Origin of the sequence: Pseudomonas sp. RA_15y_Pfl2_54 (assembly GCF_963971015.1) — a bacterium.
Classification (GTDB): domain Bacteria; phylum Pseudomonadota; class Gammaproteobacteria; order Pseudomonadales; family Pseudomonadaceae; genus Aquipseudomonas; species Aquipseudomonas baetica_A.
On record NZ_CAXAPN010000044.1, the window covers coordinates 1 to 40,418 of the forward strand.

The 40,418-nt window shown below is 52.7% G+C and carries 28 protein-coding genes and 4 pseudogenes; 18 read left to right on the forward strand and 14 right to left on the reverse strand.

All coding sequences use genetic code 11. The features are described 5' to 3' along the window. Nucleotides 1-180, forward strand: a 180-nt coding sequence (locus AACY50_RS25840; RefSeq protein ID WP_339539461.1) for a hypothetical protein, incomplete at its 5' end; no start/stop codon positions are given. A gap of 425 nt (nucleotides 181-605) precedes the next feature. Further along, nucleotides 606-797, forward strand: a pseudogene (locus AACY50_RS25845) (transposase domain-containing protein); the annotation flags it as partial. Nucleotides 798-994: 197 nt separating this feature from the next. Here the strand turns inward: AACY50_RS25845 and AACY50_RS25850 are convergent. Beyond that, a complete protein-coding gene (locus AACY50_RS25850; RefSeq protein WP_339465001.1) occupies nucleotides 995-3,508 on the reverse strand; it encodes a CoA transferase in 2,514 nt (837 codons plus the stop codon). Nucleotides 3,509-3,982: 474 nt separating this feature from the next. On the opposite strand from AACY50_RS25850, the gene AACY50_RS25855 reads away from it, so the two are divergent. The 3 genes from AACY50_RS25855 to AACY50_RS25865 all read left to right on the forward strand — a co-directional run bounded on the left by AACY50_RS25855 (nucleotide 3,983) and on the right by AACY50_RS25865 (nucleotide 7,787). Beyond that, a complete protein-coding gene (locus tag AACY50_RS25855; protein WP_339420482.1) occupies nucleotides 3,983-5,140 on the forward strand; it encodes an iron-containing alcohol dehydrogenase in 1,158 nt (385 codons plus the stop codon). A gap of 58 nt (nucleotides 5,141-5,198) precedes the next feature. After that, nucleotides 5,199-6,695 (forward strand): CoA-acylating methylmalonate-semialdehyde dehydrogenase, encoded by a 1,497-nt coding sequence (locus AACY50_RS25860; protein ID WP_339420481.1) that lies wholly within the window; start codon nucleotides 5,199-5,201, stop codon nucleotides 6,693-6,695. A 165-nt stretch (nucleotides 6,696-6,860) separates the two neighbouring features. Beyond that, nucleotides 6,861-7,787, forward strand: coding sequence for a LysR substrate-binding domain-containing protein (locus AACY50_RS25865; RefSeq protein ID WP_339420480.1), 927 nt, complete (start codon nucleotides 6,861-6,863; stop codon nucleotides 7,785-7,787). On the opposite strand, the gene AACY50_RS25870 is transcribed toward AACY50_RS25865, so the two are convergent. Next, the gene (locus AACY50_RS25870) at nucleotides 7,784-8,737 is read right to left on the reverse strand and encodes a LysR substrate-binding domain-containing protein (RefSeq protein ID WP_339420479.1); all 954 of its coding nucleotides are present in this window, start codon (nucleotides 8,735-8,737) and stop codon (nucleotides 7,784-7,786) included. The two genes, AACY50_RS25865 and AACY50_RS25870, sit on opposite strands and share 4 nt — an antisense overlap. Nucleotides 8,738-8,905: 168 nt before the next feature. Between AACY50_RS25870 and AACY50_RS25875 the strand changes: the two genes are divergently transcribed. Next, the gene (locus tag AACY50_RS25875; protein WP_339420478.1) at nucleotides 8,906-10,540 is read left to right on the forward strand and encodes a BCCT family transporter; all 1,635 of its coding nucleotides are present in this window, start codon (nucleotides 8,906-8,908) and stop codon (nucleotides 10,538-10,540) included. Nucleotides 10,541-10,733: 193 nt separating this feature from the next. On the opposite strand, the gene AACY50_RS25880 is transcribed toward AACY50_RS25875, so the two are convergent. After that, nucleotides 10,734-11,942: an MFS transporter gene (locus AACY50_RS25880; RefSeq protein WP_339465004.1), complete on the reverse strand. Its 1,209-nt coding sequence runs from the start codon at nucleotides 11,940-11,942 to the stop codon at nucleotides 10,734-10,736. A 681-nt stretch (nucleotides 11,943-12,623) separates the two neighbouring features. Between AACY50_RS25880 and AACY50_RS25885 the strand changes: the two genes are divergently transcribed. Beyond that, nucleotides 12,624-13,742 carry a mandelate racemase/muconate lactonizing enzyme family protein gene (locus tag AACY50_RS25885; RefSeq protein ID WP_339420476.1) on the forward strand — a complete coding sequence of 373 codons (1,119 nt, stop codon included), beginning with the start codon at nucleotides 12,624-12,626 and terminating at the stop codon, nucleotides 13,740-13,742. Between the two features lie 75 nt (nucleotides 13,743-13,817). Here the strand turns inward: AACY50_RS25885 and AACY50_RS25890 are convergent, their stop codons facing one another. Further along, entirely contained in the window at nucleotides 13,818-14,732 is a 915-nt protein-coding gene (locus tag AACY50_RS25890) for a LysR family transcriptional regulator (RefSeq protein WP_339420475.1), read from the reverse strand. 429 nt (nucleotides 14,733-15,161) lie between these two features. Between AACY50_RS25890 and AACY50_RS25895 the strand changes: the two genes are divergently transcribed. Both AACY50_RS25895 and AACY50_RS25900 read left to right on the forward strand, forming a co-directional pair. Next, the gene (locus AACY50_RS25895) at nucleotides 15,162-16,805 is read left to right on the forward strand and encodes a BCCT family transporter (protein ID WP_339428417.1); all 1,644 of its coding nucleotides are present in this window, start codon (nucleotides 15,162-15,164) and stop codon (nucleotides 16,803-16,805) included. After that, nucleotides 16,802-17,923 carry a mandelate racemase/muconate lactonizing enzyme family protein gene (locus AACY50_RS25900; protein WP_339539466.1) on the forward strand — a complete coding sequence of 374 codons (1,122 nt, stop codon included), beginning with the start codon at nucleotides 16,802-16,804 and terminating at the stop codon, nucleotides 17,921-17,923. The genes AACY50_RS25895 and AACY50_RS25900 overlap by 4 nt, the downstream gene beginning before the upstream one ends. A 202-nt stretch (nucleotides 17,924-18,125) precedes the next feature. Here the strand turns inward: AACY50_RS25900 and AACY50_RS25905 are convergent. The 7 genes and pseudogenes from AACY50_RS25905 to AACY50_RS25935 all read right to left on the reverse strand — a co-directional run bounded on the left by AACY50_RS25905 (nucleotide 18,126) and on the right by AACY50_RS25935 (nucleotide 28,434). Further along, nucleotides 18,126-19,770, reverse strand: a pseudogene (locus tag AACY50_RS25905) (acetolactate synthase large subunit). 66 nt (nucleotides 19,771-19,836) lie between these two features. Beyond that, nucleotides 19,837-20,568 carry a transporter substrate-binding domain-containing protein gene (locus tag AACY50_RS25910; RefSeq protein ID WP_339420471.1) on the reverse strand — a complete coding sequence of 244 codons (732 nt, stop codon included), beginning with the start codon at nucleotides 20,566-20,568 and terminating at the stop codon, nucleotides 19,837-19,839. Between the two features lie 30 nt (nucleotides 20,569-20,598). Then, nucleotides 20,599-21,852, reverse strand: a complete 1,254-nt coding sequence (locus AACY50_RS25915) for an OprD family porin (protein WP_339420470.1) — start codon at nucleotides 21,850-21,852, stop codon at nucleotides 20,599-20,601. A 162-nt stretch (nucleotides 21,853-22,014) separates the two neighbouring features. Then, nucleotides 22,015-23,337 carry an MFS transporter gene (locus AACY50_RS25920; protein ID WP_339539468.1) on the reverse strand — a complete coding sequence of 441 codons (1,323 nt, stop codon included), beginning with the start codon at nucleotides 23,335-23,337 and terminating at the stop codon, nucleotides 22,015-22,017. 59 nt (nucleotides 23,338-23,396) lie between these two features. After that, nucleotides 23,397-24,449 (reverse strand): lactonase family protein, encoded by a 1,053-nt coding sequence (locus AACY50_RS25925; RefSeq protein ID WP_339420468.1) that lies wholly within the window; start codon nucleotides 24,447-24,449, stop codon nucleotides 23,397-23,399. A gap of 248 nt (nucleotides 24,450-24,697) precedes the next feature. Beyond that, nucleotides 24,698-27,376, reverse strand: coding sequence for an aconitate hydratase AcnA (gene acnA, locus AACY50_RS25930; RefSeq protein ID WP_339539470.1), 2,679 nt, complete (start codon nucleotides 27,374-27,376; stop codon nucleotides 24,698-24,700). A 146-nt stretch (nucleotides 27,377-27,522) separates the two neighbouring features. Beyond that, on the reverse strand, nucleotides 27,523-28,434 hold the full coding sequence (locus AACY50_RS25935; protein ID WP_339428419.1) for a LysR family transcriptional regulator: 912 nt from the start codon (nucleotides 28,432-28,434) through the stop codon (nucleotides 27,523-27,525). A gap of 631 nt (nucleotides 28,435-29,065) precedes the next feature. On the opposite strand from AACY50_RS25935, the gene AACY50_RS25940 reads away from it, so the two are divergent. The 6 genes from AACY50_RS25940 to AACY50_RS25970 all read left to right on the forward strand — a co-directional run bounded on the left by AACY50_RS25940 (nucleotide 29,066) and on the right by AACY50_RS25970 (nucleotide 36,436). Next, nucleotides 29,066-30,214, forward strand: coding sequence for an aromatic ring-hydroxylating oxygenase subunit alpha (locus AACY50_RS25940; RefSeq protein WP_339420466.1), 1,149 nt, complete (start codon nucleotides 29,066-29,068; stop codon nucleotides 30,212-30,214). A gap of 373 nt (nucleotides 30,215-30,587) precedes the next feature. Beyond that, on the forward strand, nucleotides 30,588-31,508 hold the full coding sequence (locus AACY50_RS25945; protein WP_339420465.1) for a DMT family transporter: 921 nt from the start codon (nucleotides 30,588-30,590) through the stop codon (nucleotides 31,506-31,508). Between the two features lie 1,036 nt (nucleotides 31,509-32,544). Next, nucleotides 32,545-33,456, forward strand: a complete 912-nt coding sequence (locus tag AACY50_RS25950) for a LysR substrate-binding domain-containing protein (protein ID WP_339465007.1) — start codon at nucleotides 32,545-32,547, stop codon at nucleotides 33,454-33,456. A gap of 532 nt (nucleotides 33,457-33,988) precedes the next feature. Next, nucleotides 33,989-34,738: an SDR family NAD(P)-dependent oxidoreductase gene (locus tag AACY50_RS25960; RefSeq protein WP_339420463.1), complete on the forward strand. Its 750-nt coding sequence runs from the start codon at nucleotides 33,989-33,991 to the stop codon at nucleotides 34,736-34,738. A gap of 4 nt (nucleotides 34,739-34,742) precedes the next feature. Then, complete coding sequence (locus tag AACY50_RS25965; RefSeq protein ID WP_339428422.1) at nucleotides 34,743-35,762, forward strand: AraC family transcriptional regulator; 1,020 nt, start codon at nucleotides 34,743-34,745, stop codon at nucleotides 35,760-35,762. Continuing rightward, nucleotides 35,759-36,436 (forward strand): NAD(P)H-binding protein, encoded by a 678-nt coding sequence (locus AACY50_RS25970; protein ID WP_339420461.1) that lies wholly within the window; start codon nucleotides 35,759-35,761, stop codon nucleotides 36,434-36,436. The genes AACY50_RS25965 and AACY50_RS25970 overlap by 4 nt, the downstream gene beginning before the upstream one ends. Before the next feature lie 517 nt (nucleotides 36,437-36,953). On the opposite strand, the gene AACY50_RS25975 is transcribed toward AACY50_RS25970, so the two are convergent. From AACY50_RS25975 to AACY50_RS25985, 3 genes are all read right to left on the reverse strand, one after another. Next, a complete protein-coding gene (locus AACY50_RS25975; RefSeq protein WP_339420460.1) occupies nucleotides 36,954-37,319 on the reverse strand; it encodes a histone-like nucleoid-structuring protein, MvaT/MvaU family in 366 nt (121 codons plus the stop codon). A 169-nt stretch (nucleotides 37,320-37,488) separates the two neighbouring features. Then, entirely contained in the window at nucleotides 37,489-37,788 is a 300-nt protein-coding gene (locus AACY50_RS25980; RefSeq protein WP_339420459.1) for a hypothetical protein, read from the reverse strand. Nucleotides 37,789-38,084: 296 nt separating this feature from the next. Beyond that, nucleotides 38,085-38,795 carry an SOS response-associated peptidase gene (locus AACY50_RS25985; protein WP_339420458.1) on the reverse strand — a complete coding sequence of 237 codons (711 nt, stop codon included), beginning with the start codon at nucleotides 38,793-38,795 and terminating at the stop codon, nucleotides 38,085-38,087. A gap of 97 nt (nucleotides 38,796-38,892) precedes the next feature. Between AACY50_RS25985 and AACY50_RS25990 the strand changes: the two genes are divergently transcribed. From AACY50_RS25990 to AACY50_RS26000, 3 genes and pseudogenes are all read left to right on the forward strand, one after another. Next, complete coding sequence (locus AACY50_RS25990) at nucleotides 38,893-39,324, forward strand: LexA family protein (RefSeq protein ID WP_339420457.1); 432 nt, start codon at nucleotides 38,893-38,895, stop codon at nucleotides 39,322-39,324. Further along, nucleotides 39,311-39,631: pseudogene (locus AACY50_RS25995) on the forward strand (Y-family DNA polymerase); the annotation flags it as partial. The gene AACY50_RS25990 and the pseudogene AACY50_RS25995, both read left to right, overlap by 14 nt. A 58-nt stretch (nucleotides 39,632-39,689) precedes the next feature. Beyond that, nucleotides 39,690-40,298, forward strand: a pseudogene (locus tag AACY50_RS26000) (site-specific integrase); the annotation flags it as partial. Between the last annotated feature and the right edge of the window lie 120 nt (nucleotides 40,299-40,418).

Consider the following 40,418-nt stretch of genomic DNA (forward strand, 5'->3'; position numbering starts at 1 on the left):
GTCTGGCCAGACAAGAAACTGGGAGCCGATGGGCACTGTGATGTTGAACCCGGATCGGCAGCAGCAGACCAAGAAAAGAGCGGCATAGTTAGACGGCGACGCGACAACAACCTTGAAAAACGCCGACGCTTACAATCATTCGATCCGCGTGCGTCCATTACTGGCCGCTCCCAAATATGACGTGATGCTTCGGCTACAAAATTCGTGAAACACAGGAGGAGGTTGTGTGGGCTGCTAGCAAGCCGAGAAGTCGTAGAGACCCTACTCGGTTAAATTCATCCAGCATGACGACGTGCACTGTTCGCCGCTGCACTTCGATACGAACACAAAGTTTAGAAGATCTCTTAGGCGCGAGACCCTTGGACGCTTTGGGATCAATGCCTTCAACCCCACCGAAAAACGAGCAGTCTTAGGCGCGAGCGTCGAGGCGCGTAATGCAACTGGTGTGATGCCGTTGTGGCAAGAGGTTGACGAGCGTAACGCTGGTATCAGAGACATTCGAAAGCTGAAGATCTCTTCGCGTTCACTTGTGAAATCATCGCCCCATATAAGCGTGCCAATCCTGTCGCCGGCACGCACTCTCTTCAGCAGGTATTCATGGCTCGCGCAAGAACTGGCTCTTCGCAAGATCACTGCGCAGCGGAAAACGGGCAGCGGCGGTCACGAGTTTGACCCCGTCGGAGCGACTCAGCGGGCATGATCCATATGCTTATTTGAAGGACGCCTTCACGCGCCTCCCGACGCAGCGGATAAGTGGGATTGCGGAGCTACTGCCCCATAGGTGGCGACTGGTTTAGTTGCGCAAGGCGGGGTGCCCGGACGCACACACTCGAAAGCTCTATGGTCATTTTTACCGCCTGTATTTTTGCAATTAGAGCATTTCCCGTGTTCCCCGATGCCGAGCTTGAACGCATACAACTTCACGCAAAAAAGGCCATGTGGGCGTGGACACATGGCCAAAAATTGATGCAGCTACGAGCGCGTGGATGATTGATTAGCTTGGCAGAAACTCCTCTGCCCATCCAAGGCTAGCAATACCCCGACGGACGAAATCATCGACTTCCGCCGGAGAGTATCCGATGCTGGCAAGCACGTCTTTGGTTGAATGCCCCCAGCGCTCAGGGAGAGATACCGCCGAGATTTTTGAATCCACTGGGCGGATTGCGTAGTGATCGATCTGTGTCAGGCAGTGGCCGCTTGGGTGGTTGCGGTGAATCGAGAATGCGAAGCTGCCGTTGTGGATACCAACGGTGTTGTCCCCTTCACGGGTGTATCGCTCACGGAGCTGCTCGATTGAATTCGGTACTGCGGCAGCGATATCCGCCTCGTGCAGGAGGTCAGCCCAGTATGCAGCTGGAGCAGTCAGGAATACCTCCTTCAAGAAGGCCGAGACATCTGAGGCTTTACCGATGCCTTCCAACCCTTCGATTTTTTCCAGCATCTCGATTTCTGCTGGCTTGCTGTCCAGATACAGCCACCCATCACTCGTCTGGTAGAAATGCGATAGAGCATTATAGCCCAGCACATTGCGACCCGAGGGCTCGTTGAAGGCGCCGCGCCCCGCATAGTCATAGGCAAACGAGATTTGCGCGAGGTTAGTAACAGCCGAGAGGGAGGTGCGCGAACGGGTGACTTTTCCGGTTTTGATCCGATGGTAGAGCTGGACAGCCATACCCAAGCCGGCAGCGAAACCACAGTTGACGTCCAGGGTGCCTAGGTGAGCGTGCTCTTCTGGCGTTTGTGGGCCACCGAAGCGACTCATGATTCCGCTGTGGGCCTGAATGATATCATCATAACCAATGAAGTTGGACTTCGGCCCTGGCAGCGGCCCACCTAAGCAATCGAGGCGACAGAACAGGACGTTGGGGTTGACGATACGCAGGCTCTCCTTATCCAGTCCCAGCTCTTTCAACTGACGCTCTGGAGCATTGATGACCACTATATCCACTGAGCTAACCAGGCGGTTGAAAGCGCCACGGCCTTCTGGACTGAGAATATCAACCAGAGCGCTTTGTTTGCCCATGCCTGTCTGGAAGGTAAACAGAGTGCCAATCAGTGGATCATAAAGAGGCTTAACCGGGTCGAGCTTGATGACTTCGGCACCGAAGCGCGCGAGAAACGCAGTTGAGTGCGGGCCAGCAATAACGTTGGTCAGGTCAAGGATCCGCAGCCCATCCAACCAGCCCTTTCCAACCTCGGACTTGGTTGCACTACCTATTGGGTAGGTAGCCGGATATTCAGCGGCAGCTTCTTTAAGCTCGACCACTGCCTGTTCGAAAGATATGTTCTTGCGAGGACGAGGCTTAACCATTTCGCCTGCGAACTCTTCAAGCCAAACGATCGGCCCAGGCTGTTTCATCAGGCCGTATTCAGGATCTTCAACCTCAACGATCAGACCAGCAGTATTGGTGTGCTCATGATTGACCCATTCTTGGGTGGTACGGTGAGGCGCACCTGGAATCTTGTTCTCACCGAAAATCTGACCCCACTCTTCCGAAGTTTTGGTGAGGAACGCTTTCTTCATCTTCGCCGAGATATGGTCTGCCCACTTCTTTGGCAGAGGGTATACGCCAATCGACGTCTCGCCATCCCACTCACTGATGGGTGAATGCAGATCGGATACTTCGGGTAGACCATCCGCCACGAGTTCATCGTAGATGCCGAGAACTTTCAACGCACGCTTGGCATGGTTACGGTGCGACGGGCATACGCAGTAAAACATCCGGTCGTCTGCACACAAATAGGTGCGGTAGAAAGGATCGAGATACTCCTGCAAATCCTCATAGCTGAGATTCATTGGAATGTTGTTGGCCTTGCGATGCTCAATTTCAAGCTCTCGCATCGTCTTATAGCGCTCAGGCAGACCGTCGATTACGTAGGAGTTATAGGACAGTCCTTCCATCAACGCGGCAACCACCGGCACCTCGATCTCATCACCATGGCCGGTACGTTCACGAGCTTGAAGAGCGAGTGCGACTGCGCTAGCAGCCAGAGTGGTAGCGTACGCAGAGCCCAGAGGCAGTGGTGAGAAGCTCGGGTTAAGACCCAGCAAAACACGGTTGAAGCCCATGTCAGTGAATGCGCCCGCAGTCGCGGCAACAACAGCCTCTGTAGCTTTCCATTCGCGACGCAGCGTGTCGTTGCTGGCAAAGCCTGGGATTGAGAGCGTGATCAGCTCCGGGCGGCTGGCGCGCAGCTCTTTAAAGTCGATGCCCAGATTTTTCATTACGTCCGGACGGAAGCTTTCCAGGACAATGTCAGCTTGAGCAATCAGATCATTCGCCTGCGCCAGACCGGCAGCGGTCTTGAGGTCAAGACGGATACAGCTTTTGTTGCGATTAAGCACAGCGTTCGCCGGGTTTTCCCACTGAGGGCCCTCAGGAGGGTCGATGTGCACCACTGTCGCACCAAGATCCGCCAAGATCATTGCAACGGCAGGGCCAGCGATCTGCTGACCGAAATCGACTACGCGAACGCCGGCAAGCGGCAATGGATTAGTCTGCTTCATTTCGTTTTATCCTTCTTAGAGGCAGTTTTAAAGTAGGTCTAATGACCTAGTTGTAGAGTCATGGCAGTGGACGAAAAGCAATATCAGTAACTATTGACACCTGATTTGACGACAAAAACTCTCGACAACTTTTTTTGGTATTCCCCCACCGTGTAATACCGATATTAGAAATCTCACAACAACCAATCCAGCAATATAAATTAGCCCTGAGGGTCAATTTTTATTATGGCTGCAGGCGATCTCTTGAAATAAACAACAGCAAACCTCTCGCAAGCCGCCCTCGACCCATAAAAAAAACAGGGAGTCAGGCTGACATTTTATTGCTTCACAAACTTATTCTCACACCCGAGAATCAATCACGACCCACCTGAGGTCGAAACAATTCATGCCGGCAGCCATGCCCAAATAATCTATGCGGCTATTGCGCAGAGACGGTGTCTTTTACTCCACCAGATAAATAAAACAGGAGCATTTATGGCTACCCCAGTAGTTCTGCCTCGCCTGATGTCCATCGGCGAAAATGCTTGTGAAGAAATTACGGCAGTTTTAGCAAGCCTAAATCTTCGCAAGCCCCTCGTAGTGACCGACAAGATGATGGTCAAGCTGGGCTATGCCGCCAGAATCGTAGAAGTGCTCTCCTCTACCGGCATCCATGCTGACGTATTCGATGACACCGTTCCCGAGCCCACTGTCGCATCGATCAGTGCAGGTGTGCGCTACGCCGGAGAAGGCGACTTTGACTGCATCATTGCGCTGGGTGGCGGCAGCCCTATCGACAGTGCGAAGGCTATCGGTGTGCTTGCCAAGCACGGCGGCCAAATGCGTGATTACAAGTTCCCACGAATCGTAAACGAAGCGGGACTGCCGCTGATTGCCGTCCCGACCACGGCGGGCACTGGCTCCGAGGTCACCCGATTCACAATCATCACTGATGAGTCGACTGACGAGAAAATGCTTTGTGTGGGATTGGCCTTTATGCCAGTTGCCGCCCTGATCGATTATACGCTGACGCTGAGCCTCCCAGGACGCATCACGGCTGACACAGGCATTGACGCCCTCACCCACGCCATGGAGGCATACGTCAGTAAAAAGGCAAACGCTTACAGCGACACTCAGGCTCTGGCTGCGATGCGATTAATCGGGCCCAATCTTCGAACCGTCTATCGCACCGGAGCCGATAAGAAGGCACGTGAAGCGATGATGCTCGGCTCAACGCTCGCGGGGATGGCCTTCTCCAACGCATCAGTAGCTTTAGTGCATGGCATGAGCCGCCCTATTGGCGCTTTTTTCCATGTTCCCCACGGATTGTCCAACGCGATGCTGCTGCCGGCCGTGACCGAATTTTCGATCCCTGCAGCACCTGAGCGCTATGCCGAATGTGCTCGCGCAATGGGCTTGGCCACCCTCCAGGACAGCGATGCCACGGCCAACGAAAAGCTGCTGCGCGAGCTCAAAGCAATCAATGAGGATTTGAACGTCCCCAGCCCGGCAGAGTTTGGAATTGATAAAGCGCAGTTCATGGACAAGATCGAAACCATGGCACAGCAGGCCTTGGCCTCTGGATCGCCGGGGAATAACCCTCGCGTCCCGACCACCGACCAAATGGCTGAGCTCTATCGCAAGCTTTGGTAGTTGAACGCCATACCGTTAAACGCTGTTATCCAACATTACAATAATCAGGAAACATGAAATGGAAACTGTAGGACACCTCATTAGTGGCGAGCGCCTGGACGCTGGACAGCGTTTTCAGGATGTATTCAACCCTGCGACTGGACAAGTTACCAAGCGCGTGGCGCTGGCCTCCAAGGTGACTGTTGAACAAGCCATCTCCGCAGCTCAGGCAGCCTTCCCTGCCTGGCGCAATACCCCTCCTATCAAGCGGGCTCGCGTCATGTTCCGCTTCAAGGAACTCCTGGAGCAGAATGCTGCGAAAATTTGCCAACTCATTGGCGAAGAGCACGGCAAGATTTCGCACGACGCCATGGGGGAATTGCAGCGCGGCATCGAAAACGTCGAGTACGCTTGCGGTGCTCCTGAGTTTTTGAAAGGAGAACACAGCAAAAACGTAGGCCCTGACATCGATTGCTGGAGCGAGTTCCAGCCGCTGGGTGTGGTGGCTGGCATCACCCCATTCAACTTCCCAGTGATGGTGCCGCTCTGGATGTTCCCGATGGCAATTGTCTGCGGGAATTGCTTTATCCTCAAACCATCCGAACGCGATCCAAGCTCGACCTTGTTCATCGCTCAGATGCTGCAGGAAGCAGGTCTTCCAAACGGTGTCATGAACGTAGTCAACGGGGATAAAGAAGCTGTTGACACTCTGTTAAACGACTCGCGGATTGAGGCAGTAAGTTTCGTAGGCTCAACGCCAATTGCCGAATACATCTACAAGCTCGCTACCGCGAATGGGAAACGTTGCCAAGCATTGGGCGGGGCGAAAAACCACGCAATCGTAATGCCGGATGCGGACATGGATAACGCGGTGAACCAGCTCTTAGGGGCAGCTTTCGGCTCATCCGGCGAACGCTGCATGGCACTGTCGGTTGCCGTTGCAGTAGGAGCAGGTACCGCACAAGCCCTTGTTGAAAAGATGCGCACCGCCATGGCTGCGCTTAAAGTCGGCGCCTATTCAGATGCCAGCAACGACTTTGGCCCCGTTATCACCCGTCAGCACAAGGATAAGGTTGTCGGGTACATCGACAGTGCGGAGGCCGACGGTGCCCGGATCATCGTAGATGGTCGAAATGCTGAAGTCGCGGGATACGAGAGCGGCTTCTTTGTGGGTGGCACCCTGATCGATGGCGTAAAACCGACGATGCAGAGCTACCAGGAGGAGATCTTCGGGCCGGTGCTTCAGGTGATTCAGGTCGACTCAATGCAGGAAGCGATGAATCTCATTGATAACCATGAATACGGCAATGGGACGTGTATTTTCACGCGCGACGGCGAGGCAGCGCGTTACTTCACCGACAACATCAAAGTGGGTATGGTGGGCGTAAACGTCCCATTGCCGGTACCAGTTGCGTATCACAGTTTCGGCGGTTGGAAGCGCTCTCTGTTCGGCGACCTCCATGCTTATGGCCCGGATGGCGTGCGGTTTTATACCCGTCGCAAAATGATCACCCAGCGCTGGCCATCGGCAGGTGTTCGTGAAGGAGCCTCATTCTCAATGCCTACATTGAAATAACGGCCCCGAATGGGCATGTAAACCCTCAAGTTTTCATGCCCCGAGGCGTTCACGCTATCGCCTCATATGATCATTTACATCTATAGACGCTACATACTATTATTGAGCGGGCGATGGCGATAACCATCACCCGCTCAACAATGCTATATGAAGAGCGATCTATAAGTGAATAAAAAACGCCTTCCTCCGCTGAATTGGCTGCGCTCGTTCGAGGCCTCTGCACGCCACTTAAATTTCACCTTAGCTGCCGAAGAACTAAACTTGACACAGGCTGCTATCAGCCAACAGATTAAAGGTTTGGAGTCACAACTTGGAATGACGCTTTTCAAGCGTCTAGCGCGCCGACTAGAATTGACCGAAGCGGGGCGCGCTTATATGCCTGCAGTTCATGAAGCTATCGAACGTCTTGCTGCTGCCACCGATGAAATTTTTGGCGAAGGACGTGCAAAGGTCATTACCACCAGGGTGAACCTTGTTTTCTTTACGACTTGGCTAGCTGCGAGACTAGAACGGTTTACCAGCGTTTATCCTTCAGTAAACCTGCATTTCAGCAGTAACATCTGGCTGGAGGAGCAGGATAAAGAAGTGGATATTGATATTCGATACGGCAAAGGAAATTGGCCGGGCTATAAGTCATACAGACTGACGTGGGATGAGCTTATTCCAGTATGCAGCCCCAAGCTAATAATTACCGATCCTAACTTAGACTTCAATATAGAGAAAATACTAGCAGAACATGGACTACTCCATGTCATCGGATATGAAGAAGGATGGGGTTATTGGCTAAAGCAAACAGGAATTTCCTGCGTTCCACCTTCGAAAGGGATGCAATTTGACACGCTTATAACAGCGTTGGAAATGGCTGTTCTCGGACACGGTTTTGCATTAGGACGAACATCACTTGTAGCTACGCTGCTGACTGAAGGCAAACTCGTCGCTCCGTTCACTCAACGTGTACCCACCTCCGAAGCGTTCTACGCTGTCCTTCCAGAACATCAATATGCCAGCCCTCAATCCCAAGCATTTATAGACTGGTTACTTAAGGAAGCCGGTCTTTCAAAAAAGGAATCCACCCAGTTATTAGATGGCTAAGTGGATTCCTCCCCAAGCCGGTCTTCTGCGCCTTCGGTGAGGCGGGCCTCCTCCTTTAACCAAGCGACAAATTGCTGGGCCACATCACTCAAACGATCGGATTTCCTCGTCAAAAGGTAGTAACCCATTGGGTGTCGCATCTTCATCTCAGGAAATGGAATGATTAAATCACCATTCTTTAGAGGTCTCTGGATAAGCTCCAAGCCACACAGAGCAACGCCCAAACCTTCAATCGCAAGCTCTGTCAGCACGTTGGAGTCACTGACTAGATGCCCCCCTTCAATTTTGATTGGGACGCCTGGGTAGGTTCGCCCCCAATTAATCCAATCGTCAACGCTACGATCATGAAGCAATGGATGGTGGATCAAGTTGAGCGGGTCGATTAAAGGATTTTCACATTCAAGCAAAGCAGGTGAACAAACAGGAACGTAATTCAAACCTAACAGATAATCCGCACGAAATCCCGACCAGTCAGCCTTGCCCCATTTTATTGCTAAATCGATGTCTCCCGAGAATTCAACGCGCTTCGATGTCAGCGTTTGCTGAATATCTAAGCCAGGGTAGTTATTTGTGAATTTGCGCAATCTCGGCGTCAGCCAGAATGCACTTAAAACAGGTTCCGCTTCTATATGCAAGGCCAACCGACCTTGCTTTCGCGCGCAGCGATCAAATGCTTTCACCAGCTCTTCAAAAGGGCCGCTTGTCTCATTTAGCAGATCTTTACCCGCAGCCGTAAGCGTCACTGAACGAGTGGTGCGAATTAGTAATTGAGCATTCAACGCCTCCTCCAGCTTTACTATTTTTTGACTGATCGCAGACTGAGAGAGGTGCAAAATTTTAGCGGCATGCGTGAAGCTGCCTTGCTCTGCGACCGTTTTGAATGCCAACAATAGAGTGAAATGCGGGAGTCGCGTTGAAACAGACTGTGAGACTGGGCCATTGATAAGCATTTCTTATAATCTCATTAACAAAACGCGATTCAGTGTTGACAACTAAACTGTTTATATTGCGCTTAGCCCTATGGCTAAGGTCTACCAATAATCATAATAGCAGGTCTTCAGAAATGAGAATTCTATCTCCCTCGCTTCGTGTCCGCCACACACTTTCAGGAGGTCGCCATGAAGCCTGAAATTATCGAAACATCCCGCCCTTCTATCGACTGGACACTCATCTTAACCTGTTTGGCCATTGTCTCCACAGCCGTTATTTTTCTAACAGCCTATCCAGATCAAGCCAAGGCCTCCGCAGATCAACTGTTTTCAGCGGCAACAATGACATTTGGATCCATCGTCCAAATTGTTGGCTTTGTTTGCGTCGTTCTTATTATTGGTCTGGCCATGACCAAGTACGGAAGCATCAAGCTTGGCGATGGACTTCCCGAGTACAAGAATGTGAGCTGGATATTCATGTTTATTTGTGCCGGGCTAGGCTCAGCCACCATGTATTGGGCATTCATGGAATGGTCTTACTATTATCTAACTCCGGGACTTGGGATTACCGGGTCGACTCAGCAAGCCCTAGAGTACAGCATCGCATATTCCTTTTTTCACTGGGGCGTTACGCCATGGTCGATCTACGGAATCGCCTCGCTGGCCATGGCCTATCACTTTCACGTACGACGCAACAAAGGCTTGAGCTTGGCAGCCGTTGTTGAGTCTATGACGGGGTTTAAGGCACGCGGGCCGGTGGGTCGTGTAATTGATTTGATATTCTTGTTCTCCACGTTTGGCGGGCTAGTCCTGACAACTACGCTTACCACATCTACTGTTGCGAAAGGGATCGCTGACCTCACCGGCATCACTGATGGTTTCGGGCTCAAAGCTTCGATTGTCATCATGGTCACGATGGTCTTTTCACTGAGCTCCTACATCGGCATCTCCTCTGGCATGCAGCATTTGGCGAAGGTCGCTTGCGGTATGACGCTGGGGTTTGGATTAATCGTCCTGTTTCTCGGCCCGACCGAATTCATCATCAACAACTTCACAAATGCGGCGGGCATTGCATTACAGAATTTCGTGCAAATGAGCTTGCATACCGACCCTGTAGGCGGGAGTGATTTTGCTCGTAGTTGGACGGCCTTCTATTGGCTTTACTGGATCACCTACACGCCTGGGATGGCAATCTTTGTCACTCGTATTTCACGTGGCAGAACCATACGGGAAGTGATCATGGCAATGGTCTTAGGTGGTTGCGGTGGATGCTGGTTCTTCTTCGGTAGCCTGCAGAGTTTCGCTATTCACCAGTTCATCACTGGCGTTGTTGACGCTCCCGCAATGCTCAGTGGTGCAGGCGGCGAAGCTGCGGTTTCGATGCTCCTACACTCCTTGCCAATGGGTAATGTGCTATCTGTCGTGTACCTCCTTCTGATGCTTATTTTCCTTGCATCGCACCTCGATGCAGTGGCGTATACAGTGGCTGCGACTAGCACCAAAAACCTGAAAGAAGGCGATGATCCAACACCTAACCTTCGCCTGTTCTGGTGTTTATTACTCGCTGCGCTGCCGCTTTCCATGCTCTATATCAACGCTCCGCTGAGCACCCTGAAAACAGCGGTCATTCTCACTGCCATTCCATTTATCGCAGTCCTGGCGGTGAAAATTTGGGGGCTGATGAGATGGTTGAAAGAAGACTATTCACATATGTCTGCTGAGGCCATCGTGGCACAAGGGCGTGCACTGACAAAAGCACACCCACAAACGCCAATTTTTCCTCGCTCGACACAACACGCTCCAGCAATGGAAACTTTGGTCTAGAATCTCCAAGACTTGAAAAGTTGGCTGCTTGGATCTCCGCGCAGCCAACGCGTCAACCTTGCTGACACATGTAAATTTTATCTAGCAAACAGCCCCCAACTGTAATCCAGCCAAGCCCATATGCAGGTATCCCTGCCAGCTGATGATAAGCATCACCGCAAGCAACACGATCGTTAGCCAAACCATTCGCACCTCAACATACCTCCCCCGCCCTAGGCCTTCGTTCGACCGGAGACTCAGTAATTGGCCAATGTAATACAGTTGCTATAACGCTCAACACGATCGAGATGTACCAGACGAGGTCGTAGCTGCCGGTGCGGTCATATACAAGCCCTCCGAGCCATCCACCGAAGAAAGCGCCAACCTGGTGGAAGAAATAGACGATGCCCCCGAGCATGGACAGATTTCTCACACCAAAAACTGAAGCGATGGTTCCATTGGTAAGAGGCACGGTAGAGAGCCACAAAAAGCCTATAGCAATTGAGAAACAATAAACTGAAAGCTTAGTCACTGGCACTGCAATAAAGCAGGCAATAACGATTGCCCTTAATGCATACAACATCGTTAGCAACCTCGGCTTCGAATATCGAGCGCCGAAAATCCCTGCGGTATAGGTTCCGAAGATATTGAATAAGCCGATAAGGGCCAAGGCCGCCGTGCCAGTTCCGACATCAAGGTGTTGATCAATGATATAGGAGGGCAAGTGTATTCCAATGAAAACCACCTGAAACCCGCATACGAAAAAGCCTGCTGACAGCAGGATGAACCCTCGATGGGCCACGCACTCTTGCAACGCTTGGCCGGCAGTTTGGGTATCTGCCGTCCTAACAAGCGGTCGGTCTTTAAGCATTCCTACCAGCGGCAGAATCAAAGCGACCAAGCCTGCCAGGATGATTAATGCAGACTGCCACCCAAATTGCTGGATTAACTCAAGAGTGCCGGGAAGCATGACAAATTGCCCAAGTGAGCCAGCGGCACTAGCTAACCCCATTCCCATGCTGCGACTCTGAATCGGCAATGCTCTTCCTATTACCCCTAGAATTACTGAGAAAGTAGTGCCTGACAGGCCAATACCCACCAGAACGCCAGCACTCATCAGCAGCATAGATGAACTGGTCGCGGTACTCATAAGAACTAGCCCACAGGCGTACAGAAACCCGCCACCAGCGATTACCTTGCCCGCTCCATATCGATCGGCCAACGCCCCACTGAAAGGCTGGGCGATACCCCAAATTAGGTTCTGAAACGCAATCGCGAATGCAAAAATCTCCCTTCCCCACCCAAACGATAGGGACATGGGGGCCAGGAATAATCCAAATCCGTGCCTGACCCCTAATGACAACGCGAGAATAAACGCACTACCTATCAACAACCACTTATAATGCGAGAAATTAAATACCATCACTCACTCCAGCTTTAGTTTTATAAAAACCAACACCCCGCCGCCTGCAACAATTTAATAACTAAATATTAAGCATTCGCGCCAAATACACATTTGGCCTGCAGTCATAATTTTTAATCCGTGCGCTTCAGCGACCTGAGGTGATAGTTCGACATGCTATCACTGGAAATAAACGCCCCACCTACAATAAAAGTATGGCCTCATGCACCGTTTTACTTATAGATACACCAAAGCAAAACTAAGCGCTCACTGCCAGCCAGTGCGGGCTGACACGGCTTAGTCTCGGATAAGCTACGAATGGTGCAGCGACTTGACCACTAATAAGCCACACTAATAAACGGATCACAAAATATTGATTCCACAACTTGGCTCAAATCATTAGATTCTTGAAAGCAACCCGCAACCAGCGTCACCCACATAATTAATACTAACTGGGGACTAAACTTGAACATTTTGAAGCTGCCAGCGACACACGCTTGCTCGAACAAAAGCTCGCAATCAATCGCAAGGATAACTTCTTTGAATTTTAGTTTAGCAACTAAAAAACTGACATCAAGAGCAAGACTAGATGTTCAGATATGTGCAGGGATGACGATTTTATCACGCTTGTACTTGGCTGCTTTTCAAAATGAATCCCCGAAAGCTCATTTTCATTTAACAAAGTTGCGTAAGGTATAAGGCATGAACCGTCTCACTGTTTCAAAAATTGAAGTTTATGTTTGTCGTCCTAACCAACCTGGTTCGACCTGGACACCAGAACAACCTGATCCATTCACGACACACACCTTCGTGCGCGTTCACACCACTGACGGCTTCGTGGGCTTCGCTGCAACCGATTCCTACACCACGCACTGCGTTGATACGGTCTTGCTTGAAACGCTCAAGGACATGATTCCCGAAGTGATTGGCAAATCAGCTCTGGATCGCGTGGCCCTATGGAGTCACCTAAAGCCAAAAGCTTATGCTCGATCCGCTCAGGCCCTGGCGCTGATCGATGTTGCTCTGTGGGACTTGGCAGCGAAAGCGGCGGAAAAGCCCCTCTATCAACTATTGGGGGCGTCACGGACTTCGATTCCAGCCTATGCCAGTACACCTGTTCTAGCATCGCCAGAGGCGTATGTCGACTATGTGAGCCAGTGGGTTGAACAGGGTTTCCAGGCGCTTAAATTCCATTGTTGGTGCCAGCCAGAGAAAGACCTGAAAATGATCAATCTTGTACACCGAGCTCACGGTGATAAAGGCTTGGCCTTGATGCTCGATGTTGAGCAACGCTACGACTTGGCTGGCGCCATGGATGTAGGTCAGGTATTAAGCGAGCTAAAGTATGAGTGGTTTGAGGCTCCATTGGATGATTACGACCTGAGTGGTTATAGGACACTTTCGAGAGACTTGGCTGTGCCTGTTTTGCCTGCGGGCAATGCTATCACTGACCCCTTCCTAGTTGAATTTGGTATGCGTGAAAATTGCTGGTCGCGCGTAAGGGTTGATGTCATGACTTGCGGAGGCATTACTCCCGCTCAAGCCATTATGCGCAAAGCCGCTGCGCGTGGAGTCCAGGTAGAGCTTCAGAGCTGGGGCCACTCACTGGCGCAAGCGGCAAACCTTCACTTGATGCTCAGCCAGCCAAACTGCAATTTTTTTGAGCAGGCATGTGAGTACGAGCTCTTTGAGTTTGCAACGCATAACCCAATCCGAGCCAATACATCAGGATTAGTTACTGCTCCCGATGGATACGGCCTCGGGCTCGAAATTGATTGGGAGGAAATCCGTGCCACTACGTACGCCATGTTCGTAGGCTGAGTACTCCGGCCAGTATGTAAAGCCCGCACGAACGGATCGCGGGCTTTCTCTCCCAGCTTTCCCTGCATGAATCGCTCAGATCGTATCTTCAGTGCCACCTCGGTATTTTTTGACCTCGGACTTCAGCCATTCGATGAACTGAATCGCCCTCGCGCTGGGTGGAGGTGTCGCGCGAGTGAGGATATAGTAGGCCATGTTGTGAGGCATGCTCATCTCAGGAAACGGTAACACCAGAACCCCCTCCTTCAACGGCTTCTCACACAGCTCCATCGCGCACAATGCCACTCCATGCCCTTCGATCGCCATGTGCATTAACACGTTGGCATCGTTGACCACATGCCCTTCGTTCGGATTTACGTCCTCAATATCAAAAACTTTGAGCCAGGTTGTCCAGTCGCCTCTGTCTCGATCATGGAGAAGCGGCAGTGAGTTCAACTGGCTCGGTGAGGTGAGTCTGTCTCGCCCTTCAATCAACGCAGGTGAACACATGGGAATGTAATTCAGCCCAAGCAGATATTCGGAGACGTAACCCGGACGCTTACCTGTTCCCCATTTGATAGCGAACTGGGTGTCGGGTGAAAATTCCAGATTCTGTGTTGTCAGCCTTTGCTGAAAATAAATGGCTCCAAAACATTCCGTAAAAGACTTAAGCCTGGGCGTTATCCAGATAGAACTCAACACAGGTTCACATTCGAAATGCAGCACTGGAATCTTGTTAGGCCTGGAGAATTTTTCGAAGGCCTGAATAAGGCTCGTCAAAGGCGAAGAAATTTCAATCAGTAACTGAGCCCCATCTTCTGTGAGTTCGGTACTTCGAGTTGAGCGAACGAAAAGAGGAACGCCAACAACCTCTTCCAGTTTCACAACTTGCTGACTCACCGCAGATTGCGTCAAGTGGAGTGTTTCAGCTGCGCGACTAAAGCTTCTTTGATCGGCAACTGTTTTAAAAGCTTGGAGCAAATTCAGGTGGGGCAATCGAGTCATAGTCATATTTTTATTCCTGCTTCAGTGCACATCGACGCTGTTCAAGGATTCGCACCTGCGTCACCAATGATGACATCCGCACGGCAGTTAGCATCCACAATAACTCCACTGCCCCTCGCCCGTCGCTCACGAGTTCTGCTCTGGCGGGCGTTTTTTTTGGGGGTGAACACCATCTCAGTGAGATGGCCTTGAGCGGTAAGATTATGAGATGAAGTTAATTGATTACAACCTGTAATTAAGCCATCACAAAATTTCGTTGTCCCGGTTAAAGGGCTGAGACGTACATTGCGACTACCTTGCTGAGGACGGGCTTAATGCCTCGTTTGAGTGCCGGCTAACAACATAATTACAAGAGTCAAAACATCATGCACACGCTACCCCCCGCTGTTTGTAACATGCACCCCGCGAGTACCCTTTTTTTGTCAGGAGGTCGCCATGCAGGTTAAAAGTCGCGTCCATCAGGACTCAGGATCTGAGGCCCCTACTCAGGACTTCATACTGATTCTGATCAGCATCGTCGTGATTGCCACCATTGCAACCGGTTTGATGATGTATCCGACTGAAGCCCAAGCGCTGGCAAGTCAGCTCTTCACCTCCGCAACGTCAACCTTTGGGGCAGTTGTACAGTTCACAGGATTCGCATGTGTTGTCCTGATCCTAGGACTGGCATTGAGCAAGTACGGAAATATCCGGCTAGGAGAAGGCAAACCGGAATACACCACCACCAGTTGGGTCTTCATGTTCATCTGTGCAGGACTAGGTTCTGCCACCATGTACTGGGCTTTCATGGAGTGGGCTTACTACTACCTTACTCCCGGTTTAGGCGTCGCTGCCGCGAGCAAAGAAGCGCTCGATCTAAGCATCGCTTACTCTTTCTTCCATTGGGGTGTCACACCTTGGTCGATCTATGGCATCGCTTCGCTAGCGATGGCTTATCATTTTCATGTACGCAAGAACAAAGGACTGAGCCTCGCCGGCATCCTTGAAGCCATAACCGGACTAAAGGCTCAAGGCCCAGTGGGACGGATGGTTGACCTACTGTTTCTGTTCGCGACTTTTGGTGGGCTGATTCTGACCACTACGTTGACCACCTCTACCGTCTCGAAAGGAATTTCTGAACTGGTTGGTATCAACGACGGGTTTGCGTTGAAGGCCAGCCTGGTTTTGTTGGTGACCGTAGTCTTCTCCATGAGCTCGTACATCGGCATCAGCTCAGGAATGCAGCGCTTGGCCAAGATGGCTTGCGGTATGACGCTCCTTTTCGGCCTGATAGTCCTGCTACTCGGCCCTACAACGTACACTCTCAACAACGCCGTCAACGCGATCGGTCTCGTCCTCCACGATTTCGTGCGCATGAGCTTGTATACCGAACCCAATGGCACCGGTGAATTTTCCCGTGGGTGGACAGTGTTCTATTGGCTTTACTGGATCACCTACACCCCAGGAGTTGCAATCTTCGTAACCCGAGTGTCCAAGGGACGCAAGATCAAGGAAGTCGTCGCTGCGATGATCCTCGGTGGCTGCGGTGGCTGCTGGATGTTTTTTGGTAGCCTGCAGAGTTTCGCGATTCACCAATTTGTATCTGGTCTGGTTGATGCTCCGGCCATGCTCGATGGCGTGGGCGGAGAAGCCGCTGTTTCTCTTCTGCTGGCGAGCTTGCCGTTTGGCAAAATACTTTCTGCCCTGTACTTCCTTCTGATGCTGATTTTCCTCGCCTCTCACCTCGATGCTGTGGCTTACACCGTCGCCGCGACCAGCACCCGAAATCTGCGAGAAGGTGACGATCCCTCTCCAAACCTGCGGATGTTTTGGTGCGTTCTGCTGGCCGCGTTGCCGATGGCGATGCTTTACATCAACGCATCGCTGAGCACACTCAAAACGGCAGTGATCCTAAGCGCCATCCCATTTGTAGGCATCTTAATGGTGAAGATTTGGGGACTGTTCAAGTGGTTGCGCGAGGACTACAGCGCGATGCCTGGGTACCAGATTGAGGAGCAGGCTCAGCGCTTGGCACTCGGATCGGAGGTGCCAGCATTTGCGGAAATCCCTAAGGTCAAGACAGTGGAAGTTCCAACATGAAAATCATTGAGATAGAGACGATTTGGCTGCGCGTACCGCCACTAAATGAACCTTGCGAATGGGGCGAGGATGCGTTGATCGTGCGCATTCATACCGACACCGGATTGGTGGGAGTCGGTGAGACCGATAGCTCCCCTTCCGTAGTAAAAGCATTGATCGAAATGCCCGCTTCTCACGAAACCTGTCAAGGGTTGCGCCAACTATTGATCGGCGAAAATCCGCTGGAGATTGACAGGCTCTGGAAGAAGATGGTGCGGGGTTCTGAATACGTAGGGCGACGCGGTGCAGCGATTCACGCGATCAGTGCTTTGGACATCGCGTTATGGGATATCGCTGGTCAGCATTACGGTGTCCCGGTGCACACTCTGCTAGGTGGAAAGCACCGTGACCGCATAGCTGCCTACGGCACCTTTATCCCCAAACCAGATGAGATCGCCAATCGCCACATAGTGCGAGAGCTAATGGCTCAGGGGCTAAAATGCATCAAGCTCGGAGGCGGAGGTTTTGGTGAAGATCTGAGCGCGGACAAAGCCTTGCTCAAGGTAATCCGGGAGGAGATTGGAGAGGATGTCAAACTGCAGATCGATCTAGTTGGACGCTGGAGAAATTATGCAAACGCATTGACGCAATGCGACGCCTTACGTGACTTTAATCTGAATTGGATCGAAGAGCCCCTGCCATCTGATGACTCTGAAGGTCTGCTGCGTCTTTCTCAACAATGCGGTATACGTGTCTCTGGCGGTGAGGGGCTAGCGACTCGTCATGAGTTCAAAGCATTTCTGGCCGAGACGCGCCCGGCGATCGTGCAGCCTGATATCACACGCTGCGGTGGCATCAGCGAGATGCGTCATATCGACGAGCTCGCACGCCAATACGGCGCACAATTGGTGCCTCATGGCTTCAGCACTGGCATTTTGTTGGCTGCCACGGTGCATTTCATGGCGGCCAGCGAAGCAGGTGAACTTATTGAGTATTCTCAGAGCGATAGCCCGCTATTCCGCGACTTAGTGAAGAATCTGATACCTCTGCAAAATGGTTATGTTCGCGTCCCGGATAAGCCTGGTTTAGGTGTGGAGCTGGATGAGGAAGTCATTGATCGATATCGCGTGAGGTTCTGAGTAGCAATGTGATGAACAGCACTACCGACGAGCCTTGACTGACCGAATATTGAATTTGCTTCGAGTACAAAAGGGCTCAAAGGCCCTGTTGTATTGAAAAGTCGACGATAAGTCGGCAGTGATCCATGCTGCCGACCCAAGCGAGGTATGACCTTACATGCCATCTATGTCTCTAGGCGGAATGCCGCCTGCTCGCAATGATTCAAATGGCTGCGCTCCGCTCACGCAGTTCTATGTTCAGGATGCGGTCGTTCTCGGAGTAGTCGACCGGGCAATCAATCACATGCACGCCCGGCGTCTTGATGCAGTGCTCCAGCAGCGGGAGCAGGCCTTCGGCACTTTCCACGCGATGGCCATTGGCACCGTAAGCTTCGGCGTATTTGACGAAGTCCGGATTGCCGTAATCCAGGCCGAAATCGGTGAAGCCCATATTCGCCTGCTTCCAACGAATCATGCCGTAGCCATCGTCACGCAGGATCACTACGGTGATATGCATACCCAGGCGTACTGCTGTCTCCAGTTCCTGGCTGTTCATCATGAAGCCGCCATCACCACACACCGAGATTACCGGGCGATCAGGGTGAACAAGGTGTGCTGCCATACCCGACGGTAAACCAGCCCCCATGGTCGCTAGCGCGTTGTCCAGGAGCACGGTGTTCGGCTTGTGCGCCTTGTAGTTGCGGGCGAACCAGATTTTGTAAATTCCGTTGTCCAGCGCAACGATGCCGTCGGACGGCAGTACACGGCGAACGTCAGCCACCAAGCGCTGCGGGTAGATCGGAAAACGGTTGTCATCGCCTCCCTCAGCGATCTGTTCTTCGTTAGCATCACGGATTTCCAGCAGCCGGCTGAAATCCCAATGCGCGGTGTCGCTCAGCGCCTCGCCGATTTGCCACACAGCATTGGCAATGTCACCGATCACTTCGATCTGGGGGAAGTACACCGCATCAACTTCCGCTGAACGGAAGTTGATATGAACAACCTCTGTACCGCCACGCACCATGAGGAACGGTGGCTTCTCGATCACGTCGTGGCCAATGTTGATGATCAAGTCAGCAGATTCAATCGAGCGATGCACGAAGTCACCGGACGACAGAGCGGCGTTACCCAGGAACCGCGGATGGCGCTCGTCGACCACACCTTTGCCCAACTGAGTCGTGACGAACGGAATGCCTGTCTTATCGATTAGCTGCTGCAGAACCTTGGCCGTCATCTTGCGGTTTGCTCCTGCACCGATCACCAAGATGGGCCTGCGGGCCTTCTGCAGTTTCTCGACGGCGGCCACGACTGACTTGTGCTCGGCAAGCGGACGGCGGTGCATGCTCGACGGGATCGGCGTGCTGTCGGTTTGCTCAGCGGCAATGTCTTCCGGCAGCTCAAGATGAACAGCACCAGGCTTTTCTTCTTCTGCAAGACGAAAGGCCTCACGCATGCGCGCCGGGATGTTGTCCGCCGATGCGAACTGATGAGTGTACTTGGTGATGGGGGGTCATCATGTCGCAGACATCAATGATCTGGAACCGTCCCTGCTTGGACTTTTTTATCGGTTTTTGGCCGGTGATCATGAGCATCGGCATACCGCCCAGATAGGCGTATGCGCCGGCGGTTACCAAGTTGGTCGCGCCGGGCCCTAGGGTGGACAGACTTACGCCGGTCTTGCCAGTCAGGCGGCCATAGGTCGCAGCCATGAAGCCAGCGGACTGCTCGTGGCGCGTCAGCACCAGCTTGATCTGTGACTTACGCATAGATTCGAGCAGATCGAGATTTTCCTCACCGGGAATGCCGAATACGTATTTCACGCCTTCGTTTTCCAGACATTGCACGACGACATCTGCGGCCTTGGCCATTTTTCTACCTCAGTTACGATTGAGCGCTATGCGCATTTACAATTCAAAATGGCTAGATAAAGCTGTTCACGCCAAAGGTGCGACCGTTACATCGGTTTGGCCGTTATCGTTTAAAACAGCGCGCACGAAACCTTCGGCCTTCTTACGTTCGACAAAAGCACTGACATAGGCCGCTCCCGCTTCACGAGCTCGCGGAACGGCCATTGCTTGTCGAATTGATGTAAACGCGCCATCAAGGACACGATAAGAAGAGTCATCGGCTGCGACTTTTTCCAGTGGCTGTCTCACGCCTGCTGCTGCATCCAGAGACTGCTCGATGTACAGATCCACGGCACCGGCGGATGTTGCCGCACGTTCAAGCTGCGCATGCTTCAGCGTGCGGGAAAGAAACAGGTCATAAGCAGCACCTTTGCCCACCGCGATTTTCAGTCCTGACTGATCAAGATCTTGGACATGCTGATAGGACGAATCAGCGGCTACCAAATAAGTACCTTCGATGATGACGTAAGGTTCGCTGAACGCGATCTGCTCTTCGCGCACCGGCTCGATGGCCAGAAACGCCACATTCCATACGCCCTCTTCAAGCGCCGCAAACACCTTGCCCGCGGCGTCAAAAGTGATCATTTCCAACCTGACGTTCAACTCCTTGGCTAGTGCTTTAGCCAAGGCCACCGATACTCCTTGAGGTGAGCCGTCCGTCCCTTGTTGGGCTAAGACAGGATTACCGAAATTTATCGCGGCACGCAGGACACCTTCCGGAGCCAGATCTTGAAGCACAGCATGGTCGAGAAAGGTCATTTATTGCTCCTAATTTGAGTTCAGTAGACCTCACCAAATTGGCAAGGTGTAGGAAACGATCAGTCGATTTTCATCAATATCGCGAGCAAAGCTAGAGCGATAACTGGCGTTACGCCATTTGAAGCCGACGTTCTTGAGAGCACCGGTCTGCACCACATAACCAATGTCGGTATTGCGCTCCCATTCGCGTCCTTCCGAGGCAGATGTCTTGGCGTCCGCATGGTCGCCGCTGACGTAACGCGTCATAAAAGTCAGACCCGGTAGCCCCATCGCCGCGAAGTCGAAGTCGTAACGCAGTTGCCAGGAACGCTCACCTGGCTCAGCGAAGTCATTAATCTGAATGTAGTTGGTCAGGTACACGTCGGTACCGTTGATGTACGGAATGGATGTAGAGCCGTTCATCTTCTGCAAGCCGATTCCCAGGGCGTGCCCTCCAAGGGAGTAAGTGAACATGCCGTTTAGAGCACCGCTATCAATCTTTCCACCACGAGCTGCACCAGCGTCATCACTGAGCATGTAGCGCAGGTCGCTCTTCAATTTGCCGGGGCCAATTGCAAGGTTGTTCACCAGCCCGAAAAAACTCTGGCGGTAGACATCTTGAAGTTCTGCGTGCTGATAACTGACAGCGAGGGATTTATTGATCTGATAATCAGCACCACCGATCCAGTATTCATCGCCTTCTGCCGTAGTGGTGAACCGTCGATTGCGATTGTTCAGCGTGATGTTTTGCGCATCGGTCGAGTCGCGGTCGGTCACCCGGTTGAACCGAACCCCGGTCAGGGTTAGCCCATCGAACTCCTTCATCGTAACCATGCCCCCTTGAAACGTCTGAGGCAAAATCCGACCAGTGTTGGCTTGTAGAGTCGCCAACTTGGGGATGAACGTACCGTACTTGAACTCGGTTTTGGAGATCTTGGCCTTGACGGTCATGCCGAGGCGGCTGAATTCGTCCGCGGCATGGCCATCATCATGCGTCGGGAGAAGACCAGAACCAGTTCGATCAGGGCTTGAGTCCAGTTTAAGACCGAGCATTCCCATCGCATCCAACCCGAACCCTACCCTGCCATGAGTGTAGCCAGACCGATAATCCAGGAGAAATCCTTGAGCCCATTCCTCGCGCTTGTTCTGGCCTGCGCCGTCTCGAAAATCACGATTGAAGTAGTAGTTCGTAGTTTGCAACGACGCCTTACTATCATCAAGGAAGCCTTCAGCATTAACCATGCCAACTGCGAACCAAGGTGAAACTGTGACCAGAGTACGAATTACGTTTTTATTTTTATTCATGTTGGCTCCAAATAAAGCGCAGCAGAGCCCATCTAGGGGCGATGGGCCCGAAGTTCAGAATTTATAAGTTCACAGGATGAGCAAATTTCTTAAATTGGCTGTAACGCCATTCACACGCGACGCGAAGCAGCACTTTTGAGGGTGCTGCTGCACATATGTAACTTAGTGAGCCTCGCGGGTCACGGGACTGCCGGTTGGCGTGTCGTCTTTATTATTAACGCGCATCAGGATGGTCATTAGAAAACCGACCACCAGTAGCCCGCTCAGGAACAACAGGCCGGTGGCTGCACTATGACTATTTCCTTTTACCATGCCGATCAACGAAGGCCCGGCAAAACCACCCAGGTTGCCAATGGAGTTGATCACCGCAATGGAAACTGCGGCGGTGGTACGGTCGAGGAAAAGTGTCGGCAATGCCCAGAACGGCGATTTGAAGCTGTAAAGGCCAGACAGCGCGACGCAGATCATTGCTATAGCGAGGAAAGGATTTTGCAGCACGCCAGCACCGATCATGCCTATGGCCGCGATAAGCAACGGGATGGCGGAGTGCAGCTTACGTTCGTTGCGCTTATCGGAGCTTCGCGACCATACGATCATTGCCACCGTCGCAACAATGTAAGGCAGCATAGCGATCAGCCCAATCTGCGTGTGGGTCAAAGACTCCGAGAAGCTCTTGATGATCTGTGGCATCCAGTAGCCAATGCCCAAGCTCCCGCATTGATACACGAAATATATGAAGCTCAGGTACAGCACCTTGGGGTGGGTCATCGTCTTCAACACACTCAGACGCTTGACGTTTCTGCGGCTTTGACGATCACGCTCAAGTTCTTCGAGCAACCAGGTTTTCTCTTCAGGTTTGAGCCATTTAGCCTGTTCAGGTTTGTCCGTGAGGAAAAAATAGCAGGCAACACCTAGGAAGACGGCAGGAATACCTTCGAGAAACAGCATCCAGCGCCAGCCGCTCCAGTTGAACCAACTGATGTTGTCCATGATCCAGGTGCTCATCGGAGCGCCTATTATGTAGCTCACCGGGATAGCCGCAGTGAACAGCGCAACCGTGGTAGCCAGCTCTTTGGAGCGGAACCAAAAGGTCAGATAGACAATGATGCCTGGAAAGAAACCTGCCTCAGCCACGCCAAGAAAGAAGCGAAGGATGTATATCTGATTGGCGGTTTGTGCAAAGGCAGTCAGTGCAGCAATGGCCCCCCAAGTGACAAGAATTCGGGCAATCCAGACCCGGGCGCCGAATTTGTTTAGCATCACATTGCTGGGAACTTCGAACAGGAAATAGCCAATAAAAAAAATACCGGAAATAAAGCCGAAGGCCTCACTAGAGAGCGCCAGTTCTTTATTCATTTGCAAGGCCGCATAGCCGATATTGGCGCGGTCTAGATAGGACACGATGTAGAGCAGGAAAACGAACGGGATGATGCGCAGCGTAACCTTACGTACGATGGCAGCTTCTTCAGGCTTGTTATTATTCATGGCGACCTCTTCGGAACAGGCCCAGGCCTGCTCCCTTCATTATTGTAAGGCTCGACCGGTCAGGCCGAGAAAATCATGCAGACTGGGCTACCGGTTGAAACTGTAAAGCCCGTCTTTCTCAACGCACCGGTCTTGGCGTCCGTTGCCATTGAAATAATGGTGTCGCTGTCTTCATTGAGCGCGAACAGGAAACGCTCATTGGGTGTAAGGGCGAAAAAGCGCGGCGTCTTGCCGTCAGTGGGCATGAACTCTATGGGGCTAAGCATTCCGCTGCCCTGATCGATGGCGAACACCGCCACGCTGTCGTAGCCCCGGTTCGAGGCATAGAGGAAGCGGCCGCTGCGATCGATCTCGATCTCAGATGCACGGCTATTGCCGGTGAAGGTCGCAGGTAAAGACGGCAGTATCTGAATGGGTGAGAGCGCGCCGCTCTGGCCATTGAACCGATACGCGGTCACGCTTGAGTCAAGCTCGTTGACCACATACGCGAATGAGGCTTTGGGATGAAATGCCAAGTGGCGAGGCCCAGAGCCTTCCCGGCTAGTAACGAACGGTTGATCTGCCGGATACAGTTTGCCGTTGTCGAATTTGAAACTGAACACTCGATCCAGTCCTTTGTCGGGCACCAGCACGAACTGGCCGGACGGATCGAACGGATTGAAGTGGGGCTTGGAGAAAGGTTGCTCAAGGCGGTGTGGGCCCAGCGGCCCTTGCAGTTTGAGCAACTGGTTGACGCTACCCAGCGATCCGTCTTCAGCGATATTCATCACCGCCAATGATCCACCGATGTGGTTGGAAACCACAAGGAACCGCTGCGTCGGATCGAGTGCCAAGTGAACCGGGTTCTTCCCTTCACAACTCTGACGGTTGATAAATGCGAGTTTTCCGGTGGCCTCGTCAACGCTGAAAGCACTGACTTCGGTCATATCTCCATGCACCGTGTACAACCGATCGCCTGCCTTGTTAAGAGCAAGGAATGAAGGGTTGATCAGATCCTTTACGACCTGCACGAGGGACAGCGTGCCCTCCTCCTGATCTACCTTGTAAACCGTGATCCCTTCACCGCGTGCATTACGCTCCCGTGTAGTGCGCGACCCGACATAGGCGTACATAGGGGTATTTCTCCGAGACTCAGTATTGTTATTCAGTAGGCTCGCGGCCTGCGCGAGACCAGCGGGCAACAGAGCGCCAAGAACCGAAATTCCGGCTACAGCGCCCATTTGTTTGAGTACAGTGCGGCGGGTTGCGCCTTTTGACACAGGCAAGCGGGAGCCTGCGTCTTGATCATCGCCGTGCATAGATGCGCCCTTTTTATTGTTAATCGCATTTTGCCCGGCCTCTGCGCGAGGCCGGAGTCGAATCAGTGCTGCGTTCGCGCCACCACTTTGCGAATGACGAACGGGAGAACACCGCCATGCATCAGGTAACGAATCTCTTGCAGCGAGTCCAAACGGACTCCAAGTTCGACCTGTTGCAGATCGCCGTTACCGCGATGGATAACCAGATCCACTAGGTTGTCACCAACAGCGAGGTCATCCAACCCAATGAAGTCAAAGCGCTCATCACCCTTGAGGTCAAGGTCGCTTGCCGACTGCCCGTTTTTGAATTGCAGTGGAATGACGCCCATGCCGATTAGGTTGCTGCGGTGGATGCGCTCTACGCTCTGCGCCACAACCGCCTTGACTCCGAGTAAAGCCTGAGCTTTGGCCGCCCAGTCACGACTTGAGCCTGCGCCATAGTTGTTCCCTGCAAAAACAACCATTGGCGTCTGCAGCGCCGCATAGCTTTTGGCAGCTTCATAGAGCGGCAAACAGGCGCTGTGATCTGCGTTCCAGGCCCACACTCCCAACCCTGGTTGGTCATCACCCAACTGCAAGTTCTTGACCGACTTGTTGGTGAAGGCACCTCGCAGCATGACTTCGTGATTACTGCGGCGGGTGGAGTACTGGTTCAAGTCTGCTGGGGCTTCACCGCGTTCAAGCAACCACTGTCCAGCCAAGCTATCTGCTGGAATTGAATAGGCAGGCGAAATATGGTCGGTGGTAACGTTGTCCCCGAGCACCATCAGCGTACGAGCGCCGATGATCGCAAGACTTGTCTTAGGTTCGCGAGCGATGTCAGCCAGGTATTGAGGACGACGCAGGTAAGTTGAATCAGGGTTCCAAGGAAATTGCACGCTTCCTTCCGCCGTCAAAGCTTGCCAGTGGTGGGTGCCTTCCCAAACCTTAGCCAGGCGCTGCTGAAAGAATTCGGGCTTCACGGCCTTGGCAGCTTGCACGGCAATTTCAGCGTCCGAAGGCATCAAATCGCGCAAGTACACAGGCTTGCCATCACGATCACTGGCCAGCGGATCGGACTGCAGATCGATGTCGATGGTGCCGGCAATGGCGTAAGCCACACACAGCGCCGGCGAAGCCAGGTAGCCCGCTGGGATCTTCGGGTTCACTCGCCCTTCGAAATTGCGGTTACCCGACAACACCACCACGCCCTTCAGACCTTGATCTGCGAACTTGTCTACATGCTCTTCGAGCGAACCCGAGTTACCGATACAGGTCATGCAGCCGAAACCTGCCAGATCGAATCCAAGCGCCGAAAATTCTTCGAGCAGGTTTGCCTCTTTCAGGTAGTCCGCGACAACGCGAGAGCCTGGGGACAAGGAAGTTTTAACCCAGGGCTTGCGCTGAACGCCAAGCTCACGTGCCTTGCGGGCAAGCAAACCAGCCTGGATCATCTGCGCGGGGTTCGCGGTGTTCGTGCAACTGGTGATCGCCGACATCACCACGGCGCCATGGGTGATCGGCTGGCCAAACGATGGTTCGAAAAAGCTCTGTTGCGCAGACGCTGTGATCAACTTCCCTTCACCCATCACTTCCTGGTGGAATGAAGCGGCAGCGTTCGATAATTTCTGACGTTGATGCGGCTGGTGTGGGCCTGCCACACTCGGCTCGATATCAGCCAGATCCAGATCGATCAACTCATCAAATTGCGGTTCATCGAGCTCATCACGACGCCAGAGAGGCTGCGCGCTCATGTAGCTGACGACCTTGCGGCACAGCTCTTGCGAACGGCCACTGAGCTCCAAGTAAGAAAGCGTTTCGTTGTCGAACGGGAAGAACACCACGGTCGCGCCATATTCGGGGGCCATGTTGGAAACGGTGCCTCGTGCAGCCCAGCTCAAACCCGAAAGACCAGGGCCAGTGAACTCAACGAATTTACCGACGACCGAACGTTTGCGCAGAATTTCCGCCACGTGCAGCGACAGGTCGGTAGCGGTTACACCTGGACGCAGCGCATTGGTAACGCGGATACCCACGACCTTTGGAAAGCTAATCGGAACCGGTTCACCAAGCATGGCTGCCTGACCTTCCAGGCCGCCAACGCCCCAACCTAAGACACCAATTGCATTGATCATAGGGGTGTGGCTGTCGGTCGCCACCATGTCGTCTGGGTGCAGCAGGCGTTGGCCGTCGTCAGTGGTGCTTTCCCACACCACCTGCGCCAGCGCTTCCATGTTCATCTGGTGGATGATGCCTGTACCTGGAGGAATGACACCAAAATTGGTCAGGCTCTTCTGCGCCCACTTGATAAAGCGATAACGCTCGCTGTTGCGGCGAAAATCGATGTCCAGATTCTGCTCGACCGCATCTGCTTCGGCGTAATGCTCCACGATTACGGAATGGTCGATGGTCAGCACGGCTGGAATCAGCGGGTTCATGGTTTTGGGATCGCCGCCCAGCTCCGCCACAACGTCGCGCATTCCTGCGAAGTCAGCCAACGCCGGCAGACAGGTCGTGTCATGGAACATCAGACGGTTGGGCTGAAACGGGACTTCACAGTCAGGGCCTTGGCCAGTGGCACGAGCCAGAACAGACGAAAATGCCTCAGGAGAGCAACGCGCCACGTTTTCCAGCAGGATTCGGATCGAGTAGGGAAGTTTCGATAGCTGTACTGAGGAAAGCATCTTGGTCAGATCGACGTAGGCAAATCGCTCTTCGTCGATCACCAGATGATTGATGAGGTCGTAGGCAGTCTCGGTCATTCTCGTATCGCTCAGGCTTTTTATAATGGTCGCGGGATTCGGGGGCTAGCCGATTTATACCGCTGATGAGCCGATACTAGGACTACTACACATAGCTGAAAATTGATGATTCGCCAAAGCTGCGTTCTCCAAAGGAGAACGCTCGATCACTGCTCTGGCAATCTTAAATTGTCGATCAGGGTTTTGAGCGTGGGTGAGGCGGTGTCGTATCGTTTGACAACCAACTGCAACGATCTTCGGGCCCAAAGTTCTTCGAGGGTCACAGCCTTCAGCTTATGGCTGCGTAGGTATTGATTGATCACACTGCGCGGCAAAACCGCCAGCCCCAATCCCGCAGAGACCATTCGACACATGCAGTCGAAGCTGCTGATTCTTATCCTGAGCTTAAGCGCCATCCCCAATTTCTCGGCTTCGGAGGTCAGCAGCGTGTGCATAGAGCTTTCAAGATGAGGCCCGACGAATTCATGTTCCAGCACTTCCTTGAAACGGATACTTTTGCGACCTGAGAGCGCGTGCTCAGCCGGTACAACCAATGTCAGTTCATCGTTGCGATAGGGTATTGCTTCCAATCCTTGAGCATGGGTCTGACTGGCGATAATGCCAAGATCTGCTCGGCCGTCCGCGACCGCCCGAATGACCGCAGAACCGACCCGTTCCTCAATGTCGAATTTGATTTGCGGATAAAGCGAAACGAAGTGGGCGATGTCTTGAGGAAGAAACTGGGAAAGGGCGGAGGTTATTGCATGAATACGCAGATGGCCTTTGACGCCAGCTGTATAGTCGCCAAGCTCCTGATCAAGCTGCGCAAGCGTCTGCCTCACTTGCCGCGCATAGAACAGCAACGATTGTCCCGCTGGGGTGAGATCGACCCCTCGAGCGTTACGCACCAACAGCGGCGCTCCGACTTGACTTTCGAGCTCCGAAACCCGCTTGCTGATAGCGGAAACAGCCAAGTGCTTCATGCGGCCCACGCGCGTTAGGTTCCTCTCCTCGGCGACGGTAATGAAAATATCCAGGCTGGTCAGGTCATAACGCACGGCAGTTTCCTTGATACCCATCAGCATACGCTACGGCTGTACGATGCAACCGCAGAACGGGCCTGAATGGTAACTGTCGATGGACATCCCTGGCTAACGACAATTTGAGGGACAAAGCTGGGAAAGAGTTCTTGACCCCGGCGAACACACCGGACAGGCTAATTTCAAATCCGGATATATTTTCGCCGCGGCCAGCCCTGCCTGCTCCGGCAATAGGTCATCACAGTCAAACTCAATGTTCGAGATCAATCCGTGGGAAGCTTATTGGATCGGTACTAACCCGCTCGCTTTCCTTAACGGCCTTCTGCAGTGTCCGGAACAGCGATCAAGTTCATCTGACTGATGAATATTTCCGCAAATTTTCATCTCGATAGGTGGTGCTGCGCCCAGCGGGACTTAGTCCCACGCGGTAGCACATTGCGCGTCTATGTACATAGAATCGAGAACTTAATGCTTTGACATAACGAACGCTTATCCATCTGCCCTGAATAACATTGTTTGTCGGCGGCGCGGCGCATGGGCACTATTGGTTTGTGCGGTGCCACAGGCCTCCAGAGGCTCTTTCCTCAACGTCTATAGCGTTACACCTGTGCATCAACGACCGAAGACTTATCGAAGCCGTAACAGCCTAAACTAATTGAGAGGACAGGTCATGTCTGCAAATAAGTTCTATAAAAAAGACCAAGACAAACCGTTTATTGAAGATCCGAGCAAGTCGCACACACTGCCGGCACGCTACTTCTACGACCAAGACATATTTGAACAGGAAAAAGCAGCGATTTTCTATAAGAACTGGGTCTATGTCTGTCACAAAAGCCGCGTCGCTAAGCCGGGCGACTATGTCACAGAGTTAGTTCATGATCAGAATGTGATCATAGTAAAGGGCAGAGATGAGAAAATTCGGGCATTTCACAATGTGTGTCAACACCGCGGACATGAACTGCTCAAAGGGTGTGGCAAGGCGCAAATGATTGTCTGCCCCTACCACGCCTGGACGTATGACCTCGATGGTACTTTGCGCGCAGCACGCGAAACGGGATCCATCGAAGACTTCGACAAAAGCGAGTTCTCGCTCAAAGAGGTTGCGCTGGAAGAATTCTGTGGCATGGTCTTTGTCAACTTGGATGGCCAAGCAGTGCCTCTGCGTGAGCAGGCTCCAGAGTTGGAAAAGGAAATTCGCAGCTACGTGCCTAATGCCGATGACCTTGTGTATGCCGACTGCCAAGAATTCCAGCCGCAGGCGAACTGGAAGATTTTGGTCGAGAATTTCCAAGAATGCTACCACTGCGCTGTTGCGCACAAAGACTTTTCGGTACTGGTCGATTTCGGCGATGAAGCCTACAACCCCTATTCCAATGGAATATTCACCAGTCACTGTTCCACTCGGACAACTCGTGACAGCGCGGCCTATCAGGTGAGCGGAAACGACATCGACGGTTACGGTGGGTGGTTCCTGTGGCCCAATCTCACGATCTGGGTTTATCCGGGCGAAGAACAACTCTCGGTTATGCGTGTCGACCCGCTCACTCCAACGACATCCTATGAGCGCCACGACTGGTTCACGAAGGACGGAACCGTTAGCGAGGAGTTGGAAGGCACTATCAAATTCCAGCGCGATACGCTGCAGTACGCGGAAGATATCCCTATTTGTGAGAACGTGCAGAGAGGGCTGAAATCCATTGGATACAATCAAGGACGCTTCGTCGTTGGAGGTGATCGTGTCCAGGTGACCGAAGCGCCGGTACACCACTTCCAGAGCCTGGTGGTCAATGCTCTTGGACTCAAAATTGGAATCCAGTAACTAGGCCGATACAGCGGGCGTGGATATGTAATATGTTTTTATCCATTTGCTCGCTGTGTGCGCAACCCTTTACCAACCCAGACAAGCGGTATTTAACAAAAATTCATCTCCTCTATTGGTAGCAGTGGGAGACCATCTGACTTGAATGCTCCTGCTGTTGGAACTGCTCCTCTTGAATAGCATTATCTGCTTGAGCGTCTGGCTGTTTATTCCCGAGGGGGCATTTTATCTTGCTTTTTAACTCTGAGAAAATCGTGCTCATCGGAGCTGTAATGATTCAACACGGAAAGGGGTGCCTGAGCAGGCGAACTGACTAACGAGCGCAGGGTTTTAGACACTTTATAGTCACAGTGACGTCTATGGAGAGTATCGAATGAGCGCAGTATCTACACGAAAGTTGATTACAGCGCACTCGGTCGCGCTCCTAGTTCCCGTCATGTGGGGCGTATATTGGATACCGGCCCGCTATATAGAAGCATCCATTGGTGCTGGTGTCTGGGGCACCGTGTACGTGGTGATTGTAGCCTGCTTGGCTCTGGCGCCCGCCGCTTGGCGTTACCGGACATCCCTTTACTCATCCAACCGTTACGCTCTCCTATCTACCGGTATCGGCGGGGCATCATTCACGCTTTATTCAGCTGGCCTGTTGTATGGAAATGTCGCAGTAGTGGTGGTCTTATATTACTTGACGCCGGTATGGAGCATTCTAATCGCACGCTTATGGTTCAAACAGGAGACCTCCCTGGCACGTTACGCGGCGATCGCTATCGGTATGGTCGGAATATTCTTGGTTCTACAGGGTGGCAATACCGGCATCCCATTGCCGCGCGAAATCGGCGACTGGCTTGGCCTCGCTGGTGGCGTCCTGTGGTCGGTCGCAAGCACTGGCATGTACACGCACTCACGTCTCGACCCTTCCAGCAGCAACTTCATCTTCAGCATCGGCGCCCTTTTGTCCGCGGTACTTTTGGCTTGTGTGATGGAGGGCCCTAGCCTGGAGGCGAAGCCTTCAATCGACTACGGCACTGGTATTCTGGCTATCATCATCATTGGAATAGGGTGGTGGGCGGTCGCGCTCACCGGGTTCCTGTGGGCTGCGCGCTTCTTGGAGCCAACACGGCTCGGAATTTATATGATGATAGAGGTGGCCGTTGGTGCCGTTTCCGCAGCATTGTTTGCAGACGAACCCTATGGTGTCCTGATGCAAGTGGGCACCTTCTTGGTCGTTATAGCCGGCCTGATGGCGGTAGTCTCGCCGTCGACCCCGCAGCTGGCGGATGATCGCGGGTGTTGAAAACCATTGCGGGACATCGTTGATTGACTGCCTAATTTCGTGCGTCAGTACGTGAAACCGCTCACGCAGGCTCTTCGGGAAACAATGGGCAATGCTGTTAGCAGGTATTTTAAGACGATCAAGGCTTGCGTGTGGTTGTGTGAGGCAATTAGTGGTGTACACGTATCCCCGTGGCAATCTCGCCGCACGAAAAGCGTCCACCCTCGGATGTAGGCAGAAGGCTACTGTGTGGTTATGCCAAGAACTGTGCGTGAAAAATGGTAGTGAGCGAAGTACTGCGTCGCACCTGCCGGTTATCGGGATGGCTGTCGACTCAGTGATGTTTTGTGAATGAGCGTTAAATTATCGCACAGGGGCGAATTTACTATAGCGTTCTAGTGTGCAGTCTCCTGAATTGAGCGCGCGCAATAATATAAATTATACTTGACCCGATTTGTTGCAGGCGTCTAGCCATCGACAGGATAGGAGTTATACCGATGCAGCCGAAAATAAGAATAACCTCGCCCGCCAATTCGTCGAATCTGAAATTATTGGCAGGGTCTTCTACCTCTATAGTATCCCCGATCTTAAGCTTTCATGTATCCAATGCGAACCGCCACGTCCTTCCTGCCCCCTGAGAACCGAGTTTAAGTAATGATCCGATGAGCCAGGGGTATTTGCTAACGAGTACTGCCTACTTATGGTCTCGGGGGCGCGCACCGTGATATGCGCCCCCGCCGAGAACTCCGGCAGCGGCATATCTGCCAAAGGATTTACGAGCGAAAAGCTTCGAATAGACGCCGTTTCTTCACTTATTTTCGAGATTTTAAAATACCTCATAATCAGTTCCTCAGTCGCTGAGGGAGCGCTCCACACTATCGCGATGAATTCTCATCTAAAGCTGTTCGATTCTGCGCCGCCGCACACTATTTCTCCTGCTCGAGTTGATCAAGTTCGAGTGGTTTCAGTTGATTTGAATACCTCTTTCGGACAATATAATTTAATACTTCCGGCCTGCCCAACAGCCATTATTTAGGCAATTGGATAAATAAAACTTATGAAGAATTATCGACAAAAGCTTCCTCCGCTGGATCCGTTGATCGCGTTCGAAGCATCGGCTCGGAACCTAAGTTTTACGAAAGCTGGGCTGGAGCTACATCTCACTCAAGCTGCTATCAGTCAGCAGATTCGATCCCTCGAGAACTACTTGGGGGTGCAGCTATTCATCAGAGACAATCGTTCGGTGAGCCTTACCCCACAAGGGCGCAACTTCCAGCATGTGGTCGCGACAACGCTCGCAAACCTCGCCAGCGCGACCACTGATCTGCGGGCTAAGGGAGATGGAAGCGTCCTGACAATAGGATGCGACCAAGCAATCGGCAATATGCTTCTAATGCCGAAGCTCCCCGAATTAACCGCCGCCTTCCCGCAAATCACGCCGCGCTTGATGATTTCGGACGTCGAGAAGATCTGTTTGACGACCGATGTCGATGCGGCGATCATTTTTGGCGACGGCATGTGGCACGGATTCCATGCGGAGAAACTCTTTCTCGAGCGTATCTTTCCGGTTTGCAGTCCGAAATATTTTAAGAACAGTCCCGAACTTCAAAAGGCCAGCGATCTCTCAGAACACAAGCTCATCGAACTCGAGGATGAGCACTGGAACTGGATGAGCTGGCGGCAATGGCTCGACCGGAATGGCGTCAACACGGCCATTGTCACAAAGGGTCTAACCGTCAACAGTTATCCCCTAGTGATCGAAGCCGCAACACAGGGGCACGGCATTGCGTTGGGTTGGGATCATCTCGTGAGTCGCGAGATAGCGAACGGGACGCTGATCAACCCACTTCCAGACACGACGATCGAATCAGAACTTGGCTATTATGTCCTGTGGCCAGCTGGTGCTAATAGCCATCCTAATATACGCGGGTTTATTGACTGGTGCCTCCACTCGCTTATTCGAAATTGACGATTGTCGAGGACTGCCGGGGCTGAGCGGCATGATGCGTCAAACGCGAACCACTGGTTGCGGTAGGGATGACAGTTACCTGTCCCCCGCACAGATCCGTACGTGCGGAATACCCAAATGGCTTCTGCATCAGTACGTGACGCGAGGCGTCCTACTGGGTAGGGATGAGCGGTTCTGGGCCTGGGATATAGAGGTCGGCAAGGCGCCCATATCGCGACGACTGAAGCCGGTTCCTCTGGCATCAAAGAATTACGTGATATCCGCATCTGATATCCAGTTCACCATCTGGCCCTTCAGAACGACCATTAACGCATCCAGCGCATCGTGCTGGCTACGTCCCGGCAGAAACCCGCACGAGAATCCCGGAAGCCCTCTTGTTAGATCGCATTCAGAACGGTAACGACTGCCTGCTATCCGAATCACAAAGATATTTGGCGCAGTCTGCGAGTGGTTTGGCGCATTGTGCATATCCTGACTTAGGAGCGCAGCGTAGGTTAGAGCGACTCTTCTCACCACTTCAAAGAGGTCTGAAATGTCCAATCAAGTCGCTCTCATCACCGGCGGTGCTACCGGCATCGGAAAAGCTGTTGCCCTGAAGCTCGCCTCTCAAGGCACCAGCGTAATCATCAGCGGGCGTCGCGAGGAAGCAGGTGATATCGCAGTAAATGAGATCGCCACAATTGCCCAGCATGGCGCTAAGGTGCGCTTTGTACGCAACGATGTGTCTGACGAGAAGGCCGTCCAAGCTATGATCTCAGGTATCGTGGCTGAGTTCGGACGTCTGGATATGGCCGTCAACAACGCAGGTATTTTCAAGGAATACTGCACATTGGATCAGTCCAAAACTGACAACTTCCGCGACATGCTCGATATCAACGTGATGGGCCTGTACTTCTGCATGAAATTTGAGATTGCACAAATGCTCAGGCAGGGAGGCGGTTCCATTGTCAACTTGGCGTCCATCGCTGGATTGAATGGCATCCCATGGGGCGGCACCTACGCTGCTACTAAACATGCCGTCGTTGGACTGACCAAGTCGTCTGCTCTGGATCACGCAGCTCAAGGCATTCGTGTCAACGCGGTAGCACCTGGGGCGATCCGAACGGACATCATTGCGGAGCAACTGAACAGCAATCTGGCTGAGTTGGAAGCAATGCATCCGATGCAGCGAGTCGGAAATCCTGCCGAGGTGGCCAATGCCATCTGCTGGCTACTGGGCAACGAGTCAAGTTTTGTGACCGGCCATGTGCTCAATGTCGATGGCGGCTTCCAGGCTAAGTGATCAGATGAAAAATACTGTGCCGGACAAAATTAGGATTCCCGATGCGTTGTGGGCGGGATTGAGCGGCGTCGGAATCAGTCGTGCAGATGTCGAGCGAGCTGCTCAGCTACCGATTGCTTCCGTCCGCGATGGAGCGCCGATTTCAACGGCACAGTTCTGCGGTCTCTGGCGTTCGTTGGTGGACATTAGCAATGACCCTGCTATTGGCTTGCGTCTCGCCACGGGACTAGAGGGCGGTGCGATGCCGACCGCATTTCTAGCGGCCTACCATGCTCGGGACTTCCGCGATGCTTTGCAGCGCGTGGCGCGCTTCAAACGCCTATGTGCACCTGAGGAGCTGATACTGCAGGAGCGAAACCAGAACTGCGAAATTGTGGTGAATTGGTTGCATGCCGATGAGCGTGAGGTGCCATCTGCACTGGTGGATGCAACGCTGGCCTCGCTATTCGAATTAGGCAAGCGTGGCACCGCACAAGGTCTGACCGCTGCGGCAGTCGAGCTGATGCGCCCGGAGGGTTCGCGTGCACTTTACGAGAGCTATTACGGTTGCAAAGTGCGCTTCGCCGCAAAGCGTAACTGTCTTACACTGCGGTGCTCCGATCTGGACAAGCCCTTCGTGAGCTACAACGCAGAGCTGCTCGATATTCTTCTTCCTGAGCTGGATCGACGCCTACAACAACAGGCGCTCAGTCTCAGCCTGGCCGAGCAGATCAAGTGGGTGCTGCGTTGTAGGCTGACCGCTGGCCGGCCCGATGTTCGCTCGGTCGCCGCTGAGCTGGCCATGAGCGAGCGCTCATTGCAGCGCAAACTGACCGACGAGGGGCTTACGTTCCAAGGCTTGCTCGGCGAGACACGTCACCAACTAGCGCTTGAGTATCTGACCGATCCGACACTGAGCCTCATGGAAGTGGCCTACATGCTGGGTTATGAGGATCAGAACTCGTTCTTTCGTGCCTTCCGGCAATGGGAGAGTAACACGCCTGCAATCTGGCGTGAGCGCAATCAGGAGTTGATTTCTGAATGAAGCTATTGATCTTCGGTGCCACAGGCATGGTGGGCCAGGGCGCACTGCGCGAAAGTCTTGTCGCGCCTGATGTTAGCCATGTCACTGCAGTGGGGCGCTCGCTCGTTGAACTTGCTCATCCTAAACTGAAACAGCTGGTACAGGCCGATCTCATGGGGCTGGAGAGTCTTAGTGATGAGTTGCAGGGTTTTGACGCCTGCTTCTTCTGCCTAGGTGTTTCGTCTTCCGGCATGCGCGAAGAAGCGTATAGCCAAATCACCTACGGGGTGACGGTGCATGCTGCCCGGCTGCTCTCACGCTGGAATCCGCAAATGACCTTTGTTTACGTATCGGGAGCGGGTACGGATAGCAGTGAAAAAGGGAGCAGCATGTGGGCGCGGGTGAAAGGCAAGACTGAAAACGCCCTGAAGAAACTGCCCTTCAAAGGCGTGTACCTCTTTCGCCCGGGAATCATTCAGCCTCTCCAGAGGCTCCGCTCAAAAACACCGTCTTACCGTTATTTCTATTACCTGGCCAGCCCCTTGCTGTCGCTGATCCGCTGGATAGCGCCTAGCGCTATCGTGACAACGGAGAGTATCGGCAAGGCCATGCTAAATGCAGCCCGCCAAGAAGGTGGTCGTACAATCGTAGAAGCCAGAGACATCTTTCCGCTAGCAAGCCTATCGGTACATTGAGGCGTTCGCCAGCCGCTGCTTATAGAGACGACATACCTCAGTCTTTGCCAGGTGCCGAAGCGCTGGGGCTGGCCCACAGCACATGCTTGAAGCTTCTGGAAAGAGCAGAAGACACACTTGACTTACTGACCTCCACCCCGGCCTACCTGATCCATGTTGAGAGTCTGCATACGCTGCCAAATGCTGCCCCCCGTTTATGGCCGAATATATGCCTCGCACGTACTCTGAGCTAATGATCGCTGTCTGGTGTCTTCAGCAAAAACGTGAACTGCAAACACTCGTTCACCCGAGCGGTTTCACGTCCCTCCAAGCCCCCTTCAACGCGCGCCTGATTTGGCTCTGTCTGCTGCAGGCGCCAACCATCAAGCCGGTTAATGAACAAGTCATTCTGATGGAACATTAAAAATCCAAACGCTTGTAAGCATCCTCAACCGGGCTGTTTGATTTGGTAATTCACAGAAAGGTTATGAGCACCTTTGAAAAAGGCCCTCAAAGGGCCTCTTGTACTCAACCGAAATCACTTAGTCAGCCAAGACTCTACGGTCGCAGCGCCGTGCTTTGTTTTCCATTCTTTGAGCGTTTTGTGATTACCGCCTTTGGTCTCTACGACTTCGCCGGTATGCGGATTTTTATAAACCTTCAACTGGCGAGGCTTGCGACTGCCAGCTTTGGACTCGATAGCTGGAGCGCGACGACCTGCTTGCGGATCAAGCAGATTGATCACGTCTTTCAGGCTGTAGCCGTATTTTGCGAGCAAATCGCGCAGCTTCGTTTCGAATTCTATTTCTTTCTTGAGACCAGCATCACCCTTCAAGGCTTCGAGCGCTTGGAGCTGTTCGGCGAGGTGTTTTTCAAGCTGGCGGAATTCGGCAAGTTTTGACATAAATGATTCTCGATGGGAGTGATACTAGAAGGTTACACCATAAATCATGGCCCGCACTTACAGGTAGTTGCGCCTGAGGTATTTCACCCGGCCAACCGATATAAATATCGGTTTCCAAGCGACAATAGATCTTGGGTTGATGACTTGTAAATGGCCGATGCTCCTTTTCTTATTGATGAGTATCCGCCTCCTCTGCCGGATAAAACTCGCCCTCCTTCCCCATCCTTTTTAGCTGCTCGCGCACGATCAACTCAACGCTGGCAACTGCGGCTTGATCTTCAGGGTTGACCAATTGCAAGCACAAGCGTCTGACATTCTGATCGTGGGTGCCCTCGCTCATCATCTCGTGGGTGAAGACTTGTTCGCCACGCCAAAGGCATAGCTGGGTATGAGTCTCGCCGAGCCATATCTCGTTGATTGATCTTAGGTCGGTGGTAGCCAGTTGATCGACTGTGATTGTCTTATCCATTGCTCTGTACCTTACCTATAAACAGTTACAGGTAGACTTCAGGGTACATGGGGTCGTTCCAACTGCTGGCAGGTCACCCGGCTAGATGCTGGTGGAATCCGTCCCTGATTGAGATCGGACAATCAACGATTGAAGCGGTAACGTACGAATAAACGACGGGAATTCCATGACTAATCTGGCTGCTTTTACATTCAGATGGCCGCACATGGAAGAACCTTATTCCCCTCCTCATCCCCATACCCCCAGTTCGCTGGCGCGCAGCTGCCGATACGCCGGCTCTCAGACTGTTGCTGAAATCAGTCATCGACGTCTTCGACCAGCGAGAGGGGCTGAATTAAATGCGGGCCTTGGTTACGAACGTTGCCTAAATCCTTGCCAACCTTGTACCAGTGAAAATCGGTAGCAGGCCTGCAGTGCTCCATCGCGATTTCCTTCGCTCGTTCAACTGAAGTTTCAGGATCAATCCATTCGCGAGCGTGCTCAGGTGCCAGAACCAGAGGTTTACGGTCGTGGATATCGACCATGCCCTCATCGCTCGTGGCAGTGATGATGACGAAACCGTTCCGCTCGTCCGGTTCCAGCCCTTCATGCACCTCAGCTAAACCCGCAAAGAACATCGGAATCTGCTCTTTCAGTGTTATGAAATAGGGCTGTTTTTTCTTTGGATCATCTTCGTCCTTGACCCATTCGAACCACCCGTTCGCCGGCGCGAGTACGCGACCATTTGGCCAGAGCTGATTGAAAAATTTCCCGGTCATGACAGTCTCGACTCTCGCGTTTATTGGGTCAGGCCGCTTTCCTTTCGCCCAGAACGGCGCCCATCCCCATTTAACCTTATCGACACTCAAGCCCTCTCCCGCTGGCCGGATAATTTCCACCCGCGTAGACGGCGCGACGTTGTAACGCTCGACAGGCCAGAGGTCATAGCCATTGATCACCAGCTGCTTTGGCGCAAGCTCCTTGAGGTAGTGATCCATCGATTCGTAGATCGAATAGCGTCCGCACATGATGTCACCCGTCGAATTGTCGTACCTAAGAGATTGACCGCAAGTGAACCAAATCGTTAACTGTATATACGTACAGTCAACCCCTAAGGCTTGCATCATGAGCATCACCATTCTCGGCCCTCTCGCGTCTGGCGGCAGGAAACTGCCCCTCTATTCATCCAGGGTGCCGGCGGGCTTCCCCTCACCAGCGGCTGATCACATCGAAAAGCACATTTCCCTCGATGAGCTGTTCGATATCCGCGCGCCGCATGTGTACCTGGTGAGAATTGATGGAGACAGCATGCAGGGCGCCGGCATCTATTCAGGGGATCTGGTGGTCGTCGATCGCAGCGTTGATGCGGTCAGTGGCGATATCGTCATCGCGGCGCTGAACTCAGAGCCATTCTGCAAGCGCCTGCTTCTGCGTGAGAACGCCGTGATGCTTTTATCGGAGAACCCAAAATATCCGGCAAGGCATGTAATGGAGGGCGATGAGCTCGTGATCTGGGGTGTCGTGAAATACAGCGTTCGCAATCATGACAACACCTGAACCTGTCTTCGCTCTGATTGACTGCAATTCGTTTTACGCGAGTTGCGAGCGGGTTTTCCGGCCCGACCTGGCGCGAACGCCCATCGTGGTGCTGTCCAACAACGATGGCTGCGTGATTGCACGCAGCTACGACGCCAAACCGTTTGTGAAGATGGGGCAGCCGTACTTCCAGATCAAAGACCATCTACGCCGGCATGGAATCGTGGCCTTCAGCAGTAATTACGCTCTGTACGGCGACATGAGCGAACGCGTCATGACCATTATCGAATCGATGGTGCCAGCGCTCGAGGTCTACAGCATCGATAAGAATAAGTTGCATACTGTGGACACCCAAACGTAGATCTTGTCTCCATGGACATTGACGCTTGCTCTTACAGAGATTCCACTTGCCTACCGTCGAACACATTCACTTCAGTCCGCATGACCTTTCTGTCAAAGACCGCCTGATTACCTACTCGCTGAATAGCTCCCGTGTAGTGATCGAAGGATTACCACAAATATTCTGGGAAGACGGCTTGCCTTGGAGAGAAGCCAATCTCTGGGCTATGGAGAGAGTCACCAATGGTGAGGCACTCCTTAAGACCGTTTCTAGCAACCTGAATGGGCTGTTGAACTACGCGAAGTTTTTGGAGGGTCGCGGGCTTCAGTGGTTTGAGTTTCCGTCTCGAAAGGCTGATCGTTGTCTTGTTCAGTACCGTGGGGCGCTTATCAAGGCTCGCGATGCTGGTCATATCAGTCCCGCCACGGCCTCCGAATACATGCGTAATTGCATCAGTTTCTACAGGTGGGTTAGGAGGCGTGGCCTTCTAAGCCCGTTATTGCCGCTGTGGAAAGACAAGCGCTATTTCATCAAATACTTTGATCAGGTCGGCTTCGAGCGGACGCTAGCTGGCACCACCACCGATCTTGGTATTCCAAACCGAAAACGCATTGGGGCCATTTTAGAAGGTGGGCTATTTCCAGTCTCTGGACTTGCCCCTACCAAACCGGACACCAACTCCCCGTTAAATTGATGCTGCCGCTAAGCGCCTGAACTCCCTCGGAGAGCGATAGTTCAAGGCGCTGTGTGGATGCTGCTCGTTGTAGTGCTCGAA

What these genes read in the sequence shown, in the direction of transcription:
- AACY50_RS25970 (WP_339420461.1), top strand. Translation starts at nt 35,759, where the DNA reads ATGAAGCTATTGATCTTCGGTGCCACAGGCATGGTGGGCCAGGGCGCA.
- AACY50_RS25895 (WP_339428417.1), top strand. Translation starts at nt 15,162, where the DNA reads ATGCAGGTTAAAAGTCGCGTCCATCAGGACTCAGGATCTGAGGCCCCT.
- AACY50_RS25880 (WP_339465004.1), bottom strand. Translation starts at nt 11,942, where the DNA reads ATGGTATTTAATTTCTCGCATTATAAGTGGTTGTTGATAGGTAGTGCG.
- AACY50_RS25850 (WP_339465001.1), bottom strand. Translation starts at nt 3,508, where the DNA reads ATGAAGCAGACTAATCCATTGCCGCTTGCCGGCGTTCGCGTAGTCGAT.
- AACY50_RS25975 (WP_339420460.1), bottom strand. Translation starts at nt 37,319, where the DNA reads ATGTCAAAACTTGCCGAATTCCGCCAGCTTGAAAAACACCTCGCCGAA.
- AACY50_RS25985 (WP_339420458.1), bottom strand. Translation starts at nt 38,795, where the DNA reads ATGTGCGGACGCTATTCGATCTACGAATCGATGGATCACTACCTCAAG.
- AACY50_RS25920 (WP_339539468.1), bottom strand. Translation starts at nt 23,337, where the DNA reads ATGAATAATAACAAGCCTGAAGAAGCTGCCATCGTACGTAAGGTTACG.
- AACY50_RS25965 (WP_339428422.1), top strand. Translation starts at nt 34,743, where the DNA reads ATGAAAAATACTGTGCCGGACAAAATTAGGATTCCCGATGCGTTGTGG.
- AACY50_RS25870 (WP_339420479.1), bottom strand. Translation starts at nt 8,737, where the DNA reads ATGCTTATCAATGGCCCAGTCTCACAGTCTGTTTCAACGCGACTCCCG.
- AACY50_RS25855 (WP_339420482.1), top strand. Translation starts at nt 3,983, where the DNA reads ATGGCTACCCCAGTAGTTCTGCCTCGCCTGATGTCCATCGGCGAAAAT.
- AACY50_RS25935 (WP_339428419.1), bottom strand. Translation starts at nt 28,434, where the DNA reads ATGGGTATCAAGGAAACTGCCGTGCGTTATGACCTGACCAGCCTGGAT.
- AACY50_RS25885 (WP_339420476.1), top strand. Translation starts at nt 12,624, where the DNA reads ATGAACCGTCTCACTGTTTCAAAAATTGAAGTTTATGTTTGTCGTCCT.
- AACY50_RS25875 (WP_339420478.1), top strand. Translation starts at nt 8,906, where the DNA reads ATGAAGCCTGAAATTATCGAAACATCCCGCCCTTCTATCGACTGGACA.
- AACY50_RS25990 (WP_339420457.1), top strand. Translation starts at nt 38,893, where the DNA reads ATGAGCATCACCATTCTCGGCCCTCTCGCGTCTGGCGGCAGGAAACTG.
- AACY50_RS25860 (WP_339420481.1), top strand. Translation starts at nt 5,199, where the DNA reads ATGGAAACTGTAGGACACCTCATTAGTGGCGAGCGCCTGGACGCTGGA.
- AACY50_RS25925 (WP_339420468.1), bottom strand. Translation starts at nt 24,449, where the DNA reads ATGTACGCCTATGTCGGGTCGCGCACTACACGGGAGCGTAATGCACGC.
- AACY50_RS25960 (WP_339420463.1), top strand. Translation starts at nt 33,989, where the DNA reads ATGTCCAATCAAGTCGCTCTCATCACCGGCGGTGCTACCGGCATCGGA.
- AACY50_RS25950 (WP_339465007.1), top strand. Translation starts at nt 32,545, where the DNA reads ATGAAGAATTATCGACAAAAGCTTCCTCCGCTGGATCCGTTGATCGCG.
- AACY50_RS25940 (WP_339420466.1), top strand. Translation starts at nt 29,066, where the DNA reads ATGTCTGCAAATAAGTTCTATAAAAAAGACCAAGACAAACCGTTTATT.
- AACY50_RS25980 (WP_339420459.1), bottom strand. Translation starts at nt 37,788, where the DNA reads ATGGATAAGACAATCACAGTCGATCAACTGGCTACCACCGACCTAAGA.
- AACY50_RS25915 (WP_339420470.1), bottom strand. Translation starts at nt 21,852, where the DNA reads ATGAATAAAAATAAAAACGTAATTCGTACTCTGGTCACAGTTTCACCT.
- acnA (WP_339539470.1), bottom strand. Translation starts at nt 27,376, where the DNA reads ATGACCGAGACTGCCTACGACCTCATCAATCATCTGGTGATCGACGAA.
- AACY50_RS25910 (WP_339420471.1), bottom strand. Translation starts at nt 20,568, where the DNA reads ATGACCTTTCTCGACCATGCTGTGCTTCAAGATCTGGCTCCGGAAGGT.
- AACY50_RS25945 (WP_339420465.1), top strand. Translation starts at nt 30,588, where the DNA reads ATGAGCGCAGTATCTACACGAAAGTTGATTACAGCGCACTCGGTCGCG.
- AACY50_RS25890 (WP_339420475.1), bottom strand. Translation starts at nt 14,732, where the DNA reads ATGACTATGACTCGATTGCCCCACCTGAATTTGCTCCAAGCTTTTAAA.
- AACY50_RS25900 (WP_339539466.1), top strand. Translation starts at nt 16,802, where the DNA reads ATGAAAATCATTGAGATAGAGACGATTTGGCTGCGCGTACCGCCACTA.